Annotated in this window: 56 protein-coding genes (2 of these 56 running past the window's edge); 20 read left to right on the top strand and 36 right to left on the bottom strand. The window is 67.6% G+C overall.

Features of this window, described 5'->3' with window-relative positions; genetic code table 11:
• From E3O28_RS03610 to E3O28_RS03585, 6 genes are all read right to left on the bottom strand, one after another.
• Positions 1–828: the 5' portion of a UDP-N-acetylmuramoyl-L-alanyl-D-glutamate--2,6-diaminopimelate ligase gene (locus E3O28_RS03610; RefSeq protein WP_134415195.1), read on the bottom strand. 717 nt of this gene lie to the left of the window's left edge; only the first 828 of its 1,545 coding nucleotides appear in the window; it begins with the start codon at positions 826–828; the stop codon falls past the left edge of the window.
• Between the two features lie 13 nt (positions 829–841).
• Entirely contained in the window at positions 842–2,620 is a 1,779-nt protein-coding gene (locus E3O28_RS03605) for a penicillin-binding protein 2 (RefSeq protein ID WP_241972993.1), read from the bottom strand.
• A gap of 107 nt (positions 2,621–2,727) precedes the next feature.
• The gene (locus tag E3O28_RS03600) at positions 2,728–3,330 is read right to left on the bottom strand and encodes a hypothetical protein (RefSeq protein WP_104099526.1); all 603 of its coding nucleotides are present in this window, start codon (positions 3,328–3,330) and stop codon (positions 2,728–2,730) included.
• The gene (gene rsmH / locus E3O28_RS03595; RefSeq protein ID WP_134415194.1) at positions 3,327–4,280 is read right to left on the bottom strand and encodes a 16S rRNA (cytosine(1402)-N(4))-methyltransferase RsmH; all 954 of its coding nucleotides are present in this window, start codon (positions 4,278–4,280) and stop codon (positions 3,327–3,329) included. Before rsmH ends, E3O28_RS03600 begins: the two co-directional genes overlap by 4 nt.
• Positions 4,281–4,376: 96 nt before the next feature.
• Entirely contained in the window at positions 4,377–4,808 is a 432-nt protein-coding gene (gene mraZ, locus E3O28_RS03590; protein ID WP_134415193.1) for a division/cell wall cluster transcriptional repressor MraZ, read from the bottom strand.
• Between the two features lie 263 nt (positions 4,809–5,071).
• On the bottom strand, positions 5,072–5,563 hold the full coding sequence (locus tag E3O28_RS03585) for a DUF3040 domain-containing protein (RefSeq protein ID WP_338145468.1): 492 nt from the start codon (positions 5,561–5,563) through the stop codon (positions 5,072–5,074).
• A gap of 39 nt (positions 5,564–5,602) precedes the next feature.
• On the opposite strand from E3O28_RS03585, the gene E3O28_RS03580 reads away from it, so the two are divergent.
• Positions 5,603–6,649 carry a polyprenyl synthetase family protein gene (locus E3O28_RS03580; RefSeq protein ID WP_233191151.1) on the top strand — a complete coding sequence of 349 codons (1,047 nt, stop codon included), beginning with the start codon at positions 5,603–5,605 and terminating at the stop codon, positions 6,647–6,649.
• Between the two features lie 13 nt (positions 6,650–6,662).
• Here E3O28_RS03580 and E3O28_RS03575 read toward each other — a convergent pair whose 3' ends face one another.
• Entirely contained in the window at positions 6,663–7,007 is a 345-nt protein-coding gene (locus E3O28_RS03575) for an Rv2175c family DNA-binding protein (RefSeq protein ID WP_104099531.1), read from the bottom strand.
• Between the two features lie 190 nt (positions 7,008–7,197).
• On the opposite strand from E3O28_RS03575, the gene E3O28_RS03570 reads away from it, so the two are divergent.
• Both E3O28_RS03570 and pknB read left to right on the top strand, forming a co-directional pair.
• Positions 7,198–8,466 carry a LysM peptidoglycan-binding domain-containing protein gene (locus tag E3O28_RS03570; protein ID WP_241972992.1) on the top strand — a complete coding sequence of 423 codons (1,269 nt, stop codon included), beginning with the start codon at positions 7,198–7,200 and terminating at the stop codon, positions 8,464–8,466.
• Between the two features lie 89 nt (positions 8,467–8,555).
• Positions 8,556–10,505 (top strand): Stk1 family PASTA domain-containing Ser/Thr kinase, encoded by a 1,950-nt coding sequence (gene pknB / locus E3O28_RS03565; RefSeq protein ID WP_134415191.1) that lies wholly within the window; start codon positions 8,556–8,558, stop codon positions 10,503–10,505.
• A gap of 67 nt (positions 10,506–10,572) precedes the next feature.
• Here pknB and E3O28_RS03560 read toward each other — a convergent pair whose 3' ends face one another.
• From E3O28_RS03560 to E3O28_RS03550, 3 genes are all read right to left on the bottom strand, one after another.
• Positions 10,573–11,901, bottom strand: coding sequence for a 3-deoxy-7-phosphoheptulonate synthase class II (locus E3O28_RS03560; protein ID WP_134415316.1), 1,329 nt, complete (start codon positions 11,899–11,901; stop codon positions 10,573–10,575).
• 136 nt (positions 11,902–12,037) lie between these two features.
• Complete coding sequence (locus E3O28_RS03555; protein WP_104099533.1) at positions 12,038–12,727, bottom strand: lysophospholipid acyltransferase family protein; 690 nt, start codon at positions 12,725–12,727, stop codon at positions 12,038–12,040.
• Between the two features lie 27 nt (positions 12,728–12,754).
• On the bottom strand, positions 12,755–13,702 hold the full coding sequence (locus E3O28_RS03550) for an ROK family glucokinase (RefSeq protein ID WP_134415190.1): 948 nt from the start codon (positions 13,700–13,702) through the stop codon (positions 12,755–12,757).
• Between the two features lie 175 nt (positions 13,703–13,877).
• Between E3O28_RS03550 and E3O28_RS03545 the strand changes: the two genes are divergently transcribed.
• Positions 13,878–15,710, top strand: coding sequence for an AMP-dependent synthetase/ligase (locus tag E3O28_RS03545; protein ID WP_104099535.1), 1,833 nt, complete (start codon positions 13,878–13,880; stop codon positions 15,708–15,710).
• A gap of 254 nt (positions 15,711–15,964) precedes the next feature.
• Here E3O28_RS03545 and def read toward each other — a convergent pair whose 3' ends face one another.
• The 3 genes from def to E3O28_RS03530 are packed head-to-tail and all read right to left on the bottom strand — an operon-like array spanning position 15,965 to position 21,199.
• Positions 15,965–16,456 carry a peptide deformylase gene (def, locus tag E3O28_RS03540; protein WP_104099536.1) on the bottom strand — a complete coding sequence of 164 codons (492 nt, stop codon included), beginning with the start codon at positions 16,454–16,456 and terminating at the stop codon, positions 15,965–15,967.
• Positions 16,457–16,504: 48 nt separating this feature from the next.
• The gene (locus tag E3O28_RS03535) at positions 16,505–17,758 is read right to left on the bottom strand and encodes an AAA family ATPase (protein ID WP_241972991.1); all 1,254 of its coding nucleotides are present in this window, start codon (positions 17,756–17,758) and stop codon (positions 16,505–16,507) included.
• Between the two features lie 36 nt (positions 17,759–17,794).
• The gene (locus E3O28_RS03530) at positions 17,795–21,199 is read right to left on the bottom strand and encodes a pyruvate carboxylase (protein ID WP_104099537.1); all 3,405 of its coding nucleotides are present in this window, start codon (positions 21,197–21,199) and stop codon (positions 17,795–17,797) included.
• A gap of 77 nt (positions 21,200–21,276) precedes the next feature.
• Between E3O28_RS03530 and E3O28_RS03525 the strand changes: the two genes are divergently transcribed.
• Positions 21,277–22,083 carry a ParA family protein gene (locus E3O28_RS03525; RefSeq protein WP_134372980.1) on the top strand — a complete coding sequence of 269 codons (807 nt, stop codon included), beginning with the start codon at positions 21,277–21,279 and terminating at the stop codon, positions 22,081–22,083.
• Positions 22,084–22,183: 100 nt separating this feature from the next.
• Here E3O28_RS03525 and E3O28_RS03520 read toward each other — a convergent pair whose 3' ends face one another.
• The 5 genes from E3O28_RS03520 to E3O28_RS03500 form a co-directional block, all read right to left on the bottom strand.
• The gene (locus E3O28_RS03520; RefSeq protein ID WP_104099539.1) at positions 22,184–22,735 is read right to left on the bottom strand and encodes a MerR family transcriptional regulator; all 552 of its coding nucleotides are present in this window, start codon (positions 22,733–22,735) and stop codon (positions 22,184–22,186) included.
• Positions 22,736–22,850: 115 nt separating this feature from the next.
• Positions 22,851–23,549, bottom strand: a complete 699-nt coding sequence (locus E3O28_RS03515; RefSeq protein ID WP_104099540.1) for a MerR family transcriptional regulator — start codon at positions 23,547–23,549, stop codon at positions 22,851–22,853.
• On the bottom strand, positions 23,549–23,962 hold the full coding sequence (locus tag E3O28_RS03510) for an FHA domain-containing protein (RefSeq protein ID WP_104099541.1): 414 nt from the start codon (positions 23,960–23,962) through the stop codon (positions 23,549–23,551). Before E3O28_RS03510 ends, E3O28_RS03515 begins: the two co-directional genes overlap by 1 nt.
• A gap of 49 nt (positions 23,963–24,011) precedes the next feature.
• Complete coding sequence (locus E3O28_RS03505; protein WP_277874681.1) at positions 24,012–24,665, bottom strand: CDP-alcohol phosphatidyltransferase family protein; 654 nt, start codon at positions 24,663–24,665, stop codon at positions 24,012–24,014.
• 47 nt (positions 24,666–24,712) lie between these two features.
• Entirely contained in the window at positions 24,713–25,576 is an 864-nt protein-coding gene (locus E3O28_RS03500; protein WP_134372895.1) for a Ku protein, read from the bottom strand.
• 68 nt (positions 25,577–25,644) lie between these two features.
• Between E3O28_RS03500 and E3O28_RS03495 the strand changes: the two genes are divergently transcribed.
• Positions 25,645–28,143 (top strand): ATP-dependent DNA ligase, encoded by a 2,499-nt coding sequence (locus E3O28_RS03495; RefSeq protein ID WP_134415188.1) that lies wholly within the window; start codon positions 25,645–25,647, stop codon positions 28,141–28,143.
• Positions 28,144–28,156: 13 nt separating this feature from the next.
• Here the strand turns inward: E3O28_RS03495 and E3O28_RS03490 are convergent, their stop codons facing one another.
• Positions 28,157–28,603: an NUDIX hydrolase gene (locus tag E3O28_RS03490; RefSeq protein WP_104099545.1), complete on the bottom strand. Its 447-nt coding sequence runs from the start codon at positions 28,601–28,603 to the stop codon at positions 28,157–28,159.
• A 158-nt stretch (positions 28,604–28,761) separates the two neighbouring features.
• Complete coding sequence (locus tag E3O28_RS03485) at positions 28,762–29,289, bottom strand: adenine phosphoribosyltransferase (RefSeq protein ID WP_104099329.1); 528 nt, start codon at positions 29,287–29,289, stop codon at positions 28,762–28,764.
• 157 nt (positions 29,290–29,446) lie between these two features.
• Here E3O28_RS03485 and idi point away from each other — a divergent pair, with 157 nt between their 5' ends.
• Genes idi through E3O28_RS03445 form a run of 8 tightly spaced genes read left to right on the top strand, consistent with a single transcriptional unit; the run spans position 29,447 to position 35,536 of the window.
• Entirely contained in the window at positions 29,447–29,986 is a 540-nt protein-coding gene (idi, locus tag E3O28_RS03480) for an isopentenyl-diphosphate Delta-isomerase (RefSeq protein WP_104099328.1), read from the top strand.
• Entirely contained in the window at positions 29,979–31,022 is a 1,044-nt protein-coding gene (locus E3O28_RS03475) for a polyprenyl synthetase family protein (protein ID WP_104099327.1), read from the top strand. The genes idi and E3O28_RS03475 overlap by 8 nt, the downstream gene beginning before the upstream one ends.
• Complete coding sequence (locus E3O28_RS03470) at positions 31,019–31,912, top strand: squalene/phytoene synthase family protein (protein WP_104099326.1); 894 nt, start codon at positions 31,019–31,021, stop codon at positions 31,910–31,912. The genes E3O28_RS03475 and E3O28_RS03470 overlap by 4 nt, the downstream gene beginning before the upstream one ends.
• The gene (gene crtI / locus E3O28_RS03465; RefSeq protein ID WP_134415187.1) at positions 31,909–33,513 is read left to right on the top strand and encodes a phytoene desaturase family protein; all 1,605 of its coding nucleotides are present in this window, start codon (positions 31,909–31,911) and stop codon (positions 33,511–33,513) included. Before E3O28_RS03470 ends, crtI begins: the two co-directional genes overlap by 4 nt.
• Before the next feature lie 30 nt (positions 33,514–33,543).
• Positions 33,544–33,894 carry a lycopene cyclase domain-containing protein gene (locus E3O28_RS03460; RefSeq protein WP_134400873.1) on the top strand — a complete coding sequence of 117 codons (351 nt, stop codon included), beginning with the start codon at positions 33,544–33,546 and terminating at the stop codon, positions 33,892–33,894.
• Complete coding sequence (locus E3O28_RS03455; protein ID WP_104099323.1) at positions 33,891–34,199, top strand: lycopene cyclase domain-containing protein; 309 nt, start codon at positions 33,891–33,893, stop codon at positions 34,197–34,199. Before E3O28_RS03460 ends, E3O28_RS03455 begins: the two co-directional genes overlap by 4 nt.
• Complete coding sequence (locus E3O28_RS03450) at positions 34,192–35,094, top strand: prenyltransferase (RefSeq protein ID WP_134400872.1); 903 nt, start codon at positions 34,192–34,194, stop codon at positions 35,092–35,094. Before E3O28_RS03455 ends, E3O28_RS03450 begins: the two co-directional genes overlap by 8 nt.
• 40 nt (positions 35,095–35,134) lie before the next feature.
• Positions 35,135–35,536: an RNA-binding S4 domain-containing protein gene (locus tag E3O28_RS03445; RefSeq protein ID WP_104099321.1), complete on the top strand. Its 402-nt coding sequence runs from the start codon at positions 35,135–35,137 to the stop codon at positions 35,534–35,536.
• Between the two features lie 402 nt (positions 35,537–35,938).
• Here E3O28_RS03445 and E3O28_RS03440 read toward each other — a convergent pair whose 3' ends face one another.
• Entirely contained in the window at positions 35,939–37,378 is a 1,440-nt protein-coding gene (locus tag E3O28_RS03440; protein WP_134343336.1) for a lipase maturation factor family protein, read from the bottom strand.
• Between the two features lie 146 nt (positions 37,379–37,524).
• On the opposite strand from E3O28_RS03440, the gene E3O28_RS03435 reads away from it, so the two are divergent.
• The 6 genes from E3O28_RS03435 to E3O28_RS03410 all read left to right on the top strand — a co-directional run bounded on the left by E3O28_RS03435 (position 37,525) and on the right by E3O28_RS03410 (position 44,494).
• Entirely contained in the window at positions 37,525–38,637 is a 1,113-nt protein-coding gene (locus E3O28_RS03435; RefSeq protein WP_241972990.1) for a LacI family DNA-binding transcriptional regulator, read from the top strand.
• 80 nt (positions 38,638–38,717) lie between these two features.
• Entirely contained in the window at positions 38,718–40,004 is a 1,287-nt protein-coding gene (locus E3O28_RS03430; protein WP_104099318.1) for an extracellular solute-binding protein, read from the top strand.
• A 3-nt stretch (positions 40,005–40,007) separates the two neighbouring features.
• The gene (locus tag E3O28_RS03425) at positions 40,008–40,964 is read left to right on the top strand and encodes a sugar ABC transporter permease (RefSeq protein ID WP_104099317.1); all 957 of its coding nucleotides are present in this window, start codon (positions 40,008–40,010) and stop codon (positions 40,962–40,964) included.
• The gene (locus tag E3O28_RS03420) at positions 40,961–41,794 is read left to right on the top strand and encodes a carbohydrate ABC transporter permease (RefSeq protein ID WP_104099316.1); all 834 of its coding nucleotides are present in this window, start codon (positions 40,961–40,963) and stop codon (positions 41,792–41,794) included. The genes E3O28_RS03425 and E3O28_RS03420 overlap by 4 nt, the downstream gene beginning before the upstream one ends.
• 2 nt (positions 41,795–41,796) lie before the next feature.
• Entirely contained in the window at positions 41,797–42,867 is a 1,071-nt protein-coding gene (locus E3O28_RS03415; RefSeq protein ID WP_104099315.1) for a glycosidase, read from the top strand.
• 694 nt (positions 42,868–43,561) lie between these two features.
• Entirely contained in the window at positions 43,562–44,494 is a 933-nt protein-coding gene (locus E3O28_RS03410) for a DUF222 domain-containing protein (protein WP_166784720.1), read from the top strand.
• 187 nt (positions 44,495–44,681) lie between these two features.
• Here E3O28_RS03410 and csrA read toward each other — a convergent pair whose 3' ends face one another.
• From csrA to E3O28_RS03335, 15 genes are all read right to left on the bottom strand, one after another.
• Positions 44,682–44,942, bottom strand: a complete 261-nt coding sequence (gene csrA, locus E3O28_RS03405) for a carbon storage regulator CsrA (RefSeq protein WP_104099312.1) — start codon at positions 44,940–44,942, stop codon at positions 44,682–44,684.
• 9 nt (positions 44,943–44,951) lie between these two features.
• Complete coding sequence (locus tag E3O28_RS03400; RefSeq protein WP_134372862.1) at positions 44,952–45,989, bottom strand: hypothetical protein; 1,038 nt, start codon at positions 45,987–45,989, stop codon at positions 44,952–44,954.
• Positions 45,964–48,015, bottom strand: a complete 2,052-nt coding sequence (locus tag E3O28_RS03395) for a flagellar biosynthesis protein FlhA (RefSeq protein WP_104099310.1) — start codon at positions 48,013–48,015, stop codon at positions 45,964–45,966. The genes E3O28_RS03400 and E3O28_RS03395 overlap by 26 nt, the downstream gene beginning before the upstream one ends.
• Positions 48,012–49,136, bottom strand: coding sequence for an EscU/YscU/HrcU family type III secretion system export apparatus switch protein (locus E3O28_RS03390; protein WP_134415184.1), 1,125 nt, complete (start codon positions 49,134–49,136; stop codon positions 48,012–48,014). Before E3O28_RS03390 ends, E3O28_RS03395 begins: the two co-directional genes overlap by 4 nt.
• Entirely contained in the window at positions 49,137–49,895 is a 759-nt protein-coding gene (locus E3O28_RS03385; protein WP_134415183.1) for a flagellar biosynthetic protein FliR, read from the bottom strand. It lies immediately after the preceding gene.
• Positions 49,895–50,170: a flagellar biosynthesis protein FliQ gene (gene fliQ / locus E3O28_RS03380; RefSeq protein ID WP_104099307.1), complete on the bottom strand. Its 276-nt coding sequence runs from the start codon at positions 50,168–50,170 to the stop codon at positions 49,895–49,897. The genes E3O28_RS03385 and fliQ overlap by 1 nt, the downstream gene beginning before the upstream one ends.
• Complete coding sequence (fliP, locus tag E3O28_RS03375; RefSeq protein ID WP_241973012.1) at positions 50,170–50,961, bottom strand: flagellar type III secretion system pore protein FliP; 792 nt, start codon at positions 50,959–50,961, stop codon at positions 50,170–50,172. The genes fliQ and fliP overlap by 1 nt, the downstream gene beginning before the upstream one ends.
• Positions 50,962–51,014: 53 nt before the next feature.
• On the bottom strand, positions 51,015–51,542 hold the full coding sequence (locus tag E3O28_RS03370; RefSeq protein ID WP_134415181.1) for a flagellar biosynthetic protein FliO: 528 nt from the start codon (positions 51,540–51,542) through the stop codon (positions 51,015–51,017).
• Positions 51,543–52,247, bottom strand: coding sequence for a flagellar motor switch protein FliN (fliN, locus tag E3O28_RS03365; protein ID WP_104099304.1), 705 nt, complete (start codon positions 52,245–52,247; stop codon positions 51,543–51,545).
• Positions 52,244–53,122, bottom strand: a complete 879-nt coding sequence (locus E3O28_RS03360) for a flagellar motor switch protein FliM (protein ID WP_241972989.1) — start codon at positions 53,120–53,122, stop codon at positions 52,244–52,246. The genes fliN and E3O28_RS03360 overlap by 4 nt, the downstream gene beginning before the upstream one ends.
• Positions 53,123–53,192: 70 nt before the next feature.
• A complete protein-coding gene (locus tag E3O28_RS03355) occupies positions 53,193–54,128 on the bottom strand; it encodes a flagellar motor protein MotB (RefSeq protein ID WP_134415179.1) in 936 nt (311 codons plus the stop codon).
• Positions 54,125–54,964 (bottom strand): MotA/TolQ/ExbB proton channel family protein, encoded by an 840-nt coding sequence (locus E3O28_RS03350; RefSeq protein WP_134343326.1) that lies wholly within the window; start codon positions 54,962–54,964, stop codon positions 54,125–54,127. The genes E3O28_RS03355 and E3O28_RS03350 overlap by 4 nt, the downstream gene beginning before the upstream one ends.
• On the bottom strand, positions 54,964–55,275 hold the full coding sequence (locus E3O28_RS03345) for a flagellar FlbD family protein (RefSeq protein ID WP_104171347.1): 312 nt from the start codon (positions 55,273–55,275) through the stop codon (positions 54,964–54,966). Before E3O28_RS03345 ends, E3O28_RS03350 begins: the two co-directional genes overlap by 1 nt.
• A 390-nt stretch (positions 55,276–55,665) precedes the next feature.
• Positions 55,666–57,261 (bottom strand): ABC-F family ATP-binding cassette domain-containing protein, encoded by a 1,596-nt coding sequence (locus E3O28_RS03340; RefSeq protein ID WP_134415178.1) that lies wholly within the window; start codon positions 57,259–57,261, stop codon positions 55,666–55,668.
• A 75-nt stretch (positions 57,262–57,336) separates the two neighbouring features.
• A protein-coding gene (locus tag E3O28_RS03335; protein WP_104099147.1) for an HPF/RaiA family ribosome-associated protein crosses the window boundary here: on the bottom strand, positions 57,337–57,671 show its 3' portion. 16 nt of this gene lie beyond the right edge of the window; the window shows 335 of its 351 coding nt (coding positions 17–351); its start codon lies off the right edge, out of view; the stop codon is at positions 57,337–57,339.

Genomic DNA, 57,671 nt, shown 5'->3' with positions numbered 1-57,671 from the left:
GTTGCTGCTCAGGGTGGTGACGGGGATGCGGCACTCGTCGACGATCCGGCGGCCCCAGTCGGAGTCGACCGTGATGACGCCCCGCCGGGAGCGGTCGGGCTGGAACAGCTCGAGTTTGGCCTGGAAGTACTCGTCGAGGCCCGCGTAGTCGTCGAGGTGGTCGTGACTCAGATTCGTGAACCCGGCGACGTCGAAGACGAGCCCGTCCACGCGGTGGCGGGTCAGCGCCTGGGCGGACACCTCGATCGCAACGGCGCGCACCTCGGCCTCTCGCATGCGGGAGAGGAGGGCGTGCAGCTCGGTTGCCTCCGGGGTCGTCAGCGAGCTCACCACGGCGAGGTCGCCGATGCGGCGCTCGGCCGTCGAAGTGAGGCCGGCCACGACGCCCAGTTGGTTGAGCAGGGCGAAGAGGAGATAGACCACGCTGGTCTTGCCGTTGGTGCCGGTGACGGAGAAGAGCGTGGCCGGATTGGCGTCGGTGCGGTAGATCCAGGCGGCGACGGCACCGAGCGCGGCGCGCGCGTCCGGGGTCACCAGGATCGGCAGGCCGCCGTCGGCGGCCAGCACCGCCCCGGCCTCATCGGTCAAAATCGCGACCGCACCGGACTCGCGGGCGCCGGCGGCGTAGGACGCGCCATGACTCGCGCGCCCGGGAACGCCGACATAGAGGTCTCCGGGCTGAACGGTTCGGGAGCTCAGGCTCACGCCGGTGACCTCGAGGCCATCGACATCGCCGTGCACATACAGTTCGAATTCATCGACCAGTCCCGACAACGATCTGGGGACCGGATGCTGAGGACGGAGAGCCGAGGGTGCCAATTCGGTCACGGGGCTCGCTTTCTTACCAGGTACCGGGAAGGGCAGGCGCGGTGGCGCCCGAGGGGACTGCCCGGTACTTCTTCAGCACCTGACTCATGACCTCTTGAAAGATCGGAGCAGATGCCGCGGAAGAGTTCAGTTTAACAGGGTCGGCGAGGCTGACCGAAACGACATACTGCGGATCGTCGCCCGGAGCGAAGCCGGAGACCGACACCAGGTACCCCTTGGTGTACCCACCCCGACCATCGGGCATCTGCGCCGTCCCGGTCTTCGCGCCCACCCGGTAGCCCGGAATCTCCCACGTCCTGGCCAGCCAGGCCTTCTGGTAGACCATCTCGAGGATGTCTGCGGTCTCCCGGGCGGCGGCGGCCGACACGACCGGGGTACCGACCGCTTCGGGCACGTCGGTCATGCTGCCGTCAGCGTGGCGGCAGCCTGCGACCAGTTGCACGGGCATCCGCACGCCGTTGTTGGCCAGGGTCTGGTAGATACTGGAGACCTGGATGGCCGTGGTGGTGAGCCCCTGACCGAACATGGTCGCGTACTTGGTCTGGTTGTCCCAATCTTCGAAGGGGCGCAGGGTGCCGGATTCCTCGGCGAGGAAACCGGACTCCGAGGCCGAGCCCACACCGAACTTACTCATATAGTCGTAGCGCTGCTGGTCACTGATCAACTCGCCGAACTTCGACATGCCCGTGTTCGAAGACTCGATCATCACGCCCGTGAGGGTGAGGTTCAGGTCGGCGTGGTTTGAGCTATCGTTCACGTTGGCACCGTTGGGCGGCAGGTACCGGTAGGGCGCGACGACCCGGCTCAGCGGGGTGGCGGCCCCCGCGTCGAGAACGGATGCCGTGGTTAGCGCCTTGTACGTAGAACCGGGCTCGAAGGGGGCGGTGAAGGCCCGGGAGCCGCGGTCCTCAGCGTCGGGGGTGCCGTTGACGTTGTTGGGGTCGACCGACGGGTAGTCGGCGACCGCGACGAGCTTCCCGGTCTTCACCTCCTGCACCACCACGTTGCCCCAGGCCGCGCCTGTGGCGACGGCCTGTTCGGCCAGCACCTGCTGCACGAACCACTGCAGGTCGGAGTCGATGGTCGTGACGACGTCGCCGCCGTCCTTGGCCCGGACCGTGGTGACGGTGCTCTGGGGCAGGCGCACGCCATCCGCTCCCTTCTCATAGGTCTCCGTGCCGTTGGTGCTCGCGAGGCAGGCGTCCTGCCCGAGCTCGATGCCGGCCTGAGCCTCTCCCCCGGAGGAGACGAATCCGACCAGGTTGCCGGCCACGGCGCCATCCGGGTAGACCCGGCCCGGGTTCTTCTCGGCGTACATCCACGGGATGTCGAGCTTGTCGATGGCCCGGAACACCGAGACGTCCACGGCCCGCACGACGACGGCGTAGTCGGAGTCCTTGTCGGCGGCCAGGGAGCCGGAGATGATCTGGAGGATCTCGTCGCCGGTCTGCCCGGTGAGGGCGCCCACCTCCGCGGCCGCCTGCGCGACCGTCACGGTCACGTCCCCATCGTCGGTGGTGCGGTCGAATTCCGCGGCGTTCCGCGGAGACAGGGTGATGTCGTACCGCATGACCGTGCCGGCCAGGACAACCCCGTTCGTGTCGACGATGTCTCCGCGGGCTCCGTAGACGGGCTGCTCGACCGACCGGTTGCCCAGCGAGTCGGCGCTGAGCGTCTCGGCGCGCACGACCTGGATGTCGACGAGCCTGACCACGAATACGGCCACGAACACGAGCAGGATCAGGATCGTCGCGGCACTGCGCCGCCTGCTGGACCGGGAGCTGCTCGCCACCTGCGATTCCTTACTGCGGCCGGGGCCGCGGGTTGGGCGCGTTCTGGGAACGAAACTAACGGGAGGCGGGCGGGACGTCCCTCGCGAGACGGGCGAACCGGGGCGGGCTAGCGGGTCGTGGGCGTCGGCAGAGCGTTGGGTTCGGCTGCCGGGGCAACCGGGGCGACCGCCGCGGGGACCTCGGCCTGTGAACCGCCGAGGCTGGCTCCCTGACCGGTGGTCTGCGGCAGTTCCGTGACCAAAGGTACGCCGACGAGGAGCGAGTTGGGCACCAGGCTCGCCGTACCGGCCGAGCTTCCGCTGGCGGAGGCGGGCGCTCCGAGAACGGCGGCGTCGGACAGGCGGAGGTACACCGGGTTGGAGTTGCTGACCATGCCGAGTGCTTCCGCGTTCGCGGCCAGGCTCTGCGGGGACGAGACCCGCACGAGGTCCTCGGTGACGCTCTCCGCCGTGCGCCCGAGTTCGACCTGGCTGGCCTGCAGCCGGGACACCTCGTAGGCGGACTGGGAGATCCCGACGCTCAGCAGCAGCTGGGCGAGCACGATGGCAGCCACGCCGGTGACGGCCGAGAGGGCGTAGACGATCTTCGGACGCGCGTGACGCTGGCTGCGCGGCGAGACGATCTCGATGTGGCGAGGCTCCGGCACCGAAGCGGTGTCGGGGGTGCTCTCCCAGTTGGGTCGTGGTGCGCGTGCGAGGTTGTCACTCATGCGGCTCTCCTCAGTCGCTCGGCGGCGCGAAGGCGAACCGGCGTTGCGCGCGGGTTTCTCGCCTTTTCTTCGTCCGAGGCCAATTCGGCCCCTCGGATCACAAGCTTGAACAGTGGTTTGTGTTCGGGAAGTTCGATCGGCAATCCGGCAGGGGCGGTGGAGCCGGATGCCTTTGCCAGGGACTTCTTCACGATCCGGTCCTCGAGGGACTGGTAGGCCATGGCGACGATGCGCCCACCGACCGCGACCGAATCGAGCGCTGCGGGAATGGCGCGCTCGAGCACGGCGAGTTCCTGGTTGACCTCGATGCGCAGCGCCTGGAAGACCCGCTTCGCGGGGTGTCCGGCGCGCTGAACAACAACCGGTGTAACGGCGGTGATCACGGAGACCAGCTGGGCCGACCGCACGAACGGGGTGGTCTCCCTGGCCTCGACGATGGCCTTGGCGTAGCGTGCCGCCAGCTTCTCCTCGCCGTACTCGTGGAAGATCCGGCGCAGCTCCTGCTCGCTGTACGTGGCCACGATGCGCTCGGCCGTTAGGTCGCTGGTGTTGTCCATGCGCATGTCCAGCGGCGCGTCCTTGGAGTAGGAGAAACCACGCTCGACCCGGTCGAGCTGGAGCGAGGACACGCCGAGGTCGAAAAGCACGCCGGACACCTCGCGGATGCCGAGGCCGGCCAGCGCGTCCTGAATACCGTCGTAGACGGTGTGCACGAGGTGAACCCGGTCGCGGAACGGCTTCAGCCGCTCCTCGGCGATCGCGAGGGCGTCGAGATCCCGGTCGAGTCCGACCAGGACGAGCCCGGGGAACCGCTGCAGGAACGCCTCGGCGTGCCCGCCCATGCCGAGAGTGGCGTCGACGAGCACGGCGCCGGGTCGTTCCAGTGCCGGTGCGAGCAGCTCGACGCAGCGGTCGAGCAGAACTGGGGTGTGGATATCGTTGATGGCCATAGTCCCGGGTGGTTCCTGATTCCTGATCCCCATCCATTCGTCTCTGCCACCGGGGAAGTGTGTCAGGCAGAACGGCTGGGAGTCAGGCGTCAGGAGCTAGATGAGTCCCGGAATCACCTCCTCCGTGATGTTCGCGAATGGTTCTTCCTGTTCGGAGAGGTACGCGTCCCAGGCGGCGGTGTCCCAGATCTCTACCCGGTTGCCGGCGCCGATCACGGAGAGGTCCCGGTCGAGCCCGGCCCAGGCGCGCAGGTTCGCGGGGATGGTCACCCGGTTCTGCTTGTCGGGCTGCTCTGCGCTCGCGCCGGAGAACATCATGCGACTGAAGGAGCGCCCGCTCTGGTCCGTGAGCGGCGCCTGGGAGATCTTCGCGTAGTACGCCTCGAACTCCCGGGTCGTGAACACGTAGAGGCAGTTCTCCTGGCCTCGGGTCATGACGATCCCGGGAGACAGCTCGTCCCGGAATTTTGCGGGAAGGATGATGCGGCCTTTTTCGTCGAGCTTGGGGGCGTACGTGCCAAAGAACATTCATCCCCCCTCTCATCCGGTCACGGTCCAGATCTTGCTCCACTTTACTCCACTTTGATCCACCAAACAGAATAAACGCGCAAATATTGGAGAAATTCACCCTACTTATCCCCGGGAAAACGGGGGAAAGCGGAGTGGAGGGAAATTCAAGGCCGGGATTCATTTCGCACCGTTTTCGGGCACAAAAAAAGGGCCGATCGGATGATCGGCCCTGTCTGCGAGGTGCGGTGGAGCGGAAGTGCAGTCGAGCGGTGGTGAGAAGGTTACTGCTGGCCGTCCTGGCGACGATCCCAGCGTTCGTTCATGCGATCCATGAAACCGCGCTGAGACGACCGCTGCTGCTGGTTCGGACGGGAGCGCGGAGCGGATGCGGACATCCGCCGGGCGGACTTGCTGGGCGTGGTCGCGAACAACACCCCGGCGAACATGATGATGAAGCCGAGGACACCGAGCCAGAGCTGCTGGATGGCCACGCCGGCGATGAGAGCACCGATGCCGGCAACCGCGGCCAGAACCCCGATGGAAATCGAGCGGTAGTCGGGCCGGAGGCTGCTGCCACCGACGGTCGCCACGAAATCGGCGTCATTGTGGTAGAGGCCGCGCTCCATTTCTTCGAGGAGTCGCTGCTCTTGTTCCGAAAGCGGCATCTCATTCCTCCTGTTTGGGATCGCGCTGTGCTTCACCGATTCTAACCCCGCCGTGATGGCTAGGCTAGGCAAGTGGCGCAAAGCAATCATCTGATCGATCTGGTTCATTCTCGCATCGACGAATTCCTCGAAACCCGTTTACCAATTGTGACTACCATCAGCTCCGATCTCACGCCGCTGGTGGAGTTCTCACGGCAGTTTCTCAGCGGTGGCAAACGCTTCCGGGCGCTGTTCTGCTACTGGGGCTGGCAGAGCGTCGGCACAGGCGGATCCACTGGTGCGAACGGGGATTCCGACCACGCCCTGACCGCGCTGGTGCCGGTCATCTCCGCGGCGGCGGCCCTGGAAATCTTCCATGCGGCAGCACTCGTCCACGACGACATCATCGATAATTCGGATACCCGACGCGGCGCGGCCTCCGCCCACAAACTCTTCGAGGGCATGCACGGCCAAAGCGGATGGGCAGGCAGCCAGGTCGCGTTCGGCCGGGCCGCCGGAATCCTTCTCGGCGACCTCTTGCTGGGCTGGAGCGATGAGCTGCTCGACGAGGGGCTCGCGGCAGCCACCGACGCGTCGGCCGCGGCACGGGCACGGATAGAATTCAACCGGATGCGCACCGAGGTCACTGTGGGCCAGTACCTCGACATCTTCGAAGAACGCGCCTGGTTCTCCCAGCCCGAAACAGAACTCTTCGACCGGGCGCTGCGGGTCATCGTCTTCAAGTCGGCCAAGTACAGCGTGCAGGCGCCGCTCGTGATCGGCGCAGCCCTGGCCGGCGCCGGCCCGGACCACCTCGACGCCCTGCGTGCCTTCGGACTGCCGCTAGGCATCGCATTCCAACTTCGGGACGACCTGCTCGGGGTGTTCGGCGACGCCTCCGTCACCGGCAAACCGAGCGGTGACGACCTCCGCGAGGGCAAACGCACTGTACTGGTCGCTCTGGCGCGCGAGAACCTGACGGACACGGCCCGCGAGAACCTGGACGCGCTCCTCGGCGACCCGCTGCTGACGGAAGCACAGATCGGGATGTTGCAGCGCGCCATCGTCGACAGCGGCGCCGTCGAGCGGATCGAGGCGCTCATCGACTCGAACGTCGCCGAGGCCCTCGCAGCTCTCAAGGGATCACCGATCAGCGGCGCGGTCACGACGCGGCTGATGGAGCTGGCCGAGACGGTGACCCGCCGGGCGTTCTAGGAGCGCGGAAAAGTCAGGCGAGCGCCTGGGCGACCCGGCGCACTTCGGCCTTACGGCCGGCAAGCAGTGCCTGGACCGGGGGAACGCCGAGGCTGCCGTCGACCTCAAGGAGCCAGCGCATCGCCTGCTCGTCACTGAAGCCGTCGTCGGAGAGCACGATCAGCGTGCCGCGCAGCTCGGGCAGCGGGGCGCCGTCCCTGATGAACGCGGCGGGAATCTGCAAGGGCCCGTTGTCACGGCGCATGGCGAGCAGCTGCTTGTCGTCGATCAGCTGACGCACGCGGCTCTGGCTGACGCCGAGCACCCGGACGAGGTCGGCGATGGACAGCCACTCTTGATCTGAGAACGATTCGGTCACTCATCAAGCCTCCCATGATTCGACGGGGCGGACAAACTCTCATGGCGCAAACGCGCGTGTTGATGCCCAGAATGGGGGCCAACCTGATTGACTGGGCAATGCTGTGCCAGCACCGCTGTCGCACGCAATCGACGGGAGCGGAATGTCGGCACCAGCCAGCAGGAACAGTCCAGCCAGCAGCACCAGCGACGTGAATTCTTCGACGCCCGGTGCTGGCCACCACCGGCACGCCACCGAACGACGGGGTCTGGGCGTCCTGGTCACCGTCCCGCTCGTGCTGATCAGCACGATCGCGATCAGCCTGAACCTGGCGTCGCCGGCGGATGCCGCCACCATCGCGAAGAAGCCGCTCAAGAGCAAGAGCATCCTGCCGACCGCGGTGCCCGCCGGCGCAGGTCGGCAGAGTATCGCCGCCGTCGCGGCGCCGACCCAGTACCAGGTCGTCGAAGGCGACACCGTGAGCAGCGTGGCCGGACGATTCGGTCTCTCCACCGCATCCGTACTCGCCCTCAACGGCCTTGGCTGGTCCGCGGTGATCTTCCCGGGCCAGATGCTGACCCTGGCCGGTCTGGCGCAGCCGTCCGCTCCGGCTCCGGCGCCCGTCGCCGCCGAGATCTCGCGGTACCTGATCCAGAGCGGGGACACGCTTTCCGGCGTTGCCGCCGCGCACGGGCTCTCCCTCGAGGCCCTGCTCCGCGTGAACGGTCTCGACGCAGGCAGCATCATCTTCCCCGGACAGGCCGTCGTGCTGCCGCCGGGCGACGGTGCCGCGCCGGTCTCGGCCGCGCCGGCCGCAGCCTTCGCCCCGCTGAATGCTTCCGGCACGCACACGATCGCCGCCGGCGAGACCATCGGAGCCCTCGCGGCCGCGGCGGGCGTCTCGGTGCAATCCGTTCTCGACGCCAACGGCCTCGGCTGGTCCAGCATCATCTACCCCGGCCAGGTCCTGTCGATCCCGTCCGGCTCCGTTCCCGCGGCGCCGGCGATGGAATCGGCGATCCTCATCGAGGAGGCCGCCCCTGCGCCGTCTGCAGCGCCCGGCGAGGTCACGCCGCTCAGCGAGGACATGCGCCGGTACGCCGAAATCATTATCGCGAGCGGTCGCCGCGCGGGTGCCGGCGACTCCGCAATCGTGATCGCCCTGGCCGCCGCGGCCCAGGAATCCGGGCTGCGCAACGTGCAGTACGGCGACCGCGACTCCCTCGGCCTCTTCCAGCAACGCCCCAGTTTCGGCTGGGGAACCCCCGAGCAGGTGCTCGACCCGGAGCGGGCCAGCCTCGCCTTCTTCGGCGGCCCCGTGAACCCCAACCCCGGCATCACGCGCGGACTGCTCGACATCCCCGGCTGGGAGTCGATGACCGTGACCGAGGCCGCGCAGACCGTGCAGATCTCGGCTCACCCGAACCACTACGCGAAGTGGGAAACATCGGCCCGGGCCTGGCTGGCCGATCTCGGCTGACCTGCAGCTCGCATCCGCTCAGGCTTGAAAACCCTGACTTGCGAGTGTTCCGGCACAGGGAACGGCTTCGCAATCCCTAGACTCGACTAGTGAGCGATACCCCTGCCGATCCCATGGTCGGTCGTCTGATAGACGGCCGCTATCAGGTGCGCTCACGGATCGCCCGCGGTGGCATGGCCACCGTGTACCTCGCGACCGACCTGCGCCTCGAACGCCGGGTCGCCATCAAGATCATGCACGGGCACCTCGCCGACGACAACACGTTCAAGGCCCGGTTCGTGCAGGAGGCCCGCTCGGCCGCCCGGCTCGCGCACCCGAACGTGGTCAACGTCTACGACCAGGGCCAGGATGCCGATATGGCCTATCTGGTCATGGAATACCTGCCCGGCATCACTCTGCGCGACCTGCTCAAGGACTACGGCCGGCTCACCAGTGAGCAGACGATGGACATCCTCGAGGCGGTGCTCTCGGGCCTCGCCGCCGCGCACAAAGCGGGAATCGTGCATCGCGATCTCAAGCCGGAGAACGTTCTCCTGGCCGACGACGGCCGCATCAAGATCGGCGACTTCGGACTCGCCCGGGCCGTCAACAACAACACGGCCACCGGGCAGGCCCTGCTCGGCACGATCGCCTACCTCTCCCCCGAACTCGTCACGCGGGGCATCGCGGATGCCCGCAGCGACATCTACGCGCTCGGCATCATGACCTACGAGATGCTTACCGGCGAGCAGCCCTATGTCGGCGAAGCGCCCATGCAGATCGCCTACCAGCACGCGAACGACAACGTGCCCATGCCAAGCGCGCGGATACCCGCGATTCCGCACGAGCTCGACGAACTGGTGCTCTGGGCCACCGCCCGCGACCCGGAGCAGCGCCCCCGGGACGCACGTGTCATGCTCGATCAACTGCTCGACCTCGACAAGCTCGTGCGCCCGACCTCCCCGGCGACCGGACAATCCGCGACCATGGTGCTGCCCGGCGGCGTGACCGCAGCGGTGGCCGACGCGGACACCCAGATCCTCGGCGGTGCCCCGCTCGCCCCGGCGGTGGCCGGCGTGGCCACGGCGGCTTCTGCCTCGGCACCTGCCACCACCATTCTCCTGGCCGACAAGGCCCGCACACGCAAGTTCCGCGGCTTCTGGCTCTTCGCGCTGGTGCTCATGCTGGCAGCCCTTGCCGGCGGAACCGGCTGGTTCTTCGGCAACGGCCCCGGCTCAGAGGTCCCGATTCCCGCCCTCGTCTCGGTGTCCCCCGACGACGCGACCGCCCAGCTCACCGGGCTCGGGCTGGAGGCGGCGCTCGGCACCGAGTTCAGCGGCACCATCCCCGCCGGCCTCGTCTCCAGCACCAACCCGGATTCGGGCACCCGCGTGGCGAAGGGCAGCACGGTGACGCTGCGTGTATCCCAGGGCCCGCAGCCGATCGTTCTGCCCGTGCTGGCGGGATTGACGGCCGATGCTGCGACCTCCGCCGTCACGGAGCTGAAGGCAGGCATCGGGGCGACCGATTCCCTCTTCGACGACACCGTGGAATCGGGCCTGGTCATCTCCGCGAGCCGCGAATCCGACGCCGGGGACGTCTCCCAGGGTGGGGACTACTTCGTGGGCATGAACGTCAATCTGGTTCTCTCACTCGGCCCCGTACCGGACGTGTCCGGCGAATCCGTCAAGGACGCCACCGCGATCCTGGCGGAGAAGGGGCTGCTCGTCACCGCCGGCGACGAGATCTACAGTGAGTCGATCGCCGAGGGAGACGTCGTGAGCGCGGCCCCCGTGAACGAAGGTCCCGTGCGCACCGGCGACACGTATGCACTCACTACCTCCCTCGGCCCGGCACCCGTCACGGTGCCCAACATCGTCGGCCTCCCGTGGAACGAGGGCAAGCAGGTGCTCACCGACCTGGGATTCAAGCTGAGCTACAATCTCGGCGCGGATGCCATCGCACCGCTCCTGAGCGTCGCATCGACGAATCCCGAAGCCGGCACCGCCGCGCCCAAGAACAGCACCATCACCCTCAAGCCGACGAACCCGTTCGGCTAGACAGCCACCCCGGCCGGGCCGGCCGTACCCGGCGGTTCCCATGCCGGAGCGGGCACCCGGGGCCGGGTTAGCGAGCGGCAAGCTCCTCGGCAACCAGGAAGGCGAGCTCGAGCGACTGCATGTGATTCAGGCGCGGGTCGCAGAGCGACTCATAGCGGGTCGCCAGCGCGGCCTCGTCGATGTGCTCGGAACCACCCAGGCACTCCGTGACGTCGTCGCCGGTAAGTTCGACGTGAACGCCGCCCGGGTGTGTGCCGACGCTGCGGTGCGCCTCGAAGAAGCCGCGCACCTCGTCGACGACGTCGTCGAAACGACGGGTCTTGTACCCGGTGGGCGTGGTCACACCGTTGCCGTGCATCGGGTCGGTGACCCAGAGCGGCTTGGCCTCACTGGCCTTGATCGCCTCCAGCAGCGGCGGCAGGGCGCTGCGCACCTTGCCCGCACCCATCCGGGTGATGAACGTGAGACGACCGGGTTCGCGGTTCGGGTCGAGCTTGTCGACCAGGCGCAGCATGTCGTCGGTTGACGTGCTCGGGCCGAGCTTGACCCCGATCGGGTTGCGCACCCGGGAGAGGAAGTCGACGTGCGCACCGTCAAGGTCACGGGTGCGCTCCCCGATCCAGATGAAGTGCGCGGAGGTGTTGTACGGCGTGCCCGTGCGGGAATCGATCCGGGTCATCGGACGCTCGTAGTCCATCAGCAGACCCTCGTGGCTGGTGTAGAACTCCGTCCGACGCATGGCTTCAAAGTCGGCGCCGCACGCGATCATGAACTTGATCGCGCGGTCGATCTCCTTGGCCACCTTCTCGTAGCGCTGGTTGGCCGGGTTGGCGGCGAAGCCCTGGTTCCAGCTGTGCACCTGGCGCAGGTCGGCGAAACCGCCCTGCGTGAAGGCACGGATCAGGTTGAGGGTGGAGGCGGCGGTGTGGTAGCCCTTGACCAGGCGGGCCGGGTCGGCCTCGCGCGATTCGGGTGTGAAATCGTAGCCGTTGACGATATCGCCGCGGTAAGCCGGCAGGGTAACGCCACCCCGGGTCTCGAAATCACTGGAGCGTGGCTTGGCGAACTGGCCGGCCATCCGGCCCATCTTGATCACGGGCATCGACGCGCCGTACGTCAACACGACGGCCATCTGCAGCACGGTCTTGACCCGGTTGCGGATCTGCTCCGCGGTGGCGCCGCTGAACGTCTCAGCGCAGTCCCCGCCCTGCAGCAGGAAGGCATGGCCGCCGGCGGCCTCGGCGAGCCGGTTCCGTAGGATGTCGACCTCGCCGGCGAAGACGAGCGGCGGCTGCGTGGACAGTTCGGCAGATGCCGCGGCAACCGCATCCGCGTCGGACCAGGTCGGCTGCTGCTTGATCGGGAGGGTGCGCCAATAGTCCAGGCCGGCAACCACAGATCGATCTGCGAGCACGACTGGTTCGGTGGGGTCTACCACGGGACTATTCCTTTTTTGTCTGGTCCGGCAAGAAAAATATTGCGGGCCGGGCTATCGGATCGGGGTCTGTCGGCCCCTGGGCAACCGTCTGATTCTATCGGGTCAGGCTGGCCCGCTTTTCTTTCACGCTGGTCGCGTAGACGTCCACATACTCCTGCCGGCTGAGGGCCTGCAGCTCGTACATCAGCTCGTCGGTCACGGACCGGAGCACAAACCGGTCGCCCTCCATGCCGTCGAAGCGGCTGAAGTCGAGGGGTTCGCCGATCACGATGCCGATCCGGCGCACCTTCGGGATGCGGGTGCCCGTCGGCATGGCCTTCTCAGTGTCGATCATGGCCACAGGGATGACCGGGACCTCGGCCTCGAGCACCATCCGCGCCACGCCGGTGCGGCCCCGGTACATCTTCGCGTCGGGACTGCGGGTTCCCTCAGGGTAGATGCCGAGCACGCCGCCGGCACCCAGGACGCGCAGGCCGGTGTTGAGGGAATCCTCGGATGCCTTGCCACCCGACCGGTCGATCGGCAGCTGGCCGGTGGCCTTGAAGAACTGGCGTGTCGCCCAGCCCTTGAGCCCCTTGCCCGTGAAGTACTCACTCTTTGCGAGGAAGACAACGCGACGCGGAACGACCAGCGGCAGGAACACCGAGTCGATGAACGACAGGTGATTGCTCGCGAGGATCACACCGCCCTCTTTGGGGATGTTCTCGAGCCCGACCACCCAGGGCCGGAAGATAGCCAGCAGCAGAGGGCCGATGACAATGTTTTTCATGAGCCAGTAGAACATCGTTGCTCCCTCGGTAACCCGGAAAGCCTACTGCGCGAAAACGCGTTTCCGCGCCAGGTCGGCCGCACCGACGACACCGGCGTCGTTGACGAGCTGCGCGATGGCGAATTCGGCCTCCGGGTGGAAGCCCCTGGCCGGCAGATTTTCGAGGTACGCGGCGCGGATGGGCTCGAGCAGCAGTTCACCGGCAGCGGCGACGCCCCCGCCGAAGACGAAGATCTGCGGGTCAAGTACGGCCGCCAGGCTTGCGCAGGCCTGCCCGAGCGAGCCGCCCAACTGCCTCAGGGCGGCCAAGGCGCCGTTGTCACCGTCCTGGATCAGCCGGCCGACCTCTTTGCCGGTCAGCTTGCCCTTGCGCTCACGGGCAGCCGCGAGGCCGAGGCCGATTCCGCCGGCATCCGCCAGCTCGGTAGCAATTCGAAGCAGGGCGCGACCCGAACCGTACTGTTCAATGCAGCCGTGGGCGCCGCAGCCGCAGAGGCGACCGCCGGGCACCACGCGCAGATGCCCGAGCTCGGCGGCACAGCCGAAGCCACCGCGGAAGAGACGGTTGTCGGCGACGATAGCTCCGCCCACTCCGGTGCCGATGGTGAGGGTGACCATGTCGGTGTAGCCCCGGCCGGCGCCGAAGGTGAATTCCGCCCAGCCCGCGGCGTTCGCGTCGTTCTCGATCAGGATGGGCAGGTCGAGCCGCGCCTCGAGAGTGGCCCGAAGCGGCTCGTGGCGCCAGTTGACGTTGGGCCCGTAGTAAACGGTGGACTGGGCGGCGTCGATGAAGCCGGCCGCGGCGATCCCGGCAGCGACGACCTCCTCGCCCTCCGAGAGCTCCGTGATCATGTCGACGACGGCGTCTTCGATCCCGCGAGGATCGCTCGCGGTGGTCGGGCGTCGATCCGAGCGGATGATCGTTCCGGATTCGTCGACCAGGGCCGCGGCGATTTTGGTGCCGCCGATGTCGATACCAATGGCGTGCACAGAGGACTTCTTTCGTCGATGGATAAAGTGGGGCGCTCTGCGGGGCGAGACAACGAAGCCGGTGCGTCCCCCTAGAGTGTAGTGAACCAAGACACGGCCAGGCGAAACGGCTGCTTCCACGAAGTGACGTGGATAGAGTGAGGCAAATCGCCCGCCCGGTACCAGAGGAGTTACCGTGAAACAGTACGATCTGCCCGCCATCGTTCCCGCAGACCCACAAGCCAATGTCACCGATCTCCTGGTCGAACGCCTCAAGGCGACGCCCGACTCCGTGTTGTTCTCACTGCCGAGAAACGGAGCTTGGTCCCCCGTCACCACCACGGAGTTTCATGCCCAGGTCGTCGCGCTGGCCAAGGGGCTCGTCACGGCAGGAATCCAGCCCGGAGACAAAATCGGCTTGATGTGCAAGACCCGGTATGAGTGGACGCTGATCGACTTCGCCACCTGGTTCGCCGGTGCCGTGCTGGTCCCCGTTTACGAGACCAGCTCCCCCATCCAGATCCAGTGGATCCTGGGTGACTCCGACGCCGCGGCGGTGATCGTCGAGACCGCCGAGCACTTTTCCCGCTTCGACGAGGTGCACCCCGAGCTCGGCAGCGTGCAGAAGGTCTGGCAGATCGACCTCGGTGACCTCGACAAGCTCGCGGCCTCCGGGGTCGACGTGCCGGATGCCGAAATCGAGCGGCGTCGCTCGCTGGCCGTGGGTTCGGACATCGCCACCCTGATCTACACCTCGGGTTCCACCGGCCGTCCCAAGGGCTGCGTGCTTACCCACTCCAACTTCGTCGAGACGTCGCGCAACTCGGCGGTGGCGCTGAAAGAGGTGCTCACCGACGCGAACGGCGCTTCCACGCTGCTGTTCATCACCACCGCGCACGTTTTCGCCCGATTCATCTCGGTTCTCTGCGTGCACGCCGGTGTGCGCGTCGGTCACCAGCCCGATACCCGGAAGCTGCTCGAATCGCTCGGCACCTTCAAACCCACTTTCCTGCTCGCAGTGCCGCGGGTGTTCGAGAAGGTCTACAACTCCGCCGAGCAGAAGGCGCTGGCCGCCGGCCGAGGCAAGATCTTCGAGACGGCCGCCCAGGTTGCCGTCGACCACTCGATGCTGGTCGATCAGGGCAAGAGCGTTCCGCTGATGCTCAAGCTCAAGTTCACGCTCTTCGACCGTCTGGTCTACAGCAAGCTGCGCGCGGCCATGGGTGGCAACGTGAAGTACGCCGTCTCCGGTTCGGCTCCACTCGGCATGCACCTGGGTCACTTCTACCACAGCCTCGGCATCAAGATCCTGGAGGGCTACGGCCTTACCGAGACAACCGCGCCGACCACCGTGGGTCTGGCCACCAAGTTCAAGATCGGCACCGTAGGCCCACCGCTTCCCGGCGTCTCGGTGCGCGTCCTGGACGACGGCGAAATCGAGGTCAAAGGCGTCAACGTCTTCACGGAGTACTGGAAGAATCCCGTGGCCACCGCGGCCACCTTCCACGACGGATGGCTCCGCACCGGTGACATCGGCGCCATGGACAGCGACGGCTTCCTCACCATCACCGGGCGCAAGAAGGAGATCATCGTCACGGCCGGCGGCAAGAACGTCGCCCCGGCGGCGCTGGAAGACCCGATCCGGTCCAACCCGCTGATCGGCCAGGTGGTCGTCGTCGGCGATCGCAAGCCGTTCATCGCCGCCCTGGTCACGCTCGACCCCGACATGCTCGCGGTCTGGTTGAACAACAACGGCGAGGACGCGGGAATGACGCTGGCCGAGGCATCCGTCAACGCGAAGGTTCTCGCCGAGGTGCAGCGCGCCATCGACCACGCCAACGACCACGTATCGCGGGCGGAGTCGATCCGCAAGTTCACGGTGCTGACGACCGAGCTGACCGAAGCCGCCGGGTACCTGACCCCGAAGCTGAGCATCAAACGGGACATCATCCTGCGGGACTACGCCGATCAGATCGAGGCGATGTACCTGGGCGCCCCGGTGACCGGGACGAACCCGGTCAGCAGCTAGCACTCCCCGCGACGACCAAAACAGGTCCCGTCGTCACAGTGGCGACGGGACCTGTTTCGCGTCGTCCGGCCGCCTGGGTCGGAACCAGTAGATAAGGGAGCCCCAGCGCCGTGCCCAGCGTCGAACCAATTCGACGGAGATTCTGCCGTAGAACTGCCGTTTCTGCACGTTGGGGGACGTTTCCGGCAAAATCTCCGTCGAATTCGTGGGGGGGGGCGGAGGCCCTTTAGGGCCTCGGACCCGAACGACTGGGGTCAGAACCAGCTCGACGCGCGGACCTCTTTCATGGCGGCCCGCCGGTTCTCCTTGTCGAGGCGGTCCAGGTAGAGCAAACCGTCGAGGTGGTCGGTCTCGTGCTGCAGGGCCTGGGCCATGATCCCGGACCCGGAGAGTTCGACCGCCGTGCCGTCGAGGTCGATGCCGGTCACCCGGGCGAACGGGTACCGTTTCGTGGGATACCAGAGGCCCGGCACCGACAGGCAGCCCTCGTCGACGAGCTCGGGCTCCCCCGAGACCTCCACGAGGACCGGGTTGAGGATGTACCCGATCTCGCCATCGACGTTAAAACTGAATGCGCGCAGATTCACGCCGATCTGGGAGGCCGCGACGCCGGCCCGGCCGGGCAGTCGCACACTGTCGACCAAGTCCTCGATCAGGCTCCGCACCCGGGCGTCGATCGTGCCGATCGGGTCGGAGACGGTTTTGAGGACGGGATCTCCGAAGAGACGGATCTGGCGCTCGGGCAAGGGTGACTCCAAGTCATGGATGCGGGGGTACAGGGGTACCGGATCGGTTTAGACGCCGCGGTCGGCCGGAAGACCCTCCACGACGACGGCCGCGAGGGTGCGGGCCGCGAGCCGGGTGATGGGCTTCAGATCGTCGAAGGAGATGATGCTGCCCGCGGCGAGCTGCGGGTCCCAGGGGATGCGCACGATCTCCCGCACCCGAGAGCGGAAATGCGATTCGATCTCTTCCAGCTTCACCAGATTCGTGCCCTGTGTCGCCGTGTTGAGCGCGACGACCGCGTTGCGAACCAGGTCGCCGTAGCCGTTGGCTTCCAACCAGGTCAACGTTTCGGACGCCAGCCGCGCCTCGTCGATGCTGCCCCCGGAGACGATGACGATCGAATCGGCCCGCTGCAGCGTGGCACGCATGACGGAGTGCACGATTCCGGTGCCGCAGTCCGTGAGCATGATCGAGTAGTACCGCGCCGCCAGGTCGGCGACGACGTTGTAGTCGTTCTCGTCGAAGGCCTCGGAGAGGAGCGGGTCGGTGTCGGATGCGAGGATGTCGAGTCGGGTCGCGTCGCGGGAGACCAGCGACGAGAAATCGGTATAGCCGCCGATGGACGCGGCCTTCGTGACCACGTCGCGCACGGTGGACCGGGTCTGTTTCGTGACCCGCTCGGAGAGGGTGCCCCGGTCGGGGTTCGCGTCGACGGCGATGATGCGGTCTTCGCGGGCATCGGCCAGGGCCATGCCGATCAGTGCGGTGACGGTCGTCTTGCCGACCCCGCCCTTGCGGGTGAGGATCGGCACGAAGCGGGTGCCGCCCTCGAAATCCTTGCGGATGCGCGCGTCGAGTTGTTTGGAGGCGCGCACCGTGGCCGAGTCGCCGAGGTTCACCAGATGCAGGGTCGCCGAGTAGACGAAACTGTTCCAGGCTCCGCGGGGCGGCGGTTTGGTGCGACGGTTGACGGCCAGCAGCCGATCGGGCGTGAGCATGGCGGCGGACTCGGGGGCCGGTCCGCCGGCGGGGCGCAGACTCTCCCGGCGGGTGTGCGGAACGGCGTCGCTCACGGCCGGACCGGAGAGGGCGCGGACCGCCCCCGTGACGGCTGCGGACAACCGATCGGCGCGCGCCACGGCCGGGGTGCTGATCTCGATCGTGTGCGTAGCCGGGCGTTTCAGGTTCTCCGGCAGGGCCGCCGCCAGGTTCACGATCGTGTGCGGCGGTAGTTCGCTATGGTACACGTCTCCCGGCTCGGCGAGAGGCTCGATGGAGGCGTCCGGACCGGACGCCTCGGCGCCTGTGCGCTTATCTGACAAAAAGATCAGTCCCTTCGTCGATAGATCGCACCAAGCCTAGCGTGGACGCACCACCACCAGCAGATCGCCCGCGTCGACCTGCTGGGTTCGCGGCACGGCCACCCGTTCGATGTTTCCCGCGATGGGCGAGGTGATCGCGGCCTCCATTTTCATGGCCTCGATCGAGGCGACGGCCTGCCCGGCCTCGACGGTGTCGCCCTCCTCGACCTGGAGGGTGACCACCCCGGAGAACGGCGCAGCGATCTGGCCCGGCCGGTTGGCATCCGCTTTTTCGGCGACCTTGATGCTGACCGTGATGTTGCGGTCCCGCACGAACACGGGTCGGAGCTGTCCGTTCAGCGTGGTCATGACGGTGCGCATGCCCTTGTCATCGGCCTCGCCGATGGCCTCAAGCCCGACGTAGAGGCGCACGCCCTTGTCGATCTCGACCGCGTGCTCAATGCCCTGCTGGAGACCGTTGAGGTAGTCCACCGTGTCGAGCACGGACAGGTCACCGAAGAGTTCCCGGATCTGCTCGAATTGGCGCGTGGGCGCCGGGAAGAGCAGCTGGTTCAGCATCATTCGGCAGGTGAGGCCGTCGCTGCCCAAGGCCGCGCGTTCCTCCTGGGTGAGCTCGGTGATTCCGACGCGGACGTTGCGCCCGGCGAGGACCTTGCTGCGGAAGGGCTCGGGCCAGCCGCCGGGCAGGTCGCCCAGCTCCCCCGCCATGAAGCCGATCACGGAGTCGGGCACGTCGTAATTGCCCGGGTTCTCAGCGAAGTCGGCCGGGTCGGCACGCACGGCGGCGAGGTAGAGGGCGAGGTCGCCGACCACCTTGGAGGACGGCGTCACCTTCGGTACCCGGCCGAGGATGTCGTTGGCCGCGGCGTACATGTCCTCGATCAGTTCGAAGTCGTCGGCGAGGCCGAGCGCGACCGCTTGCGTACGCAGGTTGGACAGCTGGCCGCCGGGGATCTCGTGCTTGTAGACGCGGCCGGTGGGCGCGCGCAGACCGGATTCGAAGGGATGGTAGACCCGGCGTACATCTTCCCAGTACGGCTCGAGGTCGCAGACGGCCTGTAAGGATATGCCGGTGTCGCGTTCGGTGTGGACGAGCGCGGCGACGAGGGACGACGCCGACGGCTGGCTGGTGGTGCCGGCCATCGGGGCGCTGGCCACGTCGACCGCGTCGGCGCCGGCGCGGCTGGCCGCGAGCAGCGTGGCGAGCTGGCCGCCCGGAGTATCGTGCGTGTGCACGTGCACCGGGAGGTCGAAGCGCGACCGCAGGGCGGTGACGAGCTTCTCGGCCGCGGCGGGGCGCAGCAGGCCGGCCATGTCCTTGATCGCGAGGATGTGCGCGCCGGACTCCACGATCTGCTCCGCGAGCCGGAGGTAGTAGTCCAGGGTGTAAAGCTTCTCGGCCGGGTCGAGCAAATCGCCCGTGTAGCAGAGCGCGACCTCGGCGATGGAGGAGCCCGTCGCCAGCACGGCGTCGATGGCCGGGCGCATCTGCGAGACGTCGTTGAGGGCGTCGAAGATGCGGAAGATGTCGACGCCTGTTTTGGCGGCCTCGCGCACGAACGCATCGGTCACCTCGGTCGGGTACGGAGTGTAGCCGACCGTGTTGCGGCCGCGAAGCAGCATTTGCACGTTGATGTTCGGCAGGGCCTCTCGCAGCGACGCCAGTCGTTCCCAGGGGTCTTCGCCGAGGAAGCGCAGCGCCACGTCATAGGTGGCGCCGCCCCAGGCCTCGATCGACAGCAACTCCGGGGTCATCCGGGCCACATACGGGGCCACGGCGACGAGGTCGCGGGTGCGCACCCGGGTTGCCAACAGTGATTGGTGGGCGTCGCGGAAAGTGGTGTCCGTCACGGCCAGGGCGGTCTGGGCACGCAGGTCCGCGGCGAAGCCGGCCGGGCCGAGCAGCTGGAGCCGTTGGCGGGAGCCGGCCGGAGCCGGTTCGGACAGATCGAGCTTCGGCAGCTTCTCGGCCGGGTTCAGCAGGGTCAGCGGCACCCCGTTGGGCTTGTTGACGGTCACGTCGGCGAGCCAATTCAAGATCTTCGTGCCGCGGTCCTTGGAGGCGCGGCCGCGCAGCAGCTCCGGGCGCTCATCGATGAAGGAGGTGCTCAGGTTGCCGGACGCGAAGTCCGGGTCGTCGAGCACGGCCTGCAGGAACGAGATGTTCGTGGACACGCCACGGATACGGAACTCGGCCAGGGCGCGCTTGGATCGGGTCACGGCGGACGGGAAGTCCCGGCCCCGGCAGGTGAGCTTGGCGAGCATCGAGTCGAAGTGCGGGCTGATCTGGGCACCGGGGTTGATTGTGCCGCCGTCGAGCCGGATGCCGGCGCCGCCGGGCGAGCGATAGGTGGTGATCTTGCCCGTGTCCGGGCGGAATCCCATGGTCGGGTCCTCGGTGGTGATGCGGCACTGCAGGGCCGCCCCGCGCAACACGATCTTGTCCTGCGTGAGTTCGAGCTCACGGAGCGTCTGGCCCGCGGCGATGCGGATCTGGGACTGCACGAGGTCGACATCCGTCACCTCTTCGGTCACGGTGTGCTCGACCTGGATGCGCGGATTCATCTCGATGAACACGTGCTGGCCGGCGCGTTCGCCGACCGTGTCGAGCAGGAACTCGACCGTGCCCGCGTTCACGTAGCCGATCGAGCGGGCGAAGGCGACCGCATCGGCGTACAGACGCTGGCGGATCTCGTCAGAGAGGTTCGGCGCCGGAGCGATCTCGATGACTTTCTGATGGCGGCGCTGCACGGAGCAGTCGCGTTCGAACAGGTGCACGGTCTCGCCGGAAGCATCGGCCAGGATCTGGACCTCGATGTGACGCGGCCGCAGTACGGCCTGCTCGAGGAACATGGTCGCGTCGCCGAACGCGCTGTTGGCCTCGCGCATGGCTTCCTCAAGGGAGCCGCGGAGATCGCTCAGCTGAGCCACCCGGCGCATGCCGCGGCCGCCGCCGCCGGCGACGGCCTTGGCGAAGATCGGGAACCCGATATCGTCGGCCGCGGCGATCAGCTCGTCGACGTCGCGTGAGGGCGCGCTGGACCCCAGCACCGGAACGCCCGCCGCGATGGCGTGCTCCTTCGCGGTGACCTTGTTGCCGGCCATCTCGAGCACGTGCTCGCCCGGGCCGATGAAGGTGATGCCGGCCTGGCGGGCCGCGAGGGCCAGCTCGGGGTTCTCCGAAAGGAAGCCGTAACCGGGGTAGATGGCATCGGCTCCGCTCTCCCTGGCCACCCGGATGATCTCGCTCACCGTGAGATAGGCGCGCACCGGGTGTCCCGGTTCGCCGATCTGGTACGCCTCGTCGGCCTTCAGGCGGTGCAGCGAATTGCGGTCCTCGAAAGGGAACACCGCCACGGTTTTGGCACCCAGCTCATAAGCCGCCCGAAAAGCCCGGATCGCGATTTCCCCGCGGTTGGCAACAAGAATTTTCGTAAACATGCAGACCTTTCAAGCGTGACGTCGCGCACAGCTGACGGTTAGGTTCTCCAAGACTAGTGAAGGTAACGTATCTACTTGTGCACGTACTAAGCGTTAGCTCCCTCAAGGGAGGAGTAGGCAAGACCACGGTAACCCTGGGTCTGGCGTCCGCTGCCTTCGCCCGCGGCGTGCGAACCCTGGTGGTGGACATTGATCCGCAGTCGGATGTGTCAACCGGAATGGACATCGAGGTCACCGGCCACCTCAACATCGCCGATGTGCTCGCCTCTCCCAAGGAGAAGGTCGTTCGCGCCGCCATCGTTCCCAGCGGCTGGACGCGCGGTCGCCCCGGCACCATCGACGTGATGATCGGCAGCCCGTCGGCCATTAATTTCGACGGGCCGCACCCGAGCATCCGCGACATCTGGAAGCTCGAAGAGGCACTCTCCACGGTCGAAAAGGACTACGACCTGGTTCTGATCGACTGTGCTCCGTCGCTGAACGCCCTTACCCGCACCGCGTGGGCGGCCAGTGACCGCGTTGCCGTGGTCACCGAACCCGGCCTGTTCTCCGTGGCCGCGGCCGACCGGGCGCTGCGCGCGATCGAAGAGATCCGCCGCGGACTCAGCCCTCGTCTGCAGCCGCTCGGTATCATCGTCAACCGTGCCCGCGTGGCGTCTCTCGAGCACCAGTTCCGGATCAAGGAACTCCGCGACATGTTCGGCCCGCTCGTACTCAGCCCGCAACTGCCGGAACGCACCTCGCTTCAGCAGGCGCAGGGCGCAGCGAAGCCGCTGCACACCTGGCCCGGCGACAGCGCCCAGGAAATGGCGCGCTACTTCGATCAGTTGCTCGAACGCGTGCTGCGCACGGCCCGCATCGGCGAGTACGCGGAACAGCACTAGCCAGGGAGCGTCAGCCGGACAACGTTGACCGGATAGGTTGACCTGTTAGTGTCAGCCGCACAGCGTCAGCCGATCGTGTCGACTGCGTGTGAACGCTCCGCTAAGAGACCTTGCGGCTGCCCCGGCGAAGGGACAGCTCGTCCGACGGGTCAATCGGAAGGGTCTCCAATTCGACCAGGCTCGTCTCGACCTCGCGTAGCACCTTGCCCACGGCGATGCCGAACACGCCCTGACCGCGGCTGACGAGGTCGATGACCTCATCGTCGGAGGTGCACAGGTAGACGCTGGCGCCGTCGCTCATCAAGGTGGTCTGGGCGAGGTCGCTAACCCCCGACTCGCGCAGTTGGTTCACCGCGGTGCGGATCTGCTGCAGGGAGATGCCGGTGTCGAGGAGCCGCTTGACCAGTTTGAGAACCAGGATGTCCCGGAAGCCGTAGAGACGCTGGGAACCCGAGCCGGCAGCACCGCGCACGGTGGGCTGGACCAGGTCGGTGCGGGCCCAGTAGTCGAGCTGACGGTAGCTGATTCCGGCGGCCCGGGCCGCCACGGCGCCACGGTAGCCGAGGTTGTCGTCGAGCTCGGGCATTCCGTCGGTGAAGAGAAGGCCGAGTCCGTAGCGCGAGGCATCGTCACGCTGATTCAGCTCGCTCATACGATGGCCTCTCGGAGGTGGGTCTGCGATACGGATGATCGCTGCATCCACGCTACCGAGGCGGACCGTCCTGATCAACGACATCCGGTCGAGTAAATTGGCGTGTCGGGCTCGACTACTTGGTCAGGCGCCCCAGGGCAGAACGGATCAGACTGCCGCGGATCACTTCGAGCTGGCCGGCGATCTCGACCGCCATTTCGGCGGCCTTAGCCCGGCTCGATGCGTCTTTACGGCGGGAGAGCGGCACGAGGGCACTCTCGATCAGGCCGAGCTCGCGTTCGGCCGCGCCACGGAATCCGCGCAGGTGGCGGGGCTCGATTCCGCTGCGCTGCAGTTCGACCAGGGCCCGCAGCACGCTGAGCGCGTCGTCGCCGTAGAAGTCGGCCGGCAGGATGATCGATGCGGAAACGGCGTCGTGCAGCAGCATCGCGGAGGCCCCTGCTTCGCGCAGCAGTTCGTCGCGGTCCAGCCGGCGGGCGATCGACAGCATCGACGGTCCCGGCGTCACCCCGCCGGGCAGGGTCGGCGAGAGGCCCGCGTCAAGGTCGGCCAGGTAGCCCCGGATGACCTTGAGGGGGAGGTAGTGATCGCGCTGCATGGAGAGGACCAGGCGCAGCCGGTCCAGGTCACCGGCGCAGAATTTGCGGTAGCCAGACTCCGTGCGCGCCGGCGCGACCAGTCTCTGTTCCTCCAGAAACCGAAGTTTGGACGGGGTCAGTTCCGGAAATTCCGGCGTGAGCCGGGCAAGCACCTGTCCGATGCTGAGCAGTGACGTCGCGCCCGGCGCTCTGGCCTGGGCTGCGGACGCGGGCACTACTCGCTCGCCTGAAGCTTGAGGTCGTGCCGCGAGGCGTAGAACGTCAGCCGGAACTTACCGACCTGGACTTCGGCGCCGTCGTGCAACAGCGCGGTGTCGATGCGGACCCCGTCGAAATACGTGCCGTTGAGGGACACCAGGTCTTTCACCTCGAACTTGGATTCGTGGCGCAGGAACTCCGCGTGCCGACGAGATACCGTGACGTCGTCGAGGAAGATGTCCGCATTGGGGTGACGGCCCACAGTGGTCACGTCCGCATCCAACAGGAAACGAGCGCCGGCGTTCGGGCCGCGCCGGACAACGAGCAGCGCCGAGCCGGAGGGCAGAGCCGCGATGGCTTCCTGTTCTTCGGCCGTGACGTCACCGTCGAGTGATGCCAGCTGGGCCGCGAATTCCTGCCCGAACGTCATCGTCGTGTCGGTATTGGAATAGTTATCGGGCGCGGCCTTGCGCTGGGGTTCATTCGTCTTTTTGGAATCGTTCACCGTACACCTCCTGGTCCTCCAGCGTATCGGATGGAACGGGCTGAATTGCCCGCGGAATGCGAATCACCCGGACGGTCTCGACGGCGTAGATTATGCCTGCCCACCAGTAAAGAAACGCTCCCCAGATGCCAAAGGCCCAGCCCACCGGGAGCGACCACCAGGACACCGTGGGGAAGGCCTCTCCCAGCATGATAATCGGCAGGGCGTAGAAGAGGCAGAAGGTCGCGACCTTGCCGAGCTGGTGAACGGGCAGAGGCCCGAATCCGTAATTCGCGAGGATGACGCCGAGTCCGAGCAGGAACACGTCCCGTCCCACGATGACCAGGACGATCCACCAGGGCATTAGGTCGCGCCAGGCCAGTCCGAGGAGGGCGGCGAAGATGTACAGCCGGTCGGCGGCCGGGTCGAGCAGCTGGCCGAGCCGCGTGATCTGGCCGAACCTCCGGGCCAGGTAGCCGTCGAGGAAATCGGTGAGGCTGGCGACCATCAGCACCAGGAGCGCCCAGGCATCCTCTCCCCGCACCAACACGACCAGAAAGACCGGCACCAGCGCAAGGCGCAGCATGCTGAGCAGATTGGGCAGGGTGATCACCTTTGAGCTGACGCCGGTTCCCTCTGCCCCTGTCACAATCATCGAGTCTACCGACGCGGCGGCCGAACCGGAATGCGGCCTCGTCAGTTTCCCGACACCCGTTTATGCCCCTTGTCGGCGCGTTTCTCGGATTTATCCGACGCGCCCGGCTTCGCCTGGCCGCGGCTGCGCTCCACGCTGCGGCGGAGGGCCTCCATCAGGTCGAGCACCTCTCCCCCGCCTTCCTCGCCTTCCCGGGGTTCGCGGCCGAAGGTGAGCTCGGTGTCGAGGGCTTCGCCCGCGGCGAGCTTCGCCTCGAGCAGTTCGCGGAGCTGGTCCTGGTAGTCGTCCCGGAAATCCTGCGGCGAGAACTCGGCGGCGAAGGAGTCGACCAGTGCGGCCGAAAGCTCGAGCTCCTGGGCGGAGATGCGCACCGACTCCTGGAGCATCGGGAATTCAACGGCCCGCACCTCGTCGCCCCACAGCAGCGACTGCAGCAGCAGCACGTCCCCGCGCACCCGGAGGGCACCGAGTCGGGTCTTCTGCCGCAGCGCGAACCGCACGATCGCGGTGCGGTCGGTGGCGTCGAGCGCACGCCGCAGTAGAACGTAGGCCTTGGGTGAGCCGGAGGGTTCGAGAAAATAGCTGCGCTCGAACATGATCGGGTCGAGCTGGTCGCTCGGCACGAACTCGACGACCTCGATCTCGCGGCTTCTCCCGGCCGGCAGCGTGCGCAGATCCTCGTCGGTGATGACAACCGTCTTGTCGCCGCTGTCCCAGGCCTTGTCGATGTGCGCATAGTCGACGACCCGTCCGCAGCGCTCGCACCGGCGCTGGTAACGGATGCGCCCGCCATCGGCGTCGTGCACCTGGTGCAGGGCGACGTCGTGGTCTTCGGTGGCGCTGTAGACCTTGACGGGCACATTGACCAGCCCGAAGGTGATCGCGCCCTTCCAGATCGATCTCATCACTTCAGTACACACCCGGTGCGCCGAGAGGGCTAGGCACGCTGTGGCCGCGAGAGCATGCTGGAGCTATGAACGAGCGGCCGCCCTCCCCTGACTCCCGCCAGGTCGTCACCGTCGGCGGACACCGGATCACACTCACGCATCTCGACAAGGTGCTCTACTCGGAGTCGGGGACCACGAAGGCCGACGTTCTCGGCTACTACGCGTTCATCGCCGACGTGATGATCCCGCACACCGCGAACCGCCCGGCGACCCGGAAGAGGTGGGTACACGGTGTGGGCACCCGGGACGCACCCGGACACGTGTTCTTCCAGAAGAACCTGGACCAGGCGACGCCGAGCTGGGTGAAACGCCGGCCGATCCAGCATTCGAACCACGTGAGCGAGTACCCGCTGGTCAACGACCTCGCGACGCTGACCTGGCTCGCCCAGATCTCGGCGCTGGAGATCCACGTTCCACAGTGGCAGTTCGGCCGGGGTGGACGCCCGCGCAACCCGGACCGACTGGTGATCGACCTGGACCCCGGCGACGGGGTCACCCTCGACGAGTGCGCGGAGGTCGCCCGTCTGGCCCGGGCCATCCTGCGGGACATGGGCCTGGACCCGCTGCCGGTCACCAGCGGGTCGAAGGGCATCCACCTCTACGCACCGCTGGACCTCACGCACACCTCGGACCAGGTCTCCCAGGTCGCACACGAGGTGGCCCGCGCGCTCGAAGCCGACCATCCGGACCTCATCGTCAGCGATATGAAGAAGGCTCATCGACCGGGGCGGGTGTTCGTGGACTGGAGCCAGAACAGCGCCCACAAGACGACCATCACCCCGTATTCGTTGCGCGGAACGCTGCATCCGATGGTGGCCATGCCGCGCACCTGGCGGGAACTGGCCTCCCCCGGGCTCGCACAGATCGACTACAAGCAGGCGATGCACCGGGTGCAGCGTAGCGGGGACCCGCTGGCCGCGCTGCTCGAGGCACATTCCGGCCGGGGCACCACGGATGCCGGTGGTGCCGGTGACGAGACCGGTAAAGGCGCCGGGGCGGGAGCCGGTGCGCTGGCCGTCTACCTCGGCAAACGAGACGCTTCCCGCACCTCGGAGCCGATGCCGACCGGTGCGCCGGACGCATCCGCGGGTCGGTCATTCGTCATTCAAGAGCACCACGCCCGCAACCTGCACTACGACTTTCGGCTCGAGCACGACGGGGTGCTGACGTCGTGGGTGTTGCCGCGCGGGGTGCCGACCGATCCGGCGAAGAATCGGCTCGCCGTGCGCACCGAGGACCATCCGCTCGAATACGCCACGTTCGAGGGTGATATCCCGGCCGGCGAATACGGGGCCGGCACCATGAGCATCTGGGACCACGGCAGCTACGAGCTGGAGAAGTGGCGGGATGACGAGGTGATCGCCGTGCTGCACGGCGAACCGGGCGGCAGGCTCGGTGGCACGCGGCGCTTTGCCCTGATCCGCACGAAGGGCACGGACGTGGCCGACCGGAACTGGCTGATCCACCTGATGAAGACACGGCCGGCCCGGCGGGCCGGGGACGTGGGCACCGGGGCGGGCGCGACGGCCAAAACGGGCGGCCGGTCCGCACGCCGCACACAATACGGGCCCATGCTTGCCACGCCCGGTTCCATCGCCGACCTGTCCGAAGACGACGAGTGGACCTACGAAATGAAGTGGGACGGCATCCGCGCGCTCGCCTATCTCGGAGCCGCCGGCCTAGGCCCGGACGTGCGCTTGTTCACCCGGAACGGCAGCGACATCACGCACGCGTATCCCGAGCTGGTGCGCGCGTTGCCGGGAGCGGTTTCGGCCGACTTTGCGGTGCTCGACGGGGAGATCGTCGCGATGGACGCGGGCGGGCGGCCGAACTTCGGGCTGCTGCAGACGCGGCTGGGCCTGACCGGTCGCCGACAGATCGAAGCGGCCGAGGCATCCACCCCGGTGCGGTTTCTGGCTTTCGACGTGCTCGAACGTGACGGGGAGCCGCTGCTCGACCTGACGTACACGGCCTGGCGCCGCGTGCTCGAGGAGATTGTCACCGGGTCCGGTGCGGTGCAGGTGCCGCCGGTCTTCACGGGCGACTCCACCCAGGCCGTGGCGACCAGCAGCGAGCTCGGCTTCGAGGGGATCGTCGCCAAGACCCGGGACGGGCGCTACGAGGCCGGTCGGCGGTCCCGATCGTGGATCAAGATCAAGCACCATCGCACCCAGGAGGCGGTGATCGGCGGGTGGCGACCGGGCAACGGGCGCCGAGCCGACACCGTGGGCTCCCTCCTCCTGGGGATTCCGAACGGAGACACGCTGACCTATATCGGCCGGGTCGGCACCGGGTTCCGGGACGCAGACCTCGAGGACCTGCGGGCGCGACTGGATGCCATCGCTGCGGTGGACAACCCCTTCACCGGCATCCCGCCCGCCGGCGCCCGCGATGCGCGGTGGGTGCGCCCGGTGCTGGTGGGCGAGGTGGAATTCTCCGAATGGACCGGCACGGGGCGAGCGCGCCACCCGGTCTGGCGCGGTTGGCGGCCGGACAAGTCACCGGGCGAGGTGGTGCGGGTTTAATGGCGGTGCGGGTTCAGAGGCGGGCGAGTAGGGCCGGCCAGCTGGTGGCGAAGCCCGGATGCAGCGGCAGCGCGTCGACCTCGTGGCGCGGTACCCAGCGCAACGCGATGCTCTCCTGGTCGCTGATCACGGGTTCGAAGCGCTTCGTGGCGCGCACCACGACCGTCGTGTACGACCAGAAACCGAGGTCGAGCACGGAGCTGAACTGCACGGAGACCAGCTCCGGGGGCACGCCGGCCTCTTCGCGGGCCTCCCGCAGAGCCGCTTCGAGCGCACTCTCGTGTTCGTGGCGCGCCCCGCCGGGCAGCCCCCAGGTGTCACCCTGGTGGCTCCAAAGCGCGCGGTGCTGCAGCAGCACCCCCAGCTCCTCGTGGTGCACGAGCAGGCCGGCCGCCCCGAAAAGACCCCAAAACTTGCGGCCGTCGGGCCCGTACACCCACCCGTCACCGTTTGTGCTCATGGCTCAAGCATGCGCCACGGTCCCGTGAATACGCACCGTGTTGAGTTGCATTCGACTCGCGGCGCAGGCTTTGGATGGTGGCGCACGGTAGGACGTGTGCCGGCTTTCAGAGGGTGCGCCACGACGAGCGAGCCGCGCCGGGTGGGTACCTGGGCGGGCTAGAGGGCGACGATGGCGTGCACAGGAGCGTCGCCGAGGCGCGTTCGGCCGACCAGTTCGGTCAGCTCCAGCACGACGCCGACGCCGGTCAGGCGGTAGCCGGCGCGCTCGATGAGCCGGGCGGTCGCGGCGATCGTGCCGCCGGTGGCCAGCACGTCGTCGACGACCAGCACGCGGGAACCCGGCGCGAGCTGGCCGATCTCGAGCTCGAGGCAGGCCGAGCCGTACTCGAGGTCGTACTCCTCGCTCAGCACCGATCCGGGGAGCTTGCCACCTTTGCGCACGACGAGCACGGCGACATCCGCCGCGTAGCCGATCGCCGCGGCCAGCAGGAAGCCGCGGGCCTCAATGCCGGCCACCGCGTCGAATTCACCCTGGAACCGGCCGGCGAGCTCGTCGATCAGCGCTCGAAAAGCGGCGGCGTCGGCGAACACCGGGTTGAGGTCGCGGAAGAGGATGCCCACTTGCGGAAAATCCTGGTACGAGGCGAGAAGGGCGTTGACATGGTCTGCAGCGGGGGTGGGCACCCCACGAGTTTAAGCGTGCGGCCGACGGATGCCGTGCGGGCCTCCCGACGCCCCTCAATGGACGGTTCGGACAGGGCCCCGTGCTAGCCTCGCATTTGGCTAATCAGATTAGGTATTTTTTCCGGTATCTTGACTGAATCACCCGAAGGGATGGCTAATGCGGCCGGTCGAAGTGCTCGAAGAACTCGTGGTCCTGCTGGACGAGTCCGGCCGCGAAATCGGCACGGCCCCGAAGCTCAGTGTGCACGACACAGACACCGCGCTCCACCTCGCTTTCTCCTGCCACGTGCTCAATCCGGCCGGCGAGGTTCTCGTCACCCGACGCGCCCTGTCGAAGAGGACTTGGCCGGGCGTCTGGACCAATTCCTTTTGCGGCCATCCGCTCCCGGGCGAGGAATTTCCCGCTGCCATCGAGCGGCGCGCGCTGTTCGAGCTCGGACTCTCGATTGCGAACCTGACGGTCACCCTGCCTGACTTCCGCTACCGCGCCGTCGACAGCAGCGGCATCGTCGAGAACGAGATCTGCCCCGTCTACCTGGCCCGCGCCACCGGCGAACCCGTACCCAACCCGGACGAGGTCATGGAATTTGCCTGGGTGGAGCCGGCCGCCCTGCAGCGCTCGGTGCGGGACGCCCCGTGGGCGTTCAGCCCCTGGTTGGGGCTGCAGCTCCAGGAATTGACCAGTTTCGATGCATGAAATCCAGGCGCTCGGGGTAGGGACGGAGTTGCAGCGTTTTTTCGCCGCCGCCCGCCTGCGTGCCAGCGACTACGGCGAACACTATGTCGCGCTCTGGGACTCTCTTGAGCAGGCCAGCAGCGGCGGCAAGCGTGTGCGCCCCGCACTGGTGCTGGCTGCGTTCACCGGCCTCGGCGGCACCGACCTCACCCTGGCCACTCCGGTCGCGGTCAGCTTCGAACTGTTGCACACGGCCTTCGTGATCCACGACGACGTGATCGACCACGACCTCGCCCGCCGCGGCGTGGCCAACATCGCCGGGCAGTTTACCGAGCGCGCCCTCGCCCACGGAGCCGGCGACCAGGCCGGGGCGTGGGCCGCGACGGCCGCGATCCTGGCCGGCGACCTGGCGCTGAGCGAGGCCCACCGCGCCCTCGCGATGCTGCCGGTCGAGCTCGAACTGCGCGGCCGCCTGCTCGACCTGCTCGATCGAGCGGTGTTCGTCTCCGCTGCCGGGGAACTGGCGGACGTCACCAACGCCGCGTCGAAGCATCCGCTCACGGTGGCCCAGGTCATCTCCACCCTGGAGCAGAAGACGGCGGTCTACTCGTTCGAGGCTCCCCTGCAGGCCGGCGCCATCCTGGCCGGCGGCTCGGCCGAGGCGATCGACGTGCTCGGCGCCTACGGCCGCCTGATCGGCGTGGCCTTCCAGCTGACCGACGACGTTCTCGGGGTCTTCGGCAACCCGGAGAAGACCGGCAAAAGCGTGCTCACCGACCTGCGGGAAGGCAAGCAGACGACCCTGATCGCCCACGCGGGCACCACCCGCGGCTGGCCAGAAATCGCCCCCTTCATCGGCAAGGCCGACCTCACCGAGGCGGAAGCGGACACCGTGCGCGGCCTGCTTCGTGACTGCGGTGCCCTGCAGGCAACGGATGAGCTGGCCACCGACCACTGCACTCGCGCCGTGGCCGCGCTCGACACGGCCGCCGTACCGGCGCCCCTGCGCGCGCTGCTCACCACCCTGGCAGGCACCGCCGTGAATCGCAGCCGATGAAACGTGACAGCCCCGACGACCACACCGGCATCGCGAAGTACAACGCCGCGGCCCGGGCCAGCTCCGCCACGGTCATCGGCCACTATTCCACCTCGTTCGGCCTCGCGGCCCGTCTCCTCGAGCCGCGCGTGCGCAGCCAGGTGCGCACCATCTACGCCCTGGTCCGGGTCGCCGATGAGATCGTGGACGGCGCCGCAAGCCAGGCCGGCGTGAACGTGGACGGCCAGCGCGACCTGCTGGACGCGCTCGAACGGGAGACCAGCCAGGCGATGGGGTCGGGCTTCAGCACCAATCTGGTCGTGCACGCCTTCGCGGCGACCGCCCGGGAAGCCGGAATCGACACCAGCCTGACCACACCCTTCTTCGCCTCGATGCGCCGGGACCTCGACCCGTCGCCGTTCGACGCGGCCGGAGTGGCCGAGTACATCTACGGTTCGGCCGAGGTGATCGGGCTGATGTGTCTGCGCTGCTTCGTGCAGGACACGCGGTGCACGACCGATGAGCTCCAGGTTCTCGAGGCCGGTGCCCGGAGCCTCGGCGCGGCCTTCCAGAAGGTCAACTTCCTGCGCGACCTCGCCGCCGACCGGGACGCCCTTGGCCGCAACTACTTTCCCGGTGTGAACCTGCTGACCATGACCGAAACACAGAAGAACGAACTCCTCGACGACATGGACGCCGACCTCGACGCGGCGGCCCGCGTGTTGCCCATGCTCCCGGTGGGGAGCCGCCGCGCGGTCACCGCTGCACACCACCTCTTCGCCCGCTTGTCGGCGAAGCTGCGAGTCACCCCCGCGCGAGAACTGATGAGCGCCCGGGTACGGGTGCCGGATCCGGAGAAAATCATGATTGCACTCACCGCGTCGTTCGGACCGGGAGCGTGGAAGCGATGAGCGCACCGACCAGGCACACCGTTGTCATCGGCGGCGGCATCGCCGGACTGGCCAGCGCCGCGCTGCTGGCCCGGGACGGCCACCAGGTCACCCTGCTCGAGGCGCAGGCCACCCTCGGCGGCCGGGCCGGCTTCTGGGACGTCGACGGCTTCCGGTTCGAGACCGGGCCGTCCTGGTACCTGATGCCGCAGGTGTTCGACCACTTCTACCGGCTGTTCGGCACATCCTCCGCGGAACAGCTCGACCTGACCCGCCTCGACCCGGGCTACCGGGTCTTCTTCGAGGGCACGACGGAGCCGGTGGACATCGCGGCCGAGCGGGCCGACAACATCCGTCTGTTCGAAAGCCTCGAACCCGGTGCGGGCGCGGCCCTCGACCGCTACCTCGTCTCGGCCAAAGAGACATATGACATGGCAGTCAAACGGTTCCTATATACAAGCTTCGCCTCCTTCACACCCCTGCTGGTTCCGGATGTCCTGAAGCGGCTCGGTCGGTTGGCCCGACTGCTGCTGCAGCCGCTGGACAAGTTCGTGGCCGGCTATGTGAAGGACCACCGTTTGCGCCAGATCCTCGGCTACCCAGCCGTGTTTCTCGGCTCCTCGCCCGACCAGACCCCGTCGATGTACCACCTGATGAGCCACCTCGACATGGCCGACGGCGTGCTCTACCCGCAGGGTGGGTTCACTCGGCTGATCGACAGCATCGCCGACATCGCGAAAGCTCAGGGCGTGACCGTGATCACCGAGGCGACTGTGACGGCGATCCACACCACCCCGGGCGCCGCAACCGCCGTCGCCGGGGTCAGCTATCGCACGGGCGACGGCACCAGTGTCACCCTCGACGCCGACACGGTCGTCTCGGCCGCCGACCTGCACCACACGGAGACCGAGCTGCTGCCGGCATCCGCGCAGACCTACCCCGAGCGCTGGTGGCAGAAACGCGTCTCCGGTCCGGGCGCCGTGCTCGTGATGCTCGGCATCAAGGGAGACCTGCCCGAGCTGAAACATCACAGCCTGTTCTTCACCAGGGACTGGGCCGAGAACTTCGGCCGTATCTTCGGCAAGAAGACCAGCGTGCCCTCGCCGGCCTCCTTCTACGCCTGTATGCCCAGTGCCACCGACCCGGGAGTCGCCCCTGAGGGCTACACGAACATGTTCCTGCTGGTGCCGATCCCCGCCGACCCGGGCCTCGGCCACGGCGGGATCAACGGCCAAGGCTCGGCCGCGATCGAGAAGATCGCGGATGACACCGTCAAACAGCTCAGCGACTGGGCCGGCATTCCCGACCTGGCGGAGCGGATCGTGGTGCGCCGCACGGTGGGACCCGGCGACTTCGCCGACGACCTCAACTCCTGGCGCGGTGGGGCCCTCGGCCCGGCGCACACCCTGCGGCAGAGCGCATTCCTGCGCGGCTCCAACGCCTCCGCGAAGGTCGACGGTCTGTTCTACGCCGGCGGAACCACCATCCCGGGCATCGGACTTCCAATGTGCTTGATCAGCGCTGAAATTCTCCTCAAGCGGATCAACTCGGACACGAGCACGGGACCGCTTCCGGAACCGCTGCCGGACTCCCTGCGGGCGCCGCTGCCGGAAGCCCAGTGACTTCGGCAGCACAGTGAATCCGGTAGTGCTGTGACGTTCGCGTATCTGCTGACCCTGCTTCTCAGCCTGGGGGCAATGGTGCTGCTCGACCGTCGCTTCCGGCTGTTCTTCTGGCGGAACCCGGTGCGAGCTGCCATCGTGCTCGGCGTCGGGTTGGTGTACTTCCTCGTCTGGGACCTCTTCGGAATCGGCCTGGGCATCTTCTACCGGGGCGAGACGACCCTGATGACCGGTCTGCAGCTGGCCCCGGAGCTGCCCGTGGAGGAGTTCTTCTTCCTCACCTTTCTCTGCTACCTCACCATGAACGCCGTGCAGGGGGCGCGCCTGCTGCTCGCCTCCCGGGCCGAACGGGCCGGCGTCGACGAGGGGAGCGACGGGTGACCTACCTGCTCCTGAACACCGTCTTCCTTCTGCTCGCCACGGCTGTGTTCCTCACGGCCGTGCGCCGCGGCCGGCTCTCCCGGCACAGCATCCGTGCCGCCGGGATCGCCATGGCCGCCGTGCTCGTGCTCACGGCCGTTTTCGACAGCATTATGATCGGGGTCGGACTGGTCGACTACGATCCCAGCCGCATCTTTGGATTGCGGATCGGCCTGGCCCCGATCGAAGACTTCGCCTATCCCGTTGCGGCAGCGCTCCTGCTGCCCGCGCTCTGGGCTCTGCTGGAAAGAAAACCGAATGACTGAGACTCGCACCCCACCGCTCTGGAAGACCCGGCAGGTGCTGCTCTCGTCACGGCCGCTGAGCTGGATCAACACGGCGTTCCCGTTTGCCGCCGCGTATGTGGTGACGACCGGCCGGGTGGACGCCTTGCTGCTGGTGGGCACCCTCTTCTTCCTCATTCCGTACAACCTGCTGATGTACGGAATCAACGACGTCTTCGACTACGAGTCCGACCTGCGCAACCCGCGCAAGGGCGGCGTCGAGGGAGCCATGCTGGACCCGGTCCTTCACCGCACGGTGCTCGTCTCCGGAATCGTGACGGCTGTGCCCATGCTGGTGGCGATGCTCGTCCTGGCCGGCGCGGAGCATCCGTGGTCATGGTTCATTCTGGCCGTGAGCCTGTTCGCGGTGGCCGCGTACTCCGTTCCGGGACTGCGGTTCAAGGAGCGCCCGATGGTGGACTCGATCACCTCGAGCACCCACTTCGTCAGCCCCGCCGTCTACGGTCTCGTGGTGGCCGGCGCCGTCGTGACGCCCGGCCTGGTTGCCCTGCTCGCCGCGTTCTTCCTCTGGGGCATGGCCAGCCACGCGTTCGGCGCCGTGCAGGACGTCGTGCCCGACCGGGAAGGCGGCATCGCCTCGATCGCGACCGCGCTCGGCGCCGCGCGGACCGTGCGCCTCGCGATCGCATTCTGGGCCCTGGCCGGACTGCTCATGCTTGTGACCGGCTGGCCCGGGCTGCTGGCCTCGGTGCTCGCGGTGCCCTACATTCTGGCGGCCTGGCCGTTCCGGTCGGTGTCGGACGAGCGGTCCGAGACCGCGAACGCCGGCTGGACGCGTTTTCTCTGGCTCAACTTCCTGACCGGATTCCTGGTGACCATGCTGCTGATCGCCTGGGGGAAGCTCGGGCCTTTCTAGGGTGCGGGCCGTTCGGGCCTGCGCGCCGTAGAGTCGAGGGATGGAGCCTCTGACCACCGCCCGTGTCGACAGCTGGACCTGGGCCGTGCGGATGTTCAAGACCCGTTCCCAGGCCACGGCCGCCTGCCGAGCCGGTCACGTCAAGGTGAACGGCGAGCGGGCCAAGTCCGCGCAGACCGTGCGGATCGGCGACGAGGTGCGGGTGCGCATCAGCGGTTTCGACCGCATCCTGGTCGTGTCGAAGATCATGGTCAAACGGGTCAGCGCGCCAGTCGCGGCGGAGTGCTTCGTCGACCAGACTCCCCCGCCGCCCCCGCGCGAGGAGGTGGCGCTCCTCCCGATGCGGGACCGCGGCGCCGGCCGTCCCACCAAGCGCGAACGCCGCGAGATCGACAAGCTTCGGGCGCCCGAGGTGCTGCCGCCTGGCCCCGACGACGAGTAGCGGCGTCCCGGCTCAGTCGTGGGTCAGGCCCGGCCGAGCTCGCGTGTCGCCGGATGTGCCAGATCACCGCCCGTGCAGCCGGGCGGTGCGGTTCGGACATTCACCCCTCGTTCTGGCTCTCCGCCGAAACGACGGTGGAATCGCAGCCAGACGGGCGCGACCAGGGTGGCGGCCTACCTGCCGTTCATGCCGCGCACGGCCGGGCCCGGCGGGGTGGAGGCCGAGCAGAGGTAGAGCCAAGGAACCGGCGTCTTCCAAGATGCCGTCGACGATGCTCAGCTTCTCCGTCCGCTGGGCGCCGGCGGGCCGGCTTTCCCGCTCGGTGACGTGCACGCTCAGCCCGGTCCGGGCCAGGACGAGCGCCGCCTCCGGCCCGTGGGCCCGGCTCCAACCACGTCGACGTCAGGCACGGGACCTCCAGGCCAGGGTGATGGGGGCCACGAGCAGGCCGACCTCCGAGCGCACCCACCACTCTCGGGTCTCTCGGCGTTCGTCCGGAGTGGAGTAGCGGTAGCGGTAGACCCGGGCGCGCACGTAGCGGGGCGGGGCCTGCGGGAACGGGTTGACCCGCACCATCCGCAGCGTGGGTCGGTCGCCCTCGAGGAGGCGGGCCAGGAACATCTCGAACCAGCGGGTGCCCGGGTCGCCGAGCGCCAGGAACCACATCAGCCAGTCCAGGCGCAGGTGGTACGGCGCGAACTGGCGGGGCCGGTGCTCGGGGTCGCCGGGCTTGCCGCGGAATTCGTAGGCGCGCCAGCCCGTCTCGTCGGTCGGGTCGGCGGCGTCGCTGCCCTCGACGACCACCTCGTGGCGCTGCCGGGTGACCGTGCCGAACGCACCGTAGGCGTTCACCAGGTGGTACCGGTTGAAGCTCGCATTCATCAGTTGCCGGCGGGCGACCAGGTTGCGAAGCGGCCAGTAGCTGAGCACCAGGAGCAGGGAGGTGACCAGGCTGACCACGATCACGAACCAGAGCGGGCCATCCGGTGCGGCCTCCCCGGCCGGCAGCCACGGCAGCACCGCGCGCAGCGTGGCGTCGTCGACGGCAGAGAAGGCCAGCACGATGGTGATCCAGTTCAGCCAGGCGAAGTTGCCGGTGAGCACCAGCCAGAACTGGCTGAGGATCACGATCAGGGCCGCGACGGATGCGACGGGCTGGGGCGCAAAGAGGAAGAACGGCACGACCAGCTGCGCGAAGTGGTTGCCAATCACCTCCCCGCGGTGGAACCACGGGGGCAGATGGTGTGCGAACCAACTGAGCGGGTTCGGCATCGGCTGCGTTTCATGGTGGTAGTAGAGGGCGGTCAGGTCTCGCCACTCCCGGCCGCCGCGGATCTTAATCAGGCCGGCGCCGAATTCCAGCCGGAAGAGCAGCCAGCGGCAGAACAGGATCACGAAGAGCGGAGGGGCCACCTGCTCGGAGCCGAGGAAGGCCACCACGAAACCGGCCTCCAGCAGCAGACTCTCCCAGCCGAACGAGTAGAAGGATTGGCCGACGTTGACGATCGACAGGTAGCCCACGAAGAGCAGGAGGAAAGCGACCATCGGCAGCCAGGGCGACCCGAGCTGCGGCAGGCCGGCCACGAGCGTGCCCGCCACGGCGGCGCCGGACCAGGCGAGGGAACGCAGCATCCGGTCGGAGTAATGCCAGTGGAAAATACTCGGCGACGCGCTGAACCTCACGCGGGCCACAAAACGGGCCACCGGGAGCAGGCCATGGTCGCCGAGCAGCGCGGGGAATTGGTTGACGGCCGAAACGAAGGCGATCAGGTAGCAGGCAGCCACCCCGCGCTGCAGCACCTGCCGCGCGATCTCGTATTCTCCGGCCCCGAACCAGTCCATTTGCGCACAATCTAGGCCTTCCCCGGCCTGGGTTCAATCGGACCGGCTGTAATCGAAGCCGCCCCCTTGACGGGGGAAACTGAACCGGTATAGCCTGTCTAAACCGGTTCAGGTTGGGTCGGCTGTCAATGAGGAGGCCCAGAAACGTGCCTGCGAACATTCCTGCCACCACCACCGTGAAGCCCACCGCTCAGTCCACCGCTCAGTCCACCACGAAGTCCGCCGCGAAGTCGGTCGCGAACCCCCCAAAGGTCACCATCGAGGTGGTCGCCAAGCGGGCCGGCGTCAGCAAGGGCCTCGTCTCCTTCGCCCTCAACAACCGGCCCGGAGTCGCCCCCGAGACCCGGGTGCGCATCCTTCAGGTCGCCAAGGAGCTGGGCTGGAAGCCGTCCCTCCGCGCCCGGTCGCTCTCCACGCAGCGGTCCTACGCGCTCGGCCTCGTGATCGCCCGCAACCCGGACGTGCTTGCCTCCGACCCGTTCTTTCCCTCCTTCATCGCGGGCGTCGAGAGCATCCTTGCCCCGGAAGGTCGCGCCCTCGTGCTCAGCGTCGTTCCCGACGAGGAGACCGAGTTGAAGACCTACCGCTCACTCGTGGCCGACGGGCGCGTCGACGGGGTCTTCCTCAGCGACCTCCGCCACGGCGACCCGCGCATCCCGCTCCTCGCCGAGCTGGGTCTGCCGGCGGTCACGCTCGGACGCCCCGACGGGCCCAGCCCCTTCCCCGCGGTGACCGTGGACGACACACCGGGTGTGATGGCATCCGTCGCTCACCTCGCCACCCTCGGCCACCGCCGCATCGCGCACGTCGCGGGCAGCTCGACGCTGCTGCACGGCAGCCGCCGGCGCGCGGCCTTCGCCGCCGCCCTGCGCGAGGCGGGCCTGCCGGAGGGGCAGACCGTCGAGACCGATTTCTCCGTGGGCGCCGGGTCAGATGCCACTCGGCGCCTCCTGATCCAGGACACGCCCCCGACTGCGATCGTCTACGCCAACGACCCGATGGCCATCGCCGGTCTCGGCATGGCGCACGAGCTGGGCGTGCGGGTCCCCGACGACCTCTCGATCACGGGCTACGACGACATCGACTTCTGCCGTTACGTGTACCCGCCCCTGACCACCGTCAGCGCAGCACCGATGGCGTGGGGGCGCGCGGCGGCGAGCACGCTTTTGGCCCTGATGGAGAACGGCTCGGCGGACGACGTGGACCTCCCGGCGGCCCGGCTCGTGGTGCGCGGGTCGACCGCCCCGCCCCACGGCTGACCCACAGCGCTGACACATGTTTACCGCAGCAAGGCTGCTGCGGGTTTTGAGAAATGGAGCACCACATGCACAGCAATGGAATGGCCAAGCGGATTCTCACCGTTACGGCGGCATCCGCCACAGTGGCCCTGGCACTGAGCGCTTGCGCGTCCGGGGGGACGACGGGTGACGCGGCCACCAACCGCGGGCCGATCACGATCTGGTACTCGAACAACGAAACCGAGATCGCCTGGGGCAAGCAGATGGTGGAGGCCTGGAACGCCGAGAACCCGGATGAAAAGGTGAAGGCGCAGGAAATCCCGGCCGGTAAGAGCAGCGAGGAGGTCATCGGTGCCGCCATCACGGCCGGCAACGCCCCCTGCCTCGTATTCAATACGGCCCCGGTCGCGGTGCCGCAGTTCGAGAAGCAGGGTGGTCTCGTCGACCTCTCCAGCTTTGAGGACGGCGCCGCCTACATCGAGGCACGCAGCGGCGACACGGCCGAGCAGTACCAGGGCGCCGACGCGAAGTACTTCCAGATGCCGTGGAAGTCCAACCCCGTCATGATCTTCTACAACAAGGACATGTTCACCGCCGCCGGACTCGACGCCGAGAACCCCCAGTTGGCCACCTACGACGAATTCCTCGCCACCTCGCGCACCCTCGTCGAGAGCGGCGCCGCGCCGAACGCCATCTACCCGGCCCCGACCAGTCAGTTCTTCCAGAGCTGGTTCGACTTCTACCCGCTCTACGCCGCCGAAACCGGTGGCACGCAGTTGATCGAAGACGGTGAGGCCACCTTCAACGACGAGGACGGCGCGAAGGTCGCGGAGTTCTGGAAGACCCTGTACGCCGAGGGTCTTGCCGGCAAAGAGCAGTACCAGGGCGACTCGTTCGCCGATGGCCAGGCCGCGATGTCCATCGTCGGCCCGTGGGCCGTGTCGGTGTACAAGGACGCCGTGAACTGGGGTGCGGTTCCCGTTCCCACCAGCGAGGGCACTCCGGCCGAGGAAACCTACACGTTCAGTGACGCGAAGAACGTCGGAATGTTCACGGCCTGCGAGAACCAGGCCACCGCCTGGGATGTGCTGAAATTCGCCACCAGCGAGGACCAGGACGGACAGCTTCTCGAGCTGACCGGCCAGATGCCGCTCCGCGAGGACCTCCCAACGGTGTACCCGGAGTACTTCGCGGCCAACCCGGCCTACGAGCAGTTCGGCGACCAGGCATCCCGCATGGTCGAGGTTCCCAACGTCTCCAGCTCGGTCGCCGCCTGGCAGGCCTTCCGCGACGCGTACACGAAGTCGGTCATCACCGGCGAGGGTGAGATCCCCGCCGCCCTCGACTCCGCCGCCGAGAAGATCAAAACCCTGATCTCCAAGCCGTAACGGATGTCCCAGTCAACCGCGAGTCGGACCGTCGCCGGGAGGAGCACAACTCCTCCCGGCGGGGGCCCCCGCCGCCGCAAACACCCCCTTCTGGGCAAGAACCCATTCGGGCTCCTGCTCAGCGCCCCCTACCTCATCTTCGTTCTGGCCGTCTTCGCCTACCCGCTGGTCTTCGCCTTCTGGATGTCGTTCCACGACTACTTCTTCGCTGCACCCGGCGCCGCTGTGGACCGGCCATTCGTCGGCCTGGACAATTTTCGAGAAGTGCTGGCCGACCCGGCCATCATCCGTTCCTTCGGCAACGTGGGAGTCTTCCTGCTGATCAACGTGCCGTTGACGGTCATCCTCTCGCTCATGCTCGCCACCGCCTTGAACAAGGCCGTGCGGTTCCGCACCTTCCTGCGCGTCGCCTACTACGTGCCCTACGTGACCGCGAGCGTCGCCGTCGTCGGCGTCTGGATCTTCCTGTTCAGCGGCAACGGCCTCGTGAACCAGATTCTCGGGCCGCTCGCGCCCGATCCGGCGTGGCTGATCAACGAGGACTGGGCCATGCCCACCATCGCGATCTTCGTGACCTGGAAGGGCCTCGGATTCTTCATTCTGCTCTACCTGGCCGCCCTGCAGAACGTGTCGGAGGAACTGTACGAGGCCGCTTCAACGGATGGCGCGGGCAGGATCCGAAGTTTCTTCTCGGTCACCGTGCCGGGCGTACGCCCGGCGACTGTGCTCGTGCTGCTGCTCTCGACGGTCACCGGCGCCAACCTCTTCACGGAGCCGTACCTGCTCACCGGCGGCGGCGGCCCGAACGGGGCATCCTCGTCACCCGTGCTGATGATGTACCAGCGCGGGATCGAACAGGGGTCGCCCGACACGGCGGCCGCGATCGGCGTCATCCTCGTGATCGGAGTTCTCATCCTCGCGTTCATCCAGCGCAAGCTTGCAGGCGGTGACGAATCATGAGCCGCGGGCAGAACATCCTGCGGGGTGTGGTGCTCACGGTCGGGGCGCTTGTGTTCCTGTTCCCCTTCTACTACATGGTCATCGGCTCGCTCCAGAAGGAACCGGACCCGACTGTCGCCGGCGCGTTCCCGAACCCCGCCAACCTGACGCTCGACAACTACGGTGACATCAACAGCCGGATCAACCTGCTGCAGGGGCTGCTCAACTCGGGGATCTTCACGGGTGGCGTCATTCTCTTCACCGTGGTTTTCGGTGTTCTAGTGGGCTACGCCCTCGCCCAGCTGCAGTGGCGCGGACGCGGTGTCACCTTCGCTCTCGCACTGCTCGTGCAGGTCGTGCCGTTCCAGCTGCTGATGATCCCGCTCTACGTGATGATCGCCCGGGACTACGGACTGGCCGACAACTATCTGGGCATGATCCTGCCGTTCGCCATCAACTCGACTGCCGTGATCATCTTCCGGCAGTACTTCCTGCAGATTCCGAAGGATCTGTTCGATGCCGCCCGCATCGACGGCGCCGGCGAACTGCGGATCCTGCGGCGGATCGCCCTGCCTCTGGTGCGGCCGGCCCTGCTGACCGTCGTGCTGCTGACCTTCATCGGACCGTGGAACGAATTCCTCTGGCCGTTCCTGATCACCAAGGAAGCGTCCCTCCAGCCTCTCGCCGTGTCACTCGCCAACTACCTCAGCAATATCGCCGCCACAGCGGCGAACCCGTTCGGGGCGGTTCTCGCCGGGGCCTGCGTCCTGGCCGCCCCTGCTGTGATCCTGTTCCTCCTCTTCCAACGGCACTTCGTGTCGAACAATATCGGCTCCGGCGTGAAAGGTTAGAAATGCCCAACCCCACTGAATTCCCCTACACCCTGACCCGAATGGGCGTCATCATGACGCCCGAAGCGGGCAACGACCTCGAGGCCGAGGGGGTGCTGAACCCCGGCACAGGGCACTCTGCCGACGGCACTCTGTATCTGCTCCCCCGACTGGTCGCCACCGGAAACGTCTCCCGCGTCGGACTCGCAAAGGTCATCATCACCGACGGCGTACCCACGGGCGTCGAACGCGAGGGTGTCGTTCTTGCACCGGACCGCGGCTGGGAGCGCGGCGCGAACAACGCCGGAGTGGAAGATCCCAGGATCACCTTCGTTCCCCGGCTCGGCCTACACGTGATGACCTACGTCGCCTACGGCCCCCTCGGCCCGCGCACGGCCGTTGCCGTGTCCTCGGACCTGCGCGAGTGGCGCCGGCTCGGTCCGGCGCTGTTCGCCTTCGACGACACGCTGGACATGGACCTGAACCTGTTCCACAACAAAGACACCGTGTTCTTCCCGGAGCCGGTCGCCGGCCCGAATGGAGTCGAGTGCTTCGCCGTGCTGCACCGCCCGATGTGGGATCTGGGCGAGGTCAAGCCGGGTGAGGGCATCCGTGTTCCCGCCGGCGTCACCGACACCCGGCAGAGCATCTGGATCAGCTATCTGCCGGTCGCGGATGTGCTCGCCGACATCTCGAAGCTCACCTTCTGGAGCGGCCACCGTTTCCTGGCCGGGCCGGAGTTCGCGTTCGAAGAGCTGAAGATCGGCGGCGGCCCTGCCCCGTTGCGGGTGCCGGAGGGCTGGCTGCTGATGCACCACGGCGTCACCGGAACCATCGACGGCGCGTTCTCGCAGCAGCAGAAGGTGAACTACTCGGCCGGAGCGATGATTCTCGACGCGGACGACCCGACCATCGTGCTGAAGCGCACGTCGGAGCCGCTGCTCAAGGCGGAGACGCCCGATGAGATCAGCGGCATCGTGCCGAACGTGGTGTTTCCGACCGCGATCGAGGAGATCGCGGGGCAGCTGTTCGTGTTCTACGGCATGGCCGACTCGAAGATCGGCGTGGCGCGCCTGGATCGCGTGGGCTCGTAGGGGCTCAGGTGCTGGCGCTGGCGTGTTGAGCGCTTGAGCGCTTGTCCGTTGATGGCGGTCTCGGCGGGGCTCATCCCCGGGAGGCCGCCTTCGGCTTTCGTGGCGCAGGGTGTGGAAGCAGGCTCACCGCTGACGCTGCAAACGATCATCGGTGGCGCCGCGCGGCCAAACAGCCGTGCTGCTGAACAAAGATACGAAACTTTTATCCACAAAAGATGAGTGACACTCGACTACGTGTGCTCCTTAAGTTATCCTCATAACATGACGAACTCGCGGATGACCTCAGGCAGGCGGCCGACGCCGTCGCCCTGCTGGGCTCCTCGAGCGCCGACCTCGCGACTCTTCCCGACGCCGAGGCTTTGGCCGGCCAGAAGCGGATGGCCGGCGCGCGCCGTCTGCTCGACACCTATGCCGCGTTGATGGCCGCAACCATCGCCCGCCGGTCCCGCCCGGAACTCGGCCACTCGGGGCTGGCCGCGCAGCAGGGGTTCCTCTCGCCCGAGGCCCTGATCCAGAACTGGACCGGCTCATCCAAGGGCGACGCCTACAAGCTCGTCGCGGTCGGCACGATGATGGCCGACACCAAGGCGGCCGACAAGCTGGTCGAAGAGGCACTCTCGACGCTCTCGACGCCCGACGCCCGACGCCCGACGCCGACGCCGACGCTGTCGACGTCGCGGCGTTCACCGCGAAGGTGCCCTGGCAGGCGCCGATCGCCCGGGCCGTCACCGCCGGCACGCTCTCGGTTGACGCGGCCGAGGCGATCCGGGCCGGGCTCGGCCAGATCGACGCGGCAGTCACCGCGGAGAAGCTCCGGGTGGCCCTCGCGGCGCTCCTCACCGAGGCACCGTCACTGAATGCCGACGAGGTCTTCAAACGGGCCCGCCGGATGCGCGACCGGCTCGATCAGGCCGGCATCGCCGCCCGCGAGAAGCAGGCCCACGACGACCGCTCCCTGAAGGTCTACCGGCTGAGCAATGGCAACGTGCGCCTGAACGGGCTCTTCGCCCCCGAAGACGGCGAGTTCGTGCTCTCCACCTTCGACTCCATCACCAGCCCCCGCCGCGGCGGAGTGCGCTTCGTCGACCCGGAACGCGCCGCCTGGGCCCAAAAAAAGCAGGACGACCCGCGCAGCACCGAGCAGATCAACGCGGACTCCCTCGTGCAACTGCTCACAATCGCCGGCGAAGCCGACCCCGGCCCGGTCTTCGGCGGATGCCGCCCGGCGGTGCGCGTGATCGTGACCGAGAAAGCCTTCACAGCCGAACCCGCCGAGCCGGGTCCCGCCGAACCCGCCGCTCACGGGCAGATCGAAGGCAACCCGGTCCCCATCTCCCAGGAAACCACCGACCGGGTGCTCTGCGACACCGGCACCCGCGGCACCAAGTTCGACGACATCGGCCAAATCATCAACGTCGGCCGTGACGAACGACTCTTCACCGAGAAACAACGCGCCGCGATGGGAGTGCGCGACGGCGGATGCCGGTGGATCGACTGCGACAGATCACCAGCCTCGAGCGAAGCCCACCACATCAACGACTGGCTCACCGACACCGGAGACACCAACCTCGCCGACGGAGTACTGCTCTGCCACCCGCACCACCTACTGCTACACAACCAGCACTGAAAGATCACCCGCACCGGAACGCAACACTGGCTGCGGCCACCGGTGGAGAACGACCCGGAACAGACACTGATCGCACTGCCGAGCAAGCGGGTGGGGCTGTAGGCGTGGCTCTCGTCCCGGGTCTTGACAGGCTCGACCACCGGCGGGCGGCGGCGGGGCGCGGCGGGGCGGGGCGCGGCGCGGCGTGCTATTCGGCGGGCGGCGCGGTGGGAAGGAGGGCGAGGGTGGCCTTGAGGCGGGCCTCGGCGTCGTCGTCACCCTGACCCGCGAGACTCGCCGCGATGTTCGCCTCGGTCACGGCGCGGAGCACCTCGTCCCGCTGGATGCGCACGCCCCGGGGAGCGTCGACGCCGATCCGGATGCTGTCACCGCGCACGTCGAGAACGGTGATGACGATGTCGTCACCGATGAGGATCTTCTCCCCCTGTTTGCGTGTTAGAACCAGCACTCGTCCAGCCTAGCTTGACCGGTCGGGCCGGCCCGCGAGCCGTCGCCGCATTCCGGCCACGGTGCTGGCCTCGGCGGGGGCGCCGTCGACCCAACCGATGGGGATCTGCAGCTCATCGACGGTCTCAGGCGAGACGGTGTCGCCATAGCCCGTCACCGCGATCGCGTCGACGTGCACGCTCTGGGCAACCTCAGCCGCCCACCGGGCGGTGTCTGCGGGCTTGCGGCCGGCATCGACGACCAGCCAGACCTGCTCGGCACCGAGCGCGGCCACCAATGCGGCGTAGATGTCCGCCGTGGCCGGGTCGGCACCCAGACCGAAGGCCAGAATTCCGGTCTGTCCGAGCTTGACTCCCCTGGCCCGTGCCTCCAGCGCCGTGCGCCGGTCGAGGATGCGCGCGAGCCCGGCCGCGGCAGGCGCTCCGTCGTCGATCGCGCCGGCCACGAGGACCTCAGCCGAACCATGCGCCACGGCCAGCTCCCGCGCAATCCGCACCGCGGCATCCTGCCACCCGACGACGAGAACGAGGTTTCCGACACCCGGGAGCGGCCGCGGCACCGCCGCTTCGGCGGCCGCCTGCTCACTCTCTCTCAGCCGGGCGTCCCTGCGCCTGCCGCCCCCCTGGGCGGCCGCCGGGGCGGGGGCGGGCGGCGCGGGCGTGGGCAGCACCGGCGGGATGGGTTCCTGGGTGGCGAAGGTGAGTTCGTCCATCAGGCGGGCGAAGCCGTCCGTCGCGGTCGACAGGGGCGGGGAGGAGACGGGTGCCGCGGCCCGGGGAAAACCCGCTTCCGCCGCGTCGGCATCGTCGAGAAGCGCGGCGATGCCGAGCCGGGCCTGCACGTCGAGTCGGGAGTGGGCCGCGCGCCGCCGCCGCTCCGGCACCTCGACCGTGACCTCGATGTGCCGGCGGGCGAAGAAGCCCTTGATGCCGCCGACGGTGACCCGTTCGGCGGCCACGATGCGCGCATCCGCACCGTGCTCGGCGAGGATGCGTGCCTTCAGCTCCTGGAGGGATGAACCCTCAAGCTGAAATCGACTCGGTTCCACGTACCACTCCCACCGTTTCGATGGCCACGTTCGCCGAGGTGACCTCCTGATAGGACAGCACGGAGATACCGCCGGACTGCGCCGACACTAGTCGACGGATGGCCGGGCGCAGCGCCGGCGCGCAGACCAGCACCGCGGAGAGTCCGGCCGCTTCCACGTTGCCCAGCGCCTCCTTCAGCGACCCGAGAATGGCGTCGACCCGGTTCGGCTCCAACATGATCTGGGTGCCCTGGTCGGAGGGACGCATCCCCTCGAGCATGGACTGCTCCAAGGCAGGCTCGATCATGATCACCCGGAGCAGCCCGTCGTCGAGATACTGCGCTGTGAGAGCCGGGCCCAGCGCCTGACGGGCCGTCTCGATCAGGCCCTCCGGGTCATTCGACACCTTGGCGCGCAGGGAGAGGGACTCGTAGATGCGGGGCAGGTCGTTGATCGGGATCTGCTCCGCGAGCAGACCCTGCAGCACGCGCTGCACCTCGGCGAGGGAGAGCAGTCCGGGGATCAGATCCTCCACGGCGGACGGATTGACCAGCCGCACCCCCTCGGTGAGCACCCGCACGTCCTCGCGGGTGAGGAGCCTCGCCGCGTTGCCGGTGATGATCGAGGACAGGTGGGTGATGAGCACCGACACCCGGTCGATGACCGTGGCCCCGGTCATCTCCGCGCTGTGCCGCATCTCGCTGGGCACCCACTTGCCGGTGAGGCCGAACACGGGCTCCACCGTGGCCTGGCCCGGCAACGAGTCGAGGGCGTCGCCGAGGGCGAGCACCTTGCCGGCCGGGGCGACCCCGCGGCCGGCCTCCACGCCGGCGATCCGGATCGAATAGGTGGAGGAGGGCAGGTCCATGCTGTCGCGGGTGCGCACGGGCGGCACCACCACGCCGAGGTCGATGGCAACCTTGCGGCGCAGGGCACGCACGCGAGCCAGGAGGTCGTCCTGGGCTCCGGAGACAAGGTCGACGAGGTCAGGGGCCAGCAGGATCTCCAGGGCGTGCACCCGCATGGTTTCGATCAGGTCTTCTGGTGTGTCGGAGCGGGGCGCCATCGCCTCGGCGGCGACACCGGCATCCCGGCCCGCCTGGTCGCGGCTCTCCCCTGCCTTGATCCGGCGGGCGAAGAGGATCAGACCCAGCCCGATCACCACGAACGGGATGATCGGCATGCCCGGGATCAGGGCCATCAGGAGTGCCGCGCAGCCCGCGATCATCAGTGCGTTGCGGGACTGGGTGAGCTGGCCGGAGGCTGCCTCGCCGATGTCGGACTCCGCGTTGGAGCGGGTCACGATCATGCCGGTCGAGACCGCCATCAGCAGGGCCGGGATCTGCGTCACGAGGCCGTCGCCGATGGTGAGCAGGGAGTAGGTGCTCATGGCCTCGGTGACGGACAGTCCGAGCGAAATCATGCCGATCGCGATGCCGCCGACCAGGTTGATGATGATGATGACGATGCCGGCGATCGCGTCACCCTTGACGAATTTCGACGCGCCGTCCATGGCACCGTAAAAGTCCGCCTCGGCGGAGACTTCGGCCCGGCGTTCCCTGGCCTGCACGTCGGTGATCAGGCCGGCATTCAGGTCGGCGTCGATGGCCATCTGTTTGCCGGGCATGGCGTCGAGGGTGAACCGCGCACCGACTTCGGCGACGCGTTCGGCACCCTTGGTGACCACCACGAATTGGATCACGACGAGGATCAGGAAGATCACAGCGCCGATGATGAGCGACCCGCCCACGGCGACGTCGCCGAACGCGGCAATCACCTGCCCGGCGTAGCCGTCGCTGAGCACGAGCCGGGTCGAGGCCACGTTCAGGCCCAGCCGGAACAGGGTGGCGACGAGCAACAGCGACGGGAAAACGGAGAAATCGAGGGGCTTTTTGACAAACATCGTGGTCAGCAGTGTGACCAGCGCCAGGAGGATGTTGACGATGATCAGCACGTCGAGCAGCACGGCGGGCACCGGCACGACGAGCAGCAGGATGATACCGACAACCCCGACCGGCACCGCGAGTTTGGCGAGATTGCTGTTCATCGGTGGCCTCCGGCCGTCAGGACACGATCGTTGAGGGTGTGCACGCGGGAACCGCGGCCGGTGCGTTCGCCGGCTCCAGAGCCGCGAGACTTCAGCGCGAGCACGAAGGCGAGCACCTGCGCGACGGCGTTGTAGAGCTCCACCGGGATCTCGTCACCCAGCTGGCAGGCGCTGTGCAGGGCACGGGTGAGCGGGATGTCCCGCACGATGGGGACCCAGTCGGTCTCCGCCTGTTCCCGGATGCGCGCCGCGATCACTCCCGCTCCCGTGGCCACGACCCGGGGGGCGGACTTGCCCGGCTCGTAGCGGAGGGCGACGGCGAAGTGGGTGGGGTTGACCAGCACGACGTCGGACGTGGCGACGGCGGCGATCATGCGGTTGCGACTCATGGCGAGCTGCCGGGCCCGGCGCTGCGACTTCACCATCGGGTCGCCCTCGGAACTCTTGTTCTCATCAGTGACTTCCTTCTTCGTCATGCGGGTGCGCTTGCGGTTGCGCTTCATCACGACGAACACATCCGCGGCGGCGAGTACCAGGCCGGCGATGACAGCCGACTGCACAAGAGCGGTCGCGCCGTCACTGGCCGCTCCGATCAGCACGGAGACGGGCAGTCCCCCGGCCGTCATCAGGATGGGAGCGAGCCCCTGCACCACGAGCACCAGCACGAGACCCACGGCGATGGTCTTGAGCAGCGCCGTGACGCCCTGCCAGACGGCCTGGCCGCCGAAGGTGCGACCGAGGCCGGTCACCAGGTTGAACTGCTCGTATTTTCCGGCGACCTTCTTGAAGTGCACGCCGCCCTGCGCCACAGCGCCCACGAGGACGACCACGAAGACCGTCGCGAGCATCGGGGTGAGGATGGTTCCCATCGAGGCCAGCGAGTCCACCAGCATCTGCACGGCGAGGTCCGGCTGCGGGTTGGCGACCAGGCTGCGAATACGGATCATCTGGTCGGTTCCGGCGTCCGCGGCCAGACCGGTGGTGACGGGGGCCATGGCGGCGGCCGCGCCGATGCCGATCCACGCGGTCAGGTCCTGGGACTTGGAGAGCTGGCCCTTGGACCGCACCTCGCGCATCCGTTTGTCGGTGGCTTGTTCGGTCTTCTCACCGGAGTCGGACAGCTATCTCACCCCCAGCATGGTGGCGACGGCGTCGTCGGTCAGCGACGCGACGATGCGCGGCAGGGCCACGACCCCGGCGGCGCCCAGCGTGAACGTGATCAAAATCTTGAGCGGGAACCCGAGCGCGAACGCGTTGAGGGCCGGGGCCACCCGGGTGAGCAGGCCGAGGCCGACGTCGGCGAGGAACAGGACGACGATCAGCGGTCCGGCGATCTGCACGGCGGAGAGCAGCATTTGGCCGACCGCGACTGTGATGGTCTGCATCGGCACCGCGAGGTCGATGCCGCCCCCGATCGGCAGGGCCGCGAACGTACGCGTGATGCCGCCAAGGATCAGCTGGTAGCCGCCCGAGGCGAATAGGAGCGCCAGCGCGGTCATCTGGTACAGCCGCGTGAACTGGGCACCGTTGACCATGGCCTGCGGGTCGAAGCCCTGAGCGAGCTGGAAGCCGCCGAACATGTCGATCAGGTTGCCGGCGGACTGGATGGCGGAGAAGACCACGAGCACGAGGAAGCCGAGCAGGCCGCCGACCACGATCTCGAGGAGCAGGGCGGCGAAGAAACCGCCGGTGTCGGGCGAGACCCAGCCCGGCGTGACCCGAGGCGAAACCGCCAGGGCCAGGCCGAGGGCGAGCATGCCCTTGATCCGCAGCGGGAACGCGTTGTAGGAGAACGGCGGCGCCACGATGAGGAACGCCACCATCCGCACGCCCGCGAGCATGGTGGCTTCGATCCAGGCGAAGTCAAGGGTGATGTTCATCAGCCGCCACCGATGAGGCCGGGGATCTTGGCGAAGAGCATCTCCGTGAAGGACACCATCTCGGAGATCATCCAGTGCCCGGAGATGATCAGCGCCACAGCCACGGCGATGGCCTTGGGCACGAACGACAGCGTCACCTCCTGGATCTGGGTGATCGACTGCAGCAGGGAAATGGCGAAACCGACGACCAGGGCGGTGATCAGGATCGGCGCGGACAGTTTGCCGGCGATCAGGATGCCCTGCAGTCCGATGTCGAGGACGGCGTTGGTGTCCATCAGCCACCCCGGTAACTGGAGACGAGGGTCGTGATGATCAGACCCCAGCCGTCGACGAGTACGAACAGGAGGATCTTGAACGGCAGCGAGATCATCACCGGCGGCAGCATCATCATGCCCATCGACATCAGCGCCGCGGACACGACGAGGTCGATCACCAGGAACGGCACGAAGATGACGAACCCGATGATGAACGCGGCACGCAGCTCGGAGATCATGAACGCCGGGATCAGCGTGAGCAGCGACACGGCCTCGCGGGTCTCCGGGTTCGGCTGATCGGCGGCCCGGGTCATCAGGGCGAGGTCCTCTTCCCGGGTGTGCGCGAGCATGAACGTGCGTAGCGGCTTCGAGCCGAGTGTGACGGCGTCGTCGAAGGACATGGTGCCGTTCAGGTACGGCTGCAGGGCGCTGTCGTTGATGTCGGTGAGGATGGGCGACATGATGAACAGCGACAGGAACAGGGCCAGGCCGGCCAGCACCTGGTTCGGCGGGATCGACGGCAGCGCGAGCGCGTTGCGGGTCATCGCGAGCACAACGAAGATCTTCGTGAAGCTAGTCATCATCAGCAGCAGGGCCGGCGCGACCGACAGCAGGGTGATCCCGATCAGGGTCACGATCGCCGAGGACGGTTCGCCGTTCGGGCCGTTGATCTGCACGTTGAGCCCGCCGCCGCCCGGTTCCGTGGGGGTGACCGGGTCGGTCGGTGTGACCGGATCGATCGGGGCGGCATGGCCCGCCGGCGCCACGAGCAGCACGAACGCCACGACGATCACGAGCACGAGGGCCGCCATCATCAGGTACCGGGCAATGTCCCGGCTTCGATCCGGGCGCACGGCCGCGAGTGTCACCGGCCCTGCCGGAGGGCGGCAGCGGTCTGCTGCCAGGTGGCGGGAGACAGGATCGACCCGCCGATCCGGCCCGGAATGGCGCGGTCCCGGCGCGGCCGGAGGATGAGCGGCGGCGTGAGTTCCTCTCCGTCGTGAGTGGCGCCGGCGTGCGCGGCGTGCGTTGCCTGGTCGAGCTCGCGGGCGAAGTCGGCCGCGGCGTGGTGCGCGCGGCGTCCGGGAAGGGTAGCGGCGAGGGCGGCGGTGAGGGGCGCCGGGAGGGGCGCCGCGGCATCCGTCGGCGCCTGACCGTCGTGCAGCACGCTGACCGACTGCTCGGTCACGCCGAGCACGAACCGGCGGCCCTCGATGTCGACGACGACGACGGATGCCTTCTGGCCGACGCCCTGCCGGCCCACCACGGTGACCAGGTTCGGGGTGCGGCCACCGAGGGAACCCTTCGTCAGCTTGCGCTGGAGCACCCAGAGCAGCCCCAGCACGGCGGCCAGGGACAGCGCCACCCGGAGCGCGACCAGGGTGGTTTCCACCTAGGTCAGGCTCTCGGCCACATCGAGGATCTGGGTGATCCGCACCGCGTAGTCCTGATCGACGACCACGATCTCGCCGTGCGCGATCAGCCGGCCGTTGAGCAGGATGTCCGCGGGAGCCCCGGCGGACCGGTCGAGTTCGATGACGGCACCCGGTTCGAGCGAGAGCACGTCGCGCACCGACATGCGGGTACGCCCGATTTCCACGGTCAACGACATCTGCACGCTGTTGATCCGGCCGAGCTTGCCGGACACGGACTGGCTGGACCTGGCCGCACCGTTGGAGACGCCGTTGTCACGCAGCCGCACGGCGAACCAGCCGGTGATCTGGCCGTCGCCGGACAGCTCGAAGACGCTGGTGGCGGGATCCGCGAACAGGGCCGTGGCGTCGTCGGACCGGGTGTCCCCCAGGACCCCGATCCCGAAGACGCCGGACGCGCTCTCCAACGCCGGGCGCAGCACGTCCTGACGGGAGATCAGCGAGGAATCGAGGCCGGACGCGGAGTCGAGGGCGGCCGGGTCCGCAAGCACGACGGCGAGATCCGCGGAGGTGACGCCGACGAAGGAGGCGACCGCGGCGGTGCCGAGCCGGCCGGCGAGGGCGGCACCGGAGCAGGACTCGGCCCGGAGCCGCGTCACGGTGGGGAGCACGTCCAGCAGGGCCTCGACGGCCGCCGTCTGCACGGCGATGGGGATGACGGTCATGGGGTGGACTCCTCGGTGTCGATGACGATGCAGGCCAGTCGGGAGCCGTTGGAACCGACGGCGGCGCGGGCGAGCGTGTGGCCGTCGACGACCACGTCGAGCGGGCGGCGCTGGGGGTGCGGAAGGGGCAGCACATCATTCACGGCAAGACCCAGCACGACGCTGGGCAGAACCAGCGCGGGCGTCAGCTGCAAGGAGACATCCACCGGAACCTGGGCCAGCTGGCCGCGCAGCAGCTCGGCCGGGTCGGCACTTCCGGTCTCCGGAGCCGACTCGACGAGTTGAGGCAACAGTGCCTCCGCCGGAAGGGCGACCGTGGCGGCGCAGGATGCGTCGCCGATGCGCATCGTGAAGCTGGCGACGATCATCAGGTCGGCGGTGGCCGCGGCCTGGGCGAACTGGGAGTTGTACTGGATGCCGCCGACGGTGATCGTGTGCACGAGCAGGGAACCCAGCGAGTAACGCAGGTCCTCGAGGGCGTCGTCCATGAGCCGGCGCACCAGGGCCAGCTCGATCTGGGTGAACGCCCGTTCCGGCGGCATGGTGACCGCGGTTCCGCCCAGCATGTGGCTCACCCAGGACAGGGCCGCGGAGGTCGGGAACTGCACGACGGCTTTCGCGGAAATGCCACTCACCGGGCAGAGCACCATGGCGGTCGTGGCAGGCAGCGACGACGCGTATTCGTCGTAGGTGCGCATGAGCACGTGGTCGCATTTCACCTGGGACATGACGCGCACCTTGGCGGTGAGCTGGGTGCCCCACTGGCGCGCGAAGGTTTCGAAGGCGAGTTCGAGCACCCGGGAGTGCTCGCGGGCGAGCGTTGTCGGGCGACGAAAGTCGTACACCTCGACCGTGCGCTTCGCCGAAGCGGGCACACCAATCACTGCTTGTTCCTGGACCGTCACGGTGAGGACTATCGGTCAGGGCAAACGGATGGTTAGCAGCTCAGTGTGCTTTTTCCGCGTCTTTGTCGACGTCGGTTCCCACGGTCTTCGTGGTTTTCGTCTTTTCCGTGGTATTCACGGTTTCCGTGGTTCCCGTGTCTTCAGCAGGTTCCGTGCCGGCGGCGGTGAAACCCGAGACGATGTCGGGGATCAGCGTGCGCACCGCCTCCGGCTGGCTGGAGAGGAGCACCACGTCGACCCGTCGGTTCTGCGCCTGGGCCGCCAGATCGGCTCCCTCCGCGACCGGCCGGGCCGAGCCGTAGCCGACGGCGGAGACCCGTTCCTGACCCACGCCGCCGAACTCGACCAGGCGGCGGAGTACGGCGGTCGCCCGGCCGGCGGATAGCTCCCAGTCGGTGGGGTAGTTGGTGGTGACGCCGTGCCGGTCGGCGTGGCCCTCCACTTTCACCTCGCGGGTGTTGGCGGAGAGGATCGGCGCCACGGCGTCGAGGACCTGCACGGCCTGGCGGCTCAGGTTGGCGAGGTTGGGTTCGAAAAACGCCTCGGAGCCGATCAGCCCGATGACCAGGCCGCGGTCGTCAATGGTGAACTGCACCTCCTGGGCCACGCCCTGGGCATCCACTGCGGCCTGCAGGGCGTCCCTCACCGCGGTGAGGTCCGTGACCTCTGCCGCCGCGAGGTCGATGTCGGTGAACCCGGTCACCTCGGACTGGGCGACCTTGTCCTTGGTCACGACCACGCCCTTGGCCGTGTCGACCTTACCGACGTCGGTGGCCCCGAACCCGGTCGCGAGCGAGTTCTTCAGCTGCAGAAACTTCTCCTGGTCGACGGAAGACATCGCGAACAGCACGATGAACATGCACATCAGCACGGTGACCATATCCATGTACGACGCCATCCACCGCTCGTCGACGTGCTCGACGTGCTCCTCCTCGAGGCCCCGCCTGCGGCCGTGCCCGCGTCCGTGCCCGCTCATGCGGCCTTCGGCAGGGACGTGTCCGCCTTGTCCGCCTTGGGGCCCTTGCCGGGTTTGCCCGGTTTGCCTGGTTTGCCTGCCCTGGCGGAGGCCGGCGCGGGCACCATGGCGCGCAGTCTCTCGCCGAGGAGCCGAGGCTGGCTGCCTGCCTGCACGGCCAGCGCACCCTCCAGGAGCAGGGTCATCCGTTCGACTTCGATGTCGCTGAGGCGCTTGAGCCGGCTGCCGATCGGCAGCCAGAGGAAGTTGGCCGTGAGCAGGCCCCACAGGGTCGCGACGAACGCGGCCGCGATCATCGGGCCGAGGGTGGACGGGGTGTCGAGGTTCTCAAGCACGTGCGTGAGCGAGACGACGGTTCCGATGATGCCGACCGTGGGCGCGTAGCCGCCGAGGCTGGTGAAGAACTTGGCAGCGTTGCGGCTCTCCTTGGTGGCGGTCGCGAGCTCGTCTTCCAGCAGGATGCGCAGTTCATCGCCGTCGGTGCCGTCGGCGATGTTCTGCAGGGCGCCACGCAGGAACGGGTCGGCGACGTTGTCAGCCTCCTGCTCGAGGGCGAGCAGACCGGAACTGCGCGCCTTCTCGGCCAAGCCGACGACCTGGTCGATGACCTGCTGCGGCGGGGTGGTCTTGCCGATGAAGGCGGCGGGCACGGCTTTGAACGCGGAGATCGCGTCCCTGATCGTGCCGCCGGCGATGCCGACCGCGATGGTGGCGCCGAACACGAGAATCATCGGTGCCGGCAGAAGGATCGAGTGCAAGCTGCTGCCCTCGAGAGTGATCATGGCGAAAAGTGAGCCGAAGGCGATGGCGATTCCGACCAGGGTTGCCGGATCCATCAGAGCCTCCGCGGGCGGGCGGGAACCGTGCTGCCCGGTTCGATGATTTCCTCGATCGCGTGCGGCCCCTCGACGATTTCGAGCGAACGGATGCCCGGCCGGTAGTCGGCATCCGGCGTCAGGTAGGCCAGCGAGATCACATGGGCCCGGAACCGGGCGATCTTCTCGATGACGTCGTCGAGGGTCTCCGTGACGATGAACTTGGCGCCGTCGACCATGACCAGGGTCGTGTCAGGGCTCGCGTGGATGCGCTCGATCAGGTCCGGGTTGATCGCGAACTGGCTGTTGTTCAGCCGCGTCACAACGATCATGATGTCCACCCCGGGTTCAGAACGGTTCCAGCAACCGTTACGCCTCACTGTCGGCCGCCCGGCCGGGCGCGTTAGCTGCCGGCCGCATCGAGCCCGTGACCTGACCTGGAAAGCCGCACGACCACATCCGTCGCCGATTTTGGCCAACTCAGGAGATCCGTCTGGCCGAGCCGGAAATCCGGTCTGCTTCCGCACAGGTCCGCTGCGGACGGTCAACCCGGTCGCCGGATGTCCTGAGTTGGCCGCACACACGGGCTCCGCCGGGGCGGCACACACGGAAGAGTGTGGGGAGCCAGAATCTCCGTCGAACTGATTCGACGGAGATTCTGCCCAAAACGTACTCAAAGACGAGAAAACCGCGCTCTGTCGCGAAAATCTCCGTCGAATTGGTTACGCCGCGCGCACCAGGATCTCGCCGGGCGCGGCCGCATCGCTGCCGAAGATCAGGTGTCGGGTGGCGATCTTGTCGGTGAAGAACCGGTCGTGGCTGACCACCACCACAGCCCCCGGAAAGTGGATGAGGGCGCGCTCCATCACCTGGGTGCTGGCCAGGTCGAGGTGGTTCGTCGGTTCGTCGAGCAGGAGCACAGCGGCCCCCGACAGCAAGCACTGTGCCATGGCGACGCGGGCCCGCTGCCCACCGGAGAGGTTGCCGATCTTCTGCTTGAGGTCGGCCTCGGAGAATTGAAACATCGCGAGGAACCGGTTGACCGACTTGCGGGTCGCTGTGAAGGCGAGACTGCCCGGCATCGCGTTCACGGAGTGGCTGACGGTGTCATCGTCGTCAAGGCCGTCGAGCACCTGGTTGTAGGAAACCACGGCGGCGCCGGAGGCCCAGGCCACCTCGCCGAAATCGGCCTTCTCCTCCCCCGCCAGAACCCGTAGCAGGGTGGTCTTGCCGCTGCCGTTGGAGCCCAGGACCACGATGCGGTTGCCGCGCCGGATCTCGAAGGTGAGGTCGGTGAACAGCGCCTTCTCGCCGTAGGACTTGCTGAGCGACTCGATGCGGCAGAGCGAGTCCTTCACGTGCAGCCCGCCGTAGATCTCGGTGATGATCGTGTCGACGGGCCGCGGGCTGCGGGTCTTCTTGATGTGCGCGAGTTGGCTGTCGAGGGTGCGGCTGGCAGCCTTTGCGGCCTCGCGGCGGTCGCTGATCCCCTCCGCCTCGAAAGCGAGCAGTTCCGACTCGTGCAGGAACTGCAGCTCGAGGGTTTTCAGGCGAAACTGCTTCTGCACCACGTAGTCGCCGAAGTTGCCGGGGTACTCGTGCAGGTGGTAGTTCTCGACCTCAATGATGCGGGTGACGACCCCGTCAAGGAACCGGCGATCGTGCGAGACGATGATGGCCGCACCGCGGAATGAGCGGAACCAGGCCTCGAGCCACTCGACGCCGGCGACGTCCAGGTAGTTGGTTGGTTCGTCCAGGAGCAGCACGTCGGGCCGCTCGAGCAGGATCTTCGCCAGCGCCGCCCGGTTGCGCCAACCGCCGGAAAGCAAATCGATGGCGCAGACGCGGTGGGCCTCGTCGAACCCGAGGGTGGTCAGCGCGGCGTCGATACGCCGCGGGTAGTCCCAACCATCGAGGCGGTCCATGTCTTCGAACAGCTCGGCCTGGCGGTGGATCAGCCGGTCGAGTTCGGCGCTCTGCGCAGAATCCGCCGCGATCCGGGCGTCGATCGACGCGAGCTCGGCCTCGAGGGCCTTGATCGGGGCGAACAGGCCGTCGAGCACCTCGGTGATCGTGGATTCGCCGTTCAGTTCGGAGAACTGGGAGAAGTAGCCCACCCGGGTACCGGCCTCGAGGGTGACGGTGCCGGCATCCGCGCTCGCCTGGCCGAGGACCAGCTTGAGAATCGTCGACTTACCTGACCCGTTGCGGCCGATCAGTCCAACCCGGTCGCCTGGTTCCAGTCGGAAGAAGGCCTCACGCAGAATCTGGGTGTTCTCGAAACGGATGCTGACGTCGTTCAGCCTGATCAGGCTCACTGTGGCCGTCCTCTCGGGTTCGGTTCAGCCCCCGGGCGAGGCGGACGGCCAACTTTACCGTGTCAGGCAGACGGTTCAGGGCGTGTGGTCGTCACCCATGGCGGATGCGCCCTTGTGGTCGTCCATGCGACCGAACGTGGTCTCGAGCACGCTGGCCAGCTTGTGCAGCGCACCGCTGACGGCCCCGGTCATCGTGGAGGAATGGTCGGTTGCCGCGAGGGGGTTGCCCCCGGCGGGACGCACCTCGAGCAGGCAACGGATGTCCTCGGTCGTCGCCCTGCCTGCGCTCTCGTCGCTGAGGTGGACCTCGACCCGCGTCAACCGGGAGCTGAACCGGGCCAGAACAGTTTCGACCGAGGACTCCACCTCCGCCACGACTGCGTCCGTACCCGCGATGTTGTTGTCGGTGT

The sequence above is a fragment of the Cryobacterium sp. TMT2-14 genome (assembly GCF_004402465.1).
Classification (GTDB): domain Bacteria; phylum Actinomycetota; class Actinomycetes; order Actinomycetales; family Microbacteriaceae; genus Cryobacterium; species Cryobacterium sandaracinum.
Note: the sequence above shows the minus strand (reverse complement) of the source record. Positions and strands in the feature narration are given on the sequence as shown.

Bases quoted from the DNA above. Each gene is read 5' to 3' on its own strand.
- E3O28_RS03490 (WP_104099545.1), bottom strand. From the start codon at position 28,603: ATGAGCACAAACGGTGACGGGTGGGTGTACGGGCCCGACGGCCGCAAG.
- E3O28_RS03475 (WP_104099327.1), top strand. From the start codon at position 29,979: ATGCATGAAATCCAGGCGCTCGGGGTAGGGACGGAGTTGCAGCGTTTT.
- E3O28_RS03450 (WP_134400872.1), top strand. From the start codon at position 34,192: ATGACTGAGACTCGCACCCCACCGCTCTGGAAGACCCGGCAGGTGCTG.
- E3O28_RS03555 (WP_104099533.1), bottom strand. From the start codon at position 12,727: ATGTTCTACTGGCTCATGAAAAACATTGTCATCGGCCCTCTGCTGCTG.
- fliP (WP_241973012.1), bottom strand. From the start codon at position 50,961: ATGGCGGCCCTCGTGCTCGTGATCGTCGTGGCGTTCGTGCTGCTCGTG.
- crtI (WP_134415187.1), top strand. From the start codon at position 31,909: ATGAGCGCACCGACCAGGCACACCGTTGTCATCGGCGGCGGCATCGCC.
- E3O28_RS03470 (WP_104099326.1), top strand. From the start codon at position 31,019: ATGAAACGTGACAGCCCCGACGACCACACCGGCATCGCGAAGTACAAC.
- E3O28_RS03350 (WP_134343326.1), bottom strand. From the start codon at position 54,964: ATGGATCCGGCAACCCTGGTCGGAATCGCCATCGCCTTCGGCTCACTT.
- mraZ (WP_134415193.1), bottom strand. From the start codon at position 4,808: ATGTTCTTTGGCACGTACGCCCCCAAGCTCGACGAAAAAGGCCGCATC.
- E3O28_RS03600 (WP_104099526.1), bottom strand. From the start codon at position 3,330: ATGAGTGACAACCTCGCACGCGCACCACGACCCAACTGGGAGAGCACC.
- E3O28_RS03395 (WP_104099310.1), bottom strand. From the start codon at position 48,015: ATGAACAGCAATCTCGCCAAACTCGCGGTGCCGGTCGGGGTTGTCGGT.
- E3O28_RS03530 (WP_104099537.1), bottom strand. From the start codon at position 21,199: ATGTTTACGAAAATTCTTGTTGCCAACCGCGGGGAAATCGCGATCCGG.
- rsmH (WP_134415194.1), bottom strand. From the start codon at position 4,280: ATGGCCATCAACGATATCCACACCCCAGTTCTGCTCGACCGCTGCGTC.
- E3O28_RS03355 (WP_134415179.1), bottom strand. From the start codon at position 54,128: ATGAGCGGGCACGGACGCGGGCACGGCCGCAGGCGGGGCCTCGAGGAG.
- fliQ (WP_104099307.1), bottom strand. From the start codon at position 50,170: ATGGACACCAACGCCGTCCTCGACATCGGACTGCAGGGCATCCTGATC.
- E3O28_RS03415 (WP_104099315.1), top strand. From the start codon at position 41,797: ATGCCCAACCCCACTGAATTCCCCTACACCCTGACCCGAATGGGCGTC.
- E3O28_RS03420 (WP_104099316.1), top strand. From the start codon at position 40,961: ATGAGCCGCGGGCAGAACATCCTGCGGGGTGTGGTGCTCACGGTCGGG.
- E3O28_RS03445 (WP_104099321.1), top strand. From the start codon at position 35,135: ATGGAGCCTCTGACCACCGCCCGTGTCGACAGCTGGACCTGGGCCGTG.
- E3O28_RS03510 (WP_104099541.1), bottom strand. From the start codon at position 23,962: ATGACGTTCGGGCAGGAATTCGCGGCCCAGCTGGCATCACTCGACGGT.
- E3O28_RS03585 (WP_338145468.1), bottom strand. From the start codon at position 5,563: ATGAACCAGATCGATCAGATGATTGCTTTGCGCCACTTGCCTAGCCTA.
- fliN (WP_104099304.1), bottom strand. From the start codon at position 52,247: ATGACCGTCATCCCCATCGCCGTGCAGACGGCGGCCGTCGAGGCCCTG.
- idi (WP_104099328.1), top strand. From the start codon at position 29,447: ATGCGGCCGGTCGAAGTGCTCGAAGAACTCGTGGTCCTGCTGGACGAG.
- E3O28_RS03500 (WP_134372895.1), bottom strand. From the start codon at position 25,576: ATGAGATCGATCTGGAAGGGCGCGATCACCTTCGGGCTGGTCAATGTG.
- E3O28_RS03385 (WP_134415183.1), bottom strand. From the start codon at position 49,895: ATGAACATCACCCTTGACTTCGCCTGGATCGAAGCCACCATGCTCGCG.
- E3O28_RS03495 (WP_134415188.1), top strand. From the start codon at position 25,645: ATGAACGAGCGGCCGCCCTCCCCTGACTCCCGCCAGGTCGTCACCGTC.
- E3O28_RS03520 (WP_104099539.1), bottom strand. From the start codon at position 22,735: ATGAGCGAGCTGAATCAGCGTGACGATGCCTCGCGCTACGGACTCGGC.
- E3O28_RS03430 (WP_104099318.1), top strand. From the start codon at position 38,718: ATGGCCAAGCGGATTCTCACCGTTACGGCGGCATCCGCCACAGTGGCC.
- E3O28_RS03425 (WP_104099317.1), top strand. From the start codon at position 40,008: ATGTCCCAGTCAACCGCGAGTCGGACCGTCGCCGGGAGGAGCACAACT.
- E3O28_RS03440 (WP_134343336.1), bottom strand. From the start codon at position 37,378: ATGGACTGGTTCGGGGCCGGAGAATACGAGATCGCGCGGCAGGTGCTG.
- E3O28_RS03345 (WP_104171347.1), bottom strand. From the start codon at position 55,275: ATGATCGTTGTGACGCGGCTGAACAACAGCCAGTTCGCGATCAACCCG.